Annotated in this window: 37 protein-coding genes; 17 read left to right on the forward strand and 20 right to left on the reverse strand. The window is 72.3% G+C overall.

The window, feature by feature from the left end; genetic code table 11:
- Positions 1-37: 37 nt before the first annotated feature.
- Entirely contained in the window at positions 38-208 is a 171-nt protein-coding gene (gene rpmF / locus HF995_RS06310; protein ID WP_168446875.1) for a 50S ribosomal protein L32, read from the forward strand.
- Between the two features lie 124 nt (positions 209-332).
- Here the strand turns inward: rpmF and HF995_RS06315 are convergent, their stop codons facing one another.
- The 6 genes from HF995_RS06315 to HF995_RS06340 all read right to left on the reverse strand — a co-directional run bounded on the left by HF995_RS06315 (position 333) and on the right by HF995_RS06340 (position 9,200).
- A complete protein-coding gene (locus tag HF995_RS06315) occupies positions 333-3,008 on the reverse strand; it encodes a lysylphosphatidylglycerol synthase transmembrane domain-containing protein (RefSeq protein WP_168446876.1) in 2,676 nt (891 codons plus the stop codon).
- Positions 3,009-3,136: 128 nt separating this feature from the next.
- Positions 3,137-3,937: a CPBP family intramembrane glutamic endopeptidase gene (locus HF995_RS06320; protein ID WP_168446877.1), complete on the reverse strand. Its 801-nt coding sequence runs from the start codon at positions 3,935-3,937 to the stop codon at positions 3,137-3,139.
- A gap of 51 nt (positions 3,938-3,988) precedes the next feature.
- Complete coding sequence (locus tag HF995_RS06325; protein WP_350308758.1) at positions 3,989-4,951, reverse strand: ribokinase; 963 nt, start codon at positions 4,949-4,951, stop codon at positions 3,989-3,991.
- The gene (locus HF995_RS06330) at positions 4,948-6,075 is read right to left on the reverse strand and encodes a LacI family DNA-binding transcriptional regulator (protein ID WP_168446878.1); all 1,128 of its coding nucleotides are present in this window, start codon (positions 6,073-6,075) and stop codon (positions 4,948-4,950) included. Before HF995_RS06330 ends, HF995_RS06325 begins: the two co-directional genes overlap by 4 nt.
- Positions 6,076-6,240: 165 nt before the next feature.
- On the reverse strand, positions 6,241-8,901 hold the full coding sequence (locus HF995_RS06335) for a heavy metal translocating P-type ATPase (protein ID WP_168446879.1): 2,661 nt from the start codon (positions 8,899-8,901) through the stop codon (positions 6,241-6,243).
- Positions 8,898-9,200 carry a metal-sensitive transcriptional regulator gene (locus HF995_RS06340; protein WP_168446880.1) on the reverse strand — a complete coding sequence of 101 codons (303 nt, stop codon included), beginning with the start codon at positions 9,198-9,200 and terminating at the stop codon, positions 8,898-8,900. The genes HF995_RS06335 and HF995_RS06340 overlap by 4 nt, the downstream gene beginning before the upstream one ends.
- A gap of 400 nt (positions 9,201-9,600) precedes the next feature.
- On the opposite strand from HF995_RS06340, the gene HF995_RS06345 reads away from it, so the two are divergent.
- The 4 genes from HF995_RS06345 to HF995_RS06360 all read left to right on the forward strand — a co-directional run bounded on the left by HF995_RS06345 (position 9,601) and on the right by HF995_RS06360 (position 13,632).
- Entirely contained in the window at positions 9,601-10,944 is a 1,344-nt protein-coding gene (locus HF995_RS06345; RefSeq protein WP_168446881.1) for a quaternary amine ABC transporter ATP-binding protein, read from the forward strand.
- A complete protein-coding gene (locus tag HF995_RS06350; protein ID WP_168446882.1) occupies positions 10,941-11,804 on the forward strand; it encodes an ABC transporter permease in 864 nt (287 codons plus the stop codon). The genes HF995_RS06345 and HF995_RS06350 overlap by 4 nt, the downstream gene beginning before the upstream one ends.
- A 100-nt stretch (positions 11,805-11,904) precedes the next feature.
- Positions 11,905-12,825 carry a glycine betaine ABC transporter substrate-binding protein gene (locus HF995_RS06355; protein ID WP_168446883.1) on the forward strand — a complete coding sequence of 307 codons (921 nt, stop codon included), beginning with the start codon at positions 11,905-11,907 and terminating at the stop codon, positions 12,823-12,825.
- 162 nt (positions 12,826-12,987) lie between these two features.
- Entirely contained in the window at positions 12,988-13,632 is a 645-nt protein-coding gene (locus tag HF995_RS06360; protein WP_168446884.1) for an HdeD family acid-resistance protein, read from the forward strand.
- Here the strand turns inward: HF995_RS06360 and HF995_RS06365 are convergent.
- The 7 genes from HF995_RS06365 to hemQ are packed head-to-tail and all read right to left on the reverse strand — an operon-like array spanning position 13,629 to position 23,062.
- Positions 13,629-16,754, reverse strand: a complete 3,126-nt coding sequence (locus tag HF995_RS06365; RefSeq protein WP_210727083.1) for a glycoside hydrolase family 2 TIM barrel-domain containing protein — start codon at positions 16,752-16,754, stop codon at positions 13,629-13,631. The genes HF995_RS06360 and HF995_RS06365 overlap by 4 nt on opposite strands.
- A gap of 40 nt (positions 16,755-16,794) precedes the next feature.
- Complete coding sequence (hemL, locus tag HF995_RS06370) at positions 16,795-18,147, reverse strand: glutamate-1-semialdehyde 2,1-aminomutase (protein WP_168446885.1); 1,353 nt, start codon at positions 18,145-18,147, stop codon at positions 16,795-16,797.
- On the reverse strand, positions 18,144-19,142 hold the full coding sequence (hemB, locus tag HF995_RS06375) for a porphobilinogen synthase (RefSeq protein ID WP_168446886.1): 999 nt from the start codon (positions 19,140-19,142) through the stop codon (positions 18,144-18,146). The genes hemL and hemB overlap by 4 nt, the downstream gene beginning before the upstream one ends.
- Entirely contained in the window at positions 19,139-19,948 is an 810-nt protein-coding gene (locus HF995_RS06380; RefSeq protein ID WP_168446887.1) for a uroporphyrinogen-III synthase, read from the reverse strand. The genes hemB and HF995_RS06380 overlap by 4 nt, the downstream gene beginning before the upstream one ends.
- Entirely contained in the window at positions 19,945-20,946 is a 1,002-nt protein-coding gene (hemC, locus tag HF995_RS06385) for a hydroxymethylbilane synthase (protein ID WP_168446888.1), read from the reverse strand. The genes HF995_RS06380 and hemC overlap by 4 nt, the downstream gene beginning before the upstream one ends.
- Positions 20,943-22,328, reverse strand: coding sequence for a ferrochelatase (locus HF995_RS06390; protein WP_168446889.1), 1,386 nt, complete (start codon positions 22,326-22,328; stop codon positions 20,943-20,945). Before HF995_RS06390 ends, hemC begins: the two co-directional genes overlap by 4 nt.
- Complete coding sequence (gene hemQ / locus HF995_RS06395) at positions 22,325-23,062, reverse strand: hydrogen peroxide-dependent heme synthase (RefSeq protein ID WP_210727084.1); 738 nt, start codon at positions 23,060-23,062, stop codon at positions 22,325-22,327. The genes HF995_RS06390 and hemQ overlap by 4 nt, the downstream gene beginning before the upstream one ends.
- A 306-nt stretch (positions 23,063-23,368) precedes the next feature.
- Between hemQ and HF995_RS06405 the strand changes: the two genes are divergently transcribed.
- A complete protein-coding gene (locus tag HF995_RS06405; protein ID WP_168446892.1) occupies positions 23,369-23,833 on the forward strand; it encodes a hypothetical protein in 465 nt (154 codons plus the stop codon).
- On the forward strand, positions 23,830-24,294 hold the full coding sequence (locus HF995_RS06410; RefSeq protein WP_168446893.1) for a hypothetical protein: 465 nt from the start codon (positions 23,830-23,832) through the stop codon (positions 24,292-24,294). Before HF995_RS06405 ends, HF995_RS06410 begins: the two co-directional genes overlap by 4 nt.
- Here the strand turns inward: HF995_RS06410 and hemG are convergent.
- A complete protein-coding gene (gene hemG / locus HF995_RS06415; RefSeq protein ID WP_168446894.1) occupies positions 24,291-25,781 on the reverse strand; it encodes a protoporphyrinogen oxidase in 1,491 nt (496 codons plus the stop codon). The two genes, HF995_RS06410 and hemG, sit on opposite strands and share 4 nt — an antisense overlap.
- Entirely contained in the window at positions 25,781-26,899 is a 1,119-nt protein-coding gene (gene hemE, locus HF995_RS06420) for a uroporphyrinogen decarboxylase (RefSeq protein ID WP_168446895.1), read from the reverse strand. The genes hemG and hemE overlap by 1 nt, the downstream gene beginning before the upstream one ends.
- Positions 26,900-26,947: 48 nt before the next feature.
- Here hemE and HF995_RS06425 point away from each other — a divergent pair, with 48 nt between their 5' ends.
- A complete protein-coding gene (locus HF995_RS06425) occupies positions 26,948-28,213 on the forward strand; it encodes a glutamyl-tRNA reductase (protein ID WP_168446896.1) in 1,266 nt (421 codons plus the stop codon).
- 93 nt (positions 28,214-28,306) lie between these two features.
- Entirely contained in the window at positions 28,307-30,046 is a 1,740-nt protein-coding gene (locus tag HF995_RS14095) for an LGFP repeat-containing protein (protein WP_168446897.1), read from the forward strand.
- Between the two features lie 78 nt (positions 30,047-30,124).
- Here HF995_RS14095 and HF995_RS06435 read toward each other — a convergent pair whose 3' ends face one another.
- Positions 30,125-31,918, reverse strand: a complete 1,794-nt coding sequence (locus HF995_RS06435; protein ID WP_168446898.1) for an Ig-like domain repeat protein — start codon at positions 31,916-31,918, stop codon at positions 30,125-30,127.
- 183 nt (positions 31,919-32,101) lie between these two features.
- Between HF995_RS06435 and HF995_RS06440 the strand changes: the two genes are divergently transcribed.
- Positions 32,102-33,025, forward strand: a complete 924-nt coding sequence (locus tag HF995_RS06440; RefSeq protein WP_168446899.1) for a Ppx/GppA phosphatase family protein — start codon at positions 32,102-32,104, stop codon at positions 33,023-33,025.
- A 48-nt stretch (positions 33,026-33,073) separates the two neighbouring features.
- Here HF995_RS06440 and HF995_RS06445 read toward each other — a convergent pair whose 3' ends face one another.
- The gene (locus tag HF995_RS06445; RefSeq protein ID WP_168446900.1) at positions 33,074-34,462 is read right to left on the reverse strand and encodes a hypothetical protein; all 1,389 of its coding nucleotides are present in this window, start codon (positions 34,460-34,462) and stop codon (positions 33,074-33,076) included.
- Between the two features lie 309 nt (positions 34,463-34,771).
- Positions 34,772-36,226, reverse strand: coding sequence for an adenylosuccinate lyase (purB, locus tag HF995_RS06450; protein ID WP_168446901.1), 1,455 nt, complete (start codon positions 36,224-36,226; stop codon positions 34,772-34,774).
- A 143-nt stretch (positions 36,227-36,369) separates the two neighbouring features.
- On the opposite strand from purB, the gene HF995_RS06455 reads away from it, so the two are divergent.
- A complete protein-coding gene (locus tag HF995_RS06455; protein ID WP_168446902.1) occupies positions 36,370-36,702 on the forward strand; it encodes a hypothetical protein in 333 nt (110 codons plus the stop codon).
- On the forward strand, positions 36,699-38,450 hold the full coding sequence (locus HF995_RS06460) for a lipase family protein (protein ID WP_168446903.1): 1,752 nt from the start codon (positions 36,699-36,701) through the stop codon (positions 38,448-38,450). The genes HF995_RS06455 and HF995_RS06460 overlap by 4 nt, the downstream gene beginning before the upstream one ends.
- An 8-nt stretch (positions 38,451-38,458) precedes the next feature.
- Here the strand turns inward: HF995_RS06460 and HF995_RS06465 are convergent, their stop codons facing one another.
- On the reverse strand, positions 38,459-38,842 hold the full coding sequence (locus tag HF995_RS06465; RefSeq protein ID WP_168446904.1) for a phage holin family protein: 384 nt from the start codon (positions 38,840-38,842) through the stop codon (positions 38,459-38,461).
- A 39-nt stretch (positions 38,843-38,881) separates the two neighbouring features.
- Between HF995_RS06465 and hisC the strand changes: the two genes are divergently transcribed.
- The 4 genes from hisC to HF995_RS06485 all read left to right on the forward strand — a co-directional run bounded on the left by hisC (position 38,882) and on the right by HF995_RS06485 (position 43,821).
- Positions 38,882-39,976: a histidinol-phosphate transaminase gene (hisC, locus tag HF995_RS06470; protein WP_168447027.1), complete on the forward strand. Its 1,095-nt coding sequence runs from the start codon at positions 38,882-38,884 to the stop codon at positions 39,974-39,976.
- 203 nt (positions 39,977-40,179) lie between these two features.
- Complete coding sequence (pdhA, locus tag HF995_RS06475) at positions 40,180-41,322, forward strand: pyruvate dehydrogenase (acetyl-transferring) E1 component subunit alpha (RefSeq protein WP_168446905.1); 1,143 nt, start codon at positions 40,180-40,182, stop codon at positions 41,320-41,322.
- Positions 41,319-42,389, forward strand: coding sequence for an alpha-ketoacid dehydrogenase subunit beta (locus HF995_RS06480; protein WP_168446906.1), 1,071 nt, complete (start codon positions 41,319-41,321; stop codon positions 42,387-42,389). The genes pdhA and HF995_RS06480 overlap by 4 nt, the downstream gene beginning before the upstream one ends.
- A 10-nt stretch (positions 42,390-42,399) precedes the next feature.
- Positions 42,400-43,821: a dihydrolipoamide acetyltransferase family protein gene (locus HF995_RS06485; RefSeq protein WP_168446907.1), complete on the forward strand. Its 1,422-nt coding sequence runs from the start codon at positions 42,400-42,402 to the stop codon at positions 43,819-43,821.
- Between the two features lie 109 nt (positions 43,822-43,930).
- Here the strand turns inward: HF995_RS06485 and HF995_RS06490 are convergent, their stop codons facing one another.
- A complete protein-coding gene (locus HF995_RS06490; RefSeq protein WP_168446908.1) occupies positions 43,931-44,563 on the reverse strand; it encodes a YgjV family protein in 633 nt (210 codons plus the stop codon).
- Between the two features lie 159 nt (positions 44,564-44,722).
- Between HF995_RS06490 and HF995_RS06495 the strand changes: the two genes are divergently transcribed.
- Positions 44,723-46,489, forward strand: coding sequence for an alpha-glucosidase (locus tag HF995_RS06495; protein WP_168446909.1), 1,767 nt, complete (start codon positions 44,723-44,725; stop codon positions 46,487-46,489).
- The last annotated feature ends 384 nt before the right edge of the window (positions 46,490-46,873 follow it).

Consider the following 46,873-nt stretch of genomic DNA (forward strand, 5'->3'; position numbering starts at 1 on the left):
GTGCCGGAGCAAGGTTTCAACCCGAGAAAGGACGATCATGGCAGTTCCGAAGCGGAAGATGTCCCGCTCCAACACCCGTGCCCGCCGCTCGCAGTGGAAGGCGACGGAGACGCAGCTCGTCGAGGCTCGCGTTGACGGCCAGACGGTCCGCATCCCGCGTCGCCTGGTCAAGGGCGCGCAGCGCGGCCTGGTGAACGTCGAGGCCTGAGCCTCACGCACCGCACAGTTTCCACGAAGGCCCCCGATCCGCACGGATCGGGGGCCTTCGTCATGCTGGTCAGCCGTCGGGCGGCCTGGCGCTTCTGCCGCTTCTGGCGCCAAGGCGACTGCGGCTAGAGGTCGCCCTTCTTCTGCAGGTGGTGCATCGCGAGCCACCCGATCGGGATGCGCACCCAGTACGTCATGACACGGAACAGCATGACCACGGTCGCGGCGATACCGGCGGGCACGCCCGCGGTGGCGGTGAGAGATCCCGCGAGCACGAGCTCGATCGCACCGACGCCGCCCGGGGTCGGCGCGGCGGCCCCGACGGTGTTGCCGATCAGGTAGATCACGGCGACGTCGATCAGGGAGACGGACTGCCCGAAGGCGCGCAGGGCGGCGTCGAACGCGAACACGAGGCCGAGCGTCAGGACCGAGTTGCCGAGCAGCGCGACGAGGAGACGCTTGGGGTCGGAGAACACGGAGGAGAGGCGCGGCCAGGTCTGAGCCCACAGCGGCTCGACGCGGGCGACGATCCAGCGGCGCAGCCGCGGGACGAGCATGACGGCGGTGATGAGGAGCCCCAGGATGCCCACGGCCACGAGCACGGGCGCGGACGGGAGCGCTCGCAGGAGGCCGCCGTCACCGCTGACGACCGTGAGGACGGCGAGCAACGCGACGGTGACGACGACCTGCGACACCTGGACGAGCGCGACCGTCGCGCCGGCGAGCGCGCCGGACACCCCGCGCCGCGTGAGCAGGCGCAGGTTGAGCGCGGCTGACCCGATGCCGGCGGGTGCGGCGAGCGCCACGTACGACGACGCTGCCTGCGTCAGGGTCGCCCGCCACACCCCGATACGCACGGGGGAGAAGGCGAGGAAGCCGAGCGCCGCGCCCAGCCAGGTGATCGTGCCCGCCGCGAAGCACACGAGCGCCCACCACGGGTTGGCGGTCGCGACGGCGGCGGTGATCTGCTGGAAGTTGAGCTTGGTGACGATCACGACGACGGCGACGAGCGTGAGCGTCACGGTGATGATGGTGCGCGCGCCGAAGCGCACGAGCCGCTCAGGTTCGAGGTTCGCCTCGGGGAGCCGTTGCGCGATCTCGGTGCGCAGCTCGCCGAGGACGGGGCTCTTCTCGGAGCGGATCTCCTCGCGCGTGGAGCGCGGCAGCGCGACCGTCTGCAGGAGCGGGCCGAGCGACTCGACGACGACGTCGTCGACCAGCTCACCTGCCGACGCGAGGGCGCGCTGCGGCCCGACGCGCAGCGCGAGGAGCGTGAGCATCTGGGTGAGGTCCATGCGGCGTGCGAGCGTCGACGACGCGATGTCGCCGTTCTCCCACCCGGTGAGCCACACCTGGGGCTCGCCGTGGGTCTGCGCGACGAGGACGACGTCGGCGGTCAGGGAGCGGTGCGCGAGGCCGACCGAGTGGGCGCGCAGGAGCTGGCGCCAGCACTCGCGCAGCACCTCGTCGGTGAGGGCGTCGGCGTCGAGGTCCCGCAGCGAGACCGTGCCGGCGGCGTGCTCCTGGATGAGCAGCATCGAGTCGGCAGCCTCGGCGACGCCGAGGAGCTCGGGCGTGCGGACCCCCGCCGAGCGGGCGGCGTGCATGAGGAGCGCGGCCCGCTCCGCGACGGAGCGCAGCGAGATCGCGGAGCGACCCTCGAGGCCGCGCATGCGCAGGGAGCGCCACGCACGGGTGAGGAAGCCGAGGACCTGACGCTCGCCGTCGAGCACGACGACGTCGAGGCGGTCCCGCTCGGCTGTCGTGAGGGCGTAGACGCGGTGGTCGGCGGAGCGCAGGAGCGCGAGCGCCGACGGGTCGAACGACGACGCGTCGGGCGTCCCGACGACCGTCTCGACGGCGCTGCCCGACCACCACGGCCCGGACCGCGGGATGGGCTGAGGGTCGGACACGGTGCCCTGCGGGCTGACGGAGCGTTCGACGTCGTCGGGCGCGTCCGTGAGGTCGCGGACCCTCACGAGGCTGAGCGGCTCGAACCCGGCGCGACGGACGCCGTCGACCAGGTCGGCGCCGTGGGCGCGCTCCGAGCGGACGCCGGAGACGTAGCGGACGGTGAGGCCGCCGATGCGACCGACGAGGAGCATGACCGCCACGCCTGGCAGCGAGACCTGGGCGGTGATGAGGAAGACGATGATCGTGACCCACAGGAGGTTCCACGACCAGCCGACGGTGCGGCGTCGGGTGCGTGGGCCGGATCCGGTGAGAAGGCCGGAGATCGCGGCGACGAACGCAGGCAGCGAGAGTGTCGCGACCCCTCCCTGGAGGATCGACAGGCCCGAGCGCAGGTCCTCCGACGCGAGCGCGTCGACGAGGACGTACGCGAGGAGCGCGAGCACGAGGCTCACGCCGGCGGCGGTGAGCGCCTCGACGAGCTGCCGGCCCAGGCGCCGCACCGAGAGGTCGACGACGACGGCGAGCGGCACGATGAGCGTGACGAGGCTCTCGAGGATCGCGACGGGGAAGAGCAGGATGCGGCCGAGGAGCCGCGAGAAGCCCTGGACGTCCTGCTGCACGCCGACCGTCGTCGCGTGCGCGAAGACCGTCAGCAGGAGGATGACGCCGATGCCGAGCAGGCACAGCGTGATCGCGACGAGGTCCTGCGGGCGGCGGACGCGGTCGGACGGCGCGTCGACGAGACGGACATAGCCAGACTCGCCGATCCCGGGGAGCTGGTCGTGGTGCGGGTCGCCGACCGTGCGGGTGCGACCCGCGGTCGCAGGACGGGAGACGCCCGGCGCGGGAGCGTCGGCCGTCCCGTGGTCGTCGAACGTGTGCGGCATGGGTCCGAGTCTAGGGCGGCAGCCCCGCCGTTCCGCGGTGTATCTGGGCTGTATGCACCCCTCGGACGGCAAGTCCATACCCGGGTCGTAGCCCCGGAGGTCGGGCCTCCGTCCAGGGGCGGAGGAGATCAGCTCACGCCGAGCGCGGCGAGCAGGCTCGCAGGTAGCAGGGCGTAACCGACGAACGCGACGATGTCGAGCAGCGTGTGCGCCATGACGAGCGGCATGGTCCGACGGCGTCCCCAGCGGGAGACGTAGAAAGCGCCGAACACGACGCCCATGACGACGTTCCCGACGAACGGCCCGAAGCCCTGGTACAGGTGGTACGAGCCGCGCAGCAGCGCCGACGCGGCGATCGCGGCGGGGACGGACCAGCGCAGCTCGCGCAGCCGTTCGAGCAGGTACCCGACGACGATGATCTCCTCGACGAGCGCGTTCTTGAGCGCGAGGAGGATCAGCATCGGCACGGTCCACCAGTACTCGGCCAGGTTGGCGGCCTGCACCTCGACCGTGATACCGATCGCCCGGCCGAGCGCGTAGAACCCGAGACCGGGGATGCCGATGGCAGCGGCGAGGGCGAACCCCCAGCCGATGTCACGCAGCGGGCGGGCCCGGTCGAGCCCGAGCCGCACCAGCGCCGAGCGCCCCGGCTCGGACAGCAGGTACAGCGCGAGGGCGACGGGGACGAGCACGAAGAAGAGCGACAACAGCTGGTAGGCGAGGTCGACCCACGGTCGCTCCGCCATCGCCGTGTTGATCGCCGCGGCCTGGTCGCCGAGCGCCACGGGGGCGCTGAGCCGTTCGAGGATGTTCGCGATCGCGTACACCGCGCTCTTGCCGAGCGACAGGCCCAGCACGATCCAGATCTCGACGCCGAGCCGGCGCCGCTCGTAGCGCGACAGCGGGGTCTCGAGCGTGGAGTCGGTCATGTGCTGCTTTATAGCAGGCTGTGCTCGGCCGTGGGTCGACCGGGGTGCGCGTCAGTCGCCCGGCAGCTCGTCCCCCGGCCCGGGATACGACGCCTGCGCCCCCACGGACGTGACGGCGTAGGCGCCGACGCGGGCCGCGTGCTGCGCGGCGTCGGGCAGGGGAGTGCCGTCGGCGAGCTGTTGGGCGAGCGCGCCGACGAACGCGTCGCCGGCGCCGGTCGTGTCGACCGCGTCGACGCGCGGAGAGCGCACGTGCGTCACGCGGGGTGCGCCGTCGACCGTCTCGGCGACGTGCGCGCCGTCGGCGCCGACCGTCACGACGACGGACCGCACGCCCGCGTCGAGGAGGGCGCGGGCGACGTCGGCGTCCGACGCGCCCGCGGGCAGCGCGACGCCGAGGGCGCGCGCAGCGAGAGCAGCCTCGTGCTCGTTGACGACGAGCGGGTCGGCCCGCCGCAACACCTCGGTGTCGAGCGCGATCACCGGCGCGAGGTTGACGATCAGGCGTTCGCGGGCGAGCCGCGCGGCCTCCTCGATGCCGTCGCGCGGGACCTCGCCCTGCACGACGACGACGCGCGCCCGGGCGAGCAGGTCCGCCTGGGCGCGCACGGCGTCGGCATCCGTCGCCGCGTTGGCTCCGGGGATCACTACGATCGAGTTCTCGCCGTCCGCCGACACGGTCACGATCGCGATGCCCGTGCTGCCGGGAACCACGCGCAGCCCCGACAGGTCCACGCCGTTGGCGCGCAGCCCCTCAAGCGCCGCGTCGGCGAACTCGTCGTCGCCCACCGACCCGACGAACGCGACGTGCGCACCCGAGCGCGCCGCCGCGACAGCCTGGTTCGCGCCCTTGCCGCCTGCGAGGACTGCCATCGAGCGCCCGAGCACGGTCTCGCCAGGAGCGGGGTGCGCGGCGACCTGGACGAGCAGGTCAGCGTTCGTCGACCCGACGACGACCACGTCGGGGGACGCGGCACCGACCGCGGCTGACGACGGCCGCGGGGCGCCCGTCACGACAGGAGCCTGGCGACGTCGTCGACGTGCACGGCATGGGCAAGGAGGTGGGGGGCAGGCAGGCCTCGCACGTCCGGCGGGGCCTCCGTCTCGAGCGGGACGGGGGCCGGCACGTCGCGCCTGAGCGAGGCAGGCCCCGTGGACCCGCGCACCACGAGCTGCGCGTCGAGCACGACGCTCTCGACCTTCTCGCCGTCGAGCATCTTCGTGAGCAGCTCGACGGCGAGCTCGCCCGTGCGGGCGGGGTCGTGCGAGACGACTGTGATCGGCGGGTCGAGGAGCCGGAACGCCTCGATGTCGTCGTACCCGACGATCGACATGTCGTCCGGGATCGAGATCGCCCGGTCCTGGCAGACGTGCAGCGCGCCGAGCGTCATGAGGCTGTCAGCCGCGAGCAGCGCGGTCGGCGGGCAGGCGAGGTCGAGCAGGTGCCGGGCGCCTGCGACGCCGCTCGACACCCGGAAGTCGCCCTCGTAGATCAGCGCCATGTCCTGGTCGGCGCCGTGCTTCTCGATGGCGTCACGGAAGGCGACGAGGCGGTCCCGGCCCGTCGACGTGGCCTGGGGCCCAGCGATGAAGCCGATGCGGCGGTGCCCGAGCCCGACGAGGTGCTCGACCGCCTGGGCGATCCCGCCGAAGTTGTCCGACGTGATCGACGGGACGTCGACGCCGTCGACCGTGCGGTCGACGAACACCAGGGGTACGCCGAGCTTGAGGACGTCGCGCAGCGAACCGGACCCGTCGCCCTGAGGCGCGATGACGATGCCGTCCGCGCGGTGCGCGAGCAGCAGGTCGATGTACCTGTCCTGCTGCTCCGTCGACTCGTTCGCGTTGCACAGCATGATCGTGAGGCCGGCCTCACGTGCGGTCTGCTCGGCCGTGTGGGCGATCTCGGCGAAGAACGGGTTCAGGATGTCGGAGACGACGACGCCGATGGACTCGGTGCGCGCCTTGCGCAGGGAGCGGGCCTGGGCGTTGGGGCGGAAGCCGAGCTCGGTCGCGGCCTCGGCGACGCGCGTGCGGGCGTCGACGGAGGTGGCGGGATGGCCGGACAGGACGCGGGAGGCTGTTGCGGTCGAGACGCCGGCGAGCTTCGCGACGTCCTGAAGGGTGGCGGTTCGCATCGTCGGCCTCCTCGCTCTCCACCCTCACGGCCGCGGGCGGGAGCCTCGGGACCGATCGCGTGGAATCGATTACATGACGCTAGGTCAGGAAGCGCTCCCACCACAAGCAGCCAAAACGGGCACCTTCTCGGTGCCCGTTCTGAGTGCCTGTCTTCGAGGGGATGCTCAGGAAGCCCGCCGGAGCCGGAGGCTGTTCGTCACCACGAGGACCGAGCTGAGCGCCATCGCCGCGCCCGCGATCATCGGGTTGAGCAGGCCCGTCGCGGCGAGCGGGATCGCCGCGACGTTGTACGCGAACGCCCAGAACAGGTTCTGCTTGATGATCCGCAACGTCGCCCGCGAGATGCGCACGGCTGCGGCCGCGGCGCGCAGGTCTCCGCGCACGAGGGTGATGTCGCTCGCCTGGATCGCGACGTCCGTCCCGGTACCCATCGCCATGCCGAGGCCCTGCCTGCCCGCCTGCGCGAGCGCTGCGGCGTCGTTGACGCCGTCCCCGACGACCGCGACGACGCGCCCCTCGTCCTGGAGCCGGGCGACGACGTCGACCTTCCCTTCGGGGAGCACGCCGGCGACGACGTCTGCCGGGTCGATCCCCACCTCGCGGGCGACGCGGCGCGCTGCGCCCGCGTTGTCGCCCGTGACGAGGAACGGCCGCAGCCCCAGGCTGCGCAGCTCCGCGATCGCAGCGGCCGAGGTCTCCTTCACCGGGTCGCGCAGCACGACGACCGCCTGCGGCTGGCCGTTCCACGCGACGACGACCGCCGTCGCGCCGTCCTCCTCCGCGGCGAGGACGGCCTGCTCGGCCGCGTCGTCGTGGACGCCGGTCTGGTCGGCGACCCAGCCGGGCTTGCCGACGACGACGCGCCGCGACACGTGCGGGCCCGAGTGCGCCGTGCGCACGGTCCCGGACACGCCGCCGCCCGGCGACGTCGCGAAGTCGAGCGCCTGCAGGCTCCCGATGACCACGCCGTCCGCCCCGACCGTGGGCTCGCCGCCCTCGCCCACGCCCGTGCCGTCGCCCTCTTCGCCGAGGTAGGTGCGTGCACGCGAGGTAGGGGCCTCCAAGGCACTACCTCGCGTGGAGACCCCTACCTCGGCGGCGGCCGGAGCGGGGGCCGCACCCGCGGCCGTGATCGCGCGGGCGATCGGGTGCTCGCTGCCGGCCTCGATCGCCGCCGCGTACCGCAGCGCCTCCTCGGCGGTGACGCTGGGCCGCAGCGGCACGACGTCGGCGACCTCCATCGCGCCCGCCGTGACGGTCCCGGTCTTGTCGAGGACGACGGTGTCGATCCGGCGCGTCGACTCGAGCGTCTCCGGGCCCTTGATGACGACGCCGAGCTGCGCAGCCCGGCCTGTGCCGACGAGCAGGGCGGTCGGTGTCGCGAGCCCGAGCGCGCACGGGCACGCGATGATGAGCACCGCGACCGCGGCGGTGAACGCCGCCTGGACGTTCGCCGCGTCCGTGCCGCCGACGACGAGCCACGCGACGAGCGTGCCGACCGCGAGCACGAGGACGACCGGCACGAACACGGCCGAGATCCGGTCTGCGAGCCGCTGGACGGGCGCCTTCCCGGACTGGGCGTCCGCGACGAGGCGGCCCATCTGGGCGAGCGTCGTGTCCTCGCCGACGCGCGTGGCGCGCACGACGAGGTGGCCGTCCGTGTTGATCGTCGCGCCCGTCACGGCGTCGCCGACCGACACGTCGACCGGCACGGGCTCGCCCGTGAGCAAGGACGTGTCGATCCCTGCGCTGCCGGCGACGACGACGCCGTCGGTCGCGATCTTCTCGCCCGGCCGCACGACGATCTCGTCGCCGACCTGCAGCGCGCCCGTCGGGACCTCGTGCTCGGTCCACGCGCCGGCACCGTCGGGCCGGCGCACGATCGCGGTCTTCGCGCCCATCTCGAGCAGGGCCCGGAGCGCGTCGCCCGCGCGGCGCCGTGACCGGTGCTCCGCGTAGCGGCCTGCGAGGAGGAACGTCGTGACGACGACGGCGACCTCGAAGTAGAGCTCGGGCATCGCGCTGTGGGCGCGCCGGGGGATCAAGGTGGGCTCCATCGTCATGCCGAGCCGGCCTGCACCGCCGAGGAGCAGCGCCCACAACGACCACCCTGTCGCGACGATGACGCCGATCGACACGAGCGTGTCCATCGTCGAGCCGCCGTGACGACCTGCGCGCAGCGCGGCGCGGTGGAACGGCAGCGCGCCCCAGGTGACGACGGGAAGCGAGAGCGCGGCCACGACCCACTGCCAGCCGGTGACCTGGAGCGCGGGGATCATCGACAGGGCGACGACGGGGACGGCGAGCACCGCGGACGTGCGCAGCCGACGCCGCAGGTCGACGCCGCGGTCCGGCTCGGGCGCGGACGTGTCGGCGTCGGGGTCGTGGTCGTGACCCGCGCCGTGCGCAGAGAGCGCGTGCGCGACGGTGTCGGTCGCGTCGGCGACGTGGGCTGAGTGGTCGACGGGGCCCGACGGCGCGGCGTCGTCCGCGCGGCTGCCGCCTGCGCTCGCGGCGTGGGAGCCGTGCGGCGCGGCCTGCACGGCCGCGGCGGCCGGCTCGGCCGGACGCGTCGTCCTGGTGACACGCGCGGTGTATCCGGCGCGCTCGACCGCGGCGACGAGCTCCGTGTCGTCGGCGACGTGGCCGTCGACGGGGAGGAGGGTCACGCGTGCGGACTCGAGCGGGAGGTTGACGGTCGCGGTCGCGCCGGGGACGCGGGCGAGGCGCTTCTCGACGCGGGCGACGCACGACGCGCACGTCATGCCGGAGACGGCGAGGTCGACGGTGATCGCGTCGGGGACGGTGGTGTGGTCGGTGCTCATCGCAGGAGCCTCCCGATCGCCTGGGTGGCTTCCTCGACCTTGGCGGCCGCCGCCTCGTCGGACTCCTTGGCGGCGTCGACGACGCAGTGGCCGAGATGGTCGCCGACGAGCCCGAGGCTCACGGCGTGCAGCGCCTTGGTGACGGCGGCGACCTGGGTGAGGACGTCGATGCAGTAGGTGTCCTCGTCGACCATGCGGGCGATGCCGCGGACCTGGCCTTCGATGCGGCGCAGGCGCTTGAGGTAGGCGTCCTTGTCCTGGACGTACCCGTGAGACTTCGAGTGCTCGTCGTGAGTCATGGTTCCAATATACCCCCTAGGGGTAATGAAGGACCAGGACTCCTCGTATTCCCGTTTCTCTGTGAACTGCCGCACAAGAGTAAAGGTCACGTTGCCGTAACGATCCTGCTCGCAGCATCCTTGCAGGTCAGAGGGATATTCGTGTCAAGAACAGGCAAAGGGTGACCCTCGTGGCGTGGTCCTCAGGCAGCAAGATGGTCTCGAATGAGGCAAGGTGGCTGAGGGCCTTCGACAGGCCTGGTGCGGGGCGAGCCCCCAGCGCCGATCCGCCGCCGCCCTTCACGGGGCGCCCCTGGCCGCCTTGTCAGGCAGAGCCTCCGGACCGGCCGCACACGAACGCAGACGAGGGGAACGCCCCCTCGCGTACAAGCCCGACCGGAAGGTGGCGAGCCCGTTCAGCATGACGGCGATACGTGTGGAGAACGTCTACAAGGTGTTCGGTCGACGACCCCAGGAGGCGGTCCGGCGCCTGCGTGAGGGCGCACCCCGGGAGGACGTCAAGCAGCACGGCACCGCCGCGGTCATCGACGCGTCCTTCGAGGTCGCCGAGGGCGAGATCTTCGTCGTCATGGGCCTGTCGGGCTCGGGCAAGTCGACACTCATCCGCATGCTCAACGGCCTGTGGCGCCCTACGTCCGGACGCATCATGCTGGGCGACGACGACCTCGCGACGGTGAGCGCGAGCCGCCTGCGCACCCTGCGCCGCTCGACCGTCTCGATGGTCTTCCAGCACTTCGCGCTCCTGCCGCACCGCACGGTCCTCGACAACGCCGCGTACCCCCTCGAGATTCAGGGCATCAAGAAGCCGGCGCGCCGAGAGCGCGCCCTCCAGGCGCTCGAGCTCGTCGGCCTGTCCGGCTGGGAGGACTCCCTCCCGTCGCAGCTCTCCGGCGGTATGCGCCAGCGGGTCGGGCTCGCCCGGGCGCTCGCCGCGGACACGGACATCCTGCTGATGGACGAGGCGTTCTCGGCGCTCGACCCGTTGATCCGCCGCGAGATGCAGGAGCAGCTCATCGAGATTCAGCAGAAGCTCGGCAAGACGATCATCTTCATCACGCACGACCTCAACGAGGCGATGTTCCTCGGTGACCGGATCGCCGTGATGCGCGCCGGACGCATCGTGCAGATCGGCAGCGCGGAGGAGATCCTCTCCGAGCCCGCCGACGAGTACGTCGCCCAGTTCGTCGCCGACGTCGACCGCACCCGGGTCCTGACCGCAGGCTCCGTGATGGTGCGGCCCGGAGTCGTCCTCGCGACGAGTGCCGGACCACGCCAGGCAGCCCGCGCGATGCGTGAGGCCCACGCCTCCGCCGCGTTCGTCGTCGACCGCGACCGCGTCCTGCGCGGCGCCGTCCAGGACTCCGACGTCGTCGCCGCCGCTCGCGCCGGCGCCACCCGGCTCGACCCGGCGCTGCTCGACGCCGCGCACACCGTCGACGAGAGCACCCCGCTGTCCGAGGTGTTCGCGCCCTCGGCCGAGTCCCCGCTGCCCGTCGCCGTCACGGACGAACGCGGCCGCCTGCTCGGCGTCGTCCCGCGCGTCGCACTCCTCGAGGCGATGGTCCCCCCGGACACCGACGCCGAGGGTGTCGGGGCGAGCGTCACCCCGACCGTCCCCGAGGGCTTCGAGCCGCTCCCGCCCGACGACGGCGTACCGGGCCTCGCGCCCGACGTCCTGCCCGAGCCGACGACGCAGCTCCCTGCCGTCGACGTGCGCGCAACGATCCAGGGAGGTGCCCGATGAGCGAGACCATGGTTCCTCGCCTCCACCTCGGCGACGCTGTCGAGAGTTTCGTCGACTGGGTGACCGTCGCCGGCGCCAGCTTCTTCACGGCGGTCAAGGACGGGCTGCTCGCCGTGTTCGACGTCCTCGACACCGCCCTGTCCGCCCCGCCGGCCTGGGCGATCATCCTCGTCGTCGCGGCCCTCGCCTGGTTCGCGAAGGGCTGGCTCCTCGCCGTCGGTGCGGCCGTCGGTCTCGTCGTCATCGGCGCGGTCGACCAGTGGGGCAACGCGATGGACACCCTCGCGCTCGTCATCCTGGCGAGCGGCATCGCCCTGCTCATCGCGATCCCGCTCGGCATCTGGGCTGCACGGAACCGCAGGGTGTCCCGCGTCGTCCGGCCCGTGCTCGACTTCATGCAGACCATGCCGGCGTTCGTCTACCTGATCCCGACGGTCGTCATCTTCCTCACGGGCGTGGTGCCGGGGCTCGTCGCGACGATCATCTTCGCCCTCGCACCCGGCGTGCGATTCACCGAGCTCGGGATCCGCCAGGTCGACTCCGAGGTCGTCGAGGCCGGGCACGCGTTCGGCGCCACCGAGGGCCGCATCCTGCGGCAGATCCAGCTCCCGCTCGCACTCCCGACGATCATGGCCGGCGTCAACCAGGTCATCATGCTGTCCCTGTCGATGGTCGTCATCGCAGGCCTCACCGGCGCTGCGGGCCTCGGCCGCGAGGTCGTGTCCGCGCTCCAGCGCGTGAACGTCTCGCTCGGCTTCGAGGCGGGGCTCGCCGTCGTCATCCTCGCGATGATCCTCGACCGCACGACGGCGGCGCTGTCGGACCGCGCCCCCGTCGCCAAGGCCCTCAAGTCCGCCTGATCCACCCCAGACGCGCAAGGCCGCACGGCCCGCGCACGTCGCCCTGCCTTCACGGCTCCCGCACCCCTACCCGGGCGCTCCGCGCCCACGAGAGGAACGCATGACCCGCTCACGCACGACTCGCACCGCCCTCGCCGCCGTCACGACGGCCGCCCTCGCCCTCGGCCTCGGCGCCTGCGCCAGCGAAGAGGACGCAGGCACCCCGAAGGCCTCTGCCACTGACGAGAAGAAGATCAGCATCGGCGTCCACGCTGGCTGGGACGAGGGGATCGCCGTCTCGCACCTGTTCAAGGCCATGCTGGAGGACGACGGCTACACCGTCGACGCGGAGACCGCGGACCCCGGGGTCGTGTACACGGGCCTCGCGGGCGGCGGCTACGACCTCAACTTCGACATGTGGCTGCCAGCGACCCACGCGGACTACCTCGAGAAGTACGGTGACGACCTCGAGCAGCTCGGCGTCTGGTACGACGACGCGCGGTTGACGATCGCCGTCAACGAGGACTCGCCCATCACGTCGCTCGCGGAGCTCAAGGACGCCTCGGGCGACTTCGGGGACCGTCTCGTCGGCATCGAGGCGGGTGCGGGCCTGACGCGCATCACGCAGGACGAGGTCGTCCCGACGTACGGCCTCGACGAGATGGACTTCGTCATCTCGTCGACCCCGGCGATGCTCGCCGAGCTCAAGAGCCGGACCGACGCCGGTGAGAACGTCGCCGTGACGCTGTGGCGTCCGCACTGGGCGTACGACGCGTTCCCGATCCGCGACCTGGAGGACCCGGAGGGGGCGCTCGGGGGTGCCGAGGAGATCCACACGGTGGGCCGCACCGGCTTCGCCGCCGATCATCCGGACGTCGCCGCGCTCATCAAGGCGTTCACACTGACCGACGAGCAGCTGTTCTCGCTCGAGAACATCATGTTCAACGAGGACGCCGGCGCCGACCCGGACAAGTCTGTGCGCACGTGGCTCGAGGCGAACCCGACGTTCGTCGACGACCTCAAGGCTGCTGCGGGAGCCTGACCGCTCCGGCGCGGCGCCGCGCGACAAACGAGACGGTCCCCGTCGCGTCCGAGAAGCGGACGCCACGGGGACCGTCTGCACGTCCGGCGGCGCAGGCTGTTGACCTGGTGCTCGGCGAGGTCCACTCTGGGGCCAACGGGACAAATCATCCAGGGGGCTCTCATGTCCGACACGACTGGCACGGCTCACACCACTCGACCCGCCCGGCACGCGACCGCGGTCCCTGCCGGGGTTCCGGACCCGTTGGCGCGCATCGCGGAGCAGGTCTGGTGGCTCATCCTCCTGCGGGGCGTCGTCGCGATCGTCTTCGGCGTGATCGCGATCGCCTCGCCCTGGAGCACCGCGGCGGCGCTCGCGATCGTGATCGGGGCCTTCGTGGCGGTCGAGGGCTTGATCGACGTCGTCGAGGCGTTTCGGCACCGGAAGTTCGGCGGGATGGTCCTGCATGCTGTGGTGGGCGCCGTGGGGGTGATCGCTGGCGTCATCATGCTGGCCTGGCCAGGGATCACGCTCGTGGTGGTCGTCTACACCGTCGCGTTCTGGGCGATCATCTCCGGAGTCGTGCAGGTGGCGCTCGGCGCGACGACGCGTGGGCTCTCGGTGGGTGCCCGCATCTGGGTCATCCTCGGTGGCGTCCTGTCGTTCGCGTTCGGCGTGCTGATGCTCACCCAGCCGGCGACCGGGCTCGGCGCGCTCGTGTGGATCATCGGCGTCTACGCGATCATCTTCGGCACCGCCCTCGTCGCGTTCGCGTTCGCCGCCCGGTCTGCGGCCAAGCAGCTCTCTGCTGGCAGCTCGACCGTCTAGGCGTCCGTGACTCGCAGCAGCACCGTCATCGCATGGCTACCAGGCCACAGCGCGTGCTCGGGCCGCACGTCCATGCCGCACGTGCGCGACCCGAGGCCGTGCTGGGCCGCGTCGAGGTAGAGGTAGGTGCGGCTCGGTGACGGTAGCTCGTGCTGGTGCCGGGCGACGTCGAGCTCTTGAGCGGTGTGGCGTACCAGCGTGAACCCGGGACGTGTCCCGAGGGTGCCAGGTCGTGCGCCTGAGCCGTCGGCGATCGTCCGGACCCGGAGCGTCGGGACGTGCTCGCCGGACGTGACGAGCTCGCGCAGGTCGGGACGGTGGCCTGTCTCCTGGGGGACCGCGTACGGCTCGGCGAGCTCGTCGACGAGCGACGCGAACCGGCCGATGCGCGCAGCGGAGCGCGAGTCCGCGTACGCCTCACCAGGCCCGCTGCCGAACCATGCGACCTCGTCGAACCCGAGGGGCAGGTCGAGGCGCACGCCGATGCGAGGCCACGTGCAGTCCCACCCGTTCGACGCTTCGAAGCTGGCGTGGACCTCGAGCTCGTCCTCGACCCAGCGGTAGGTGAGGGTCGTCCCCAGCCAGAGTGCGGTACCCGCCGCCCCGGAGCGCAGATGCACGACGACGGCGTCGTCCCGTGTCTCGACATCGCGGACGCGATGCTCGAGCCGGTCGAGGCCGCGTTCGCGCCAGCGCGCGGCGGCGGACGGCTGGGCGAGCGACTCCGGGGAGGGAACGTCTCCCGAGGTGGCAAGGTCGACAACCTCGTAGCCAGGCCCTCCCGTGGCGGAGTCGTTCTCCGTCGGTGCGCGCCACAGCTCGGGCTGCGGACCGTCGACGTCGAGAGATCCGATGCGCAGGAGTGCGCCGGTGTCGCGGTCGAACCACGCCTCACCGAGGCGCAGCGCACCTCCGGGGGCGTCGAGACCGGCGGGCATGTCGGTGGGGCTGACCACCTGAGGCGCCGCCGTGCCGTTCCGGCGCCGCGGCGCACGCGCCGGATCGAGCCCGACGAGGCGCGGGTCGATCGCCACCTGGTGCCGGGCGACGACGTGCCCGGCGGGAGCCCAGGGCGTGGCCTCACGGAGCGCAGCCGTGAGCGTCAGGAACACCTCGGAGCCCGGCTCGTGGCGTCGTGCGTCGAGAGCGGTCGGCTGCCAGCTGGTGCTGCGCGCCTCGCCCGCGGGGACGTCTGGCAGGTCGAGAGGTCCGTCGGCAACCGCGCGCCCGTCCACCTCGAGGGACCACGTGACGTCGAGGTCCGCGGTCGACGCGAACGCGCGACGGTTGCGCAGTGTCGCCCGACCAGCGTCGAACGACAGCCGCACTGGTGCGATGACGGCGGCGAGCTCTGCGAGCGCGGGCGACGGCACGTCGTCGGACCTGATGAGGCCGTCCATGACGAAGCTGCCGTCGTGGACGGGTTCCCCGAAGTCGCCGCCGTACGCGTAGAACGGCACGCCGTCACCGGTCGTCGTGAGGATGCCGTGGTCACGCCACTCCCACACGAACGCGCCGTGGAAGCGGTCCGAGGAGTCGAACAGCTCTTCGTATGCCGCGAGAGCGCCTGGCCCGTTGCCCATCGCGTGCGCGTACTCGCACAGCAGGAACGGTTGCGCGCGCAGGCGGGCGGCCTGCGCGGGGGCGGTGACGCCGAAGATCTCGCCGGACTCACCGAGGATCGCACGCACCTCCTCGAGCGTGGGGTACATCCGGGAGTACACGTCGGTGTACGCCCCGGTGCGGTCGCCCTCGTAGTGGACGGGGCGGGACGGGTCGCGGCCGTGCACCCAGCTCGACATGGCCGCGAGGTTGGACCCGGTGCCGGACTCGTTCCCGAGCGACCACATGATGACCGACGGATGGTTCTTGTCGCGTTCGACCGTGCGCTGGATACGGTCGAGGAAGGCGTCGCGCCAGCGCGGGTCGTCGCTCTCGGTGTCGAGCGTGCCGACGAGCTCGAAGCCGTGCGTCTCGAGGTCGCACTCGTCGACGACCCAGAAGCCGAGCTCGTCCGCGAGGTCGAGGACACGCGGGTGCGGCGGGTAGTGCGCGGTGCGGATCGCGTTGATGTTGTGACGCTTCATGAGCGCCATGTCGGCGCGGGCATGGGCCTCGTCGAAGACTCGGCCCCGTACCGGGTGGGTCTCGTGCCGGTTGACGCCTCGCATGACGATGCGCTGGCCGTTCACGGTGAAGCGCGTCCCGTCGATGCGGACCGTGCGGAACCCCAGCCTGAGGCTGACAGTCTCGCCCGGCGAGGAGACCTGGGCGTCGTAGAGGCGGGGAGTCTCCGCGGTCCAGGGCTCTGCCGGGACACGGACGGGGTTGACGTCGGAGGGCGCGTCCCAGCGGACCTCCACGCCGAGCTCGGGAACGGTGAGCGTCACGGGCCAGGCGCTCGGGCTCGCGGCGATGTCGAGGTCGATCTCGCCGGTGCCGGCGACGTGGTCGTAGCCGGTGCGAGCCCACACGTCGTCGAGCCCGCCGACCGGCCGGGCGAGCAGGGTGACCGAGCGGAAGATCCCGGGCAGCCACCACTGGTCCTGGTCTTCGAGGTAGGTGGCGTCGGACCACTGGTGGACGCGCACGACCAGGACGTTGCGGCCGGGCCGGACGAGGCCTGTGACATCAAGCTCGTGAACGAGCCTGCTGCCCTTGACGACGCCGACCTCGGACCCGTTGAGCCATACGCGGCAGGCCGACTCGACGCCGTCGAGCCGCAGGAGGACGCGTTCGGCGTCGCGCCAGGCGTCGTCGTCGGGGAGCTCGAACGTGCGGCGGTGGTCGGCGGTCGGGTTCGTGCGGGGGACGTGCGGTGGGTCGACCGGGAACGGGTACTGGACGTTCGTGTACCAGGGCCGCCCGCGGGTGCCCTCCCCGGTGAGGACCCAGTGCGAGGGGACGGTGATGGTCTCCCAGCCGGAGTCGTCGAGGAGCACGTCCCAGGGTGGTTCCGTGGCGTCGCTGGCAGGGTCGGCGACGTCGTGCAGCCGGAACCGCCAGGTCCCGTCGAGCTGCAGCGACGGGGCGTCGGTCGGGAGCCATGCGCGTGCGGGCAGGACGCGTCCGGCGCTGGGGGTGCGGTCAGACAGGTACGTCGGTTCGGTCACGTGCGTCATCTCCGTCGATGGCAGGTGCGTGGGTCGGGGTGCTCGAGCGTCAGCCTGCCGGGCGCGTCGCGTTGGCGGCAGCCCGAGCGGCGGCCGGCAGCGCGTCGACGATGCGTCCGACCGCGTCCGCGTCGTGCGCCGCCGTGAGGAACCACGCCTCGAAGACGGACGGCGGGAGCGCGACGCCCGCGTCGAGCATCGCGTGGAAGAACGGCGGGTACCGCCACGACTCCTGCGCCTGGACGGCCGCGTAGTCGCGCGGTCCCGCGACGCCGGAGGCGTGCGCGGGGAAGGTGCCGAACGCGAACGAGAACAGCGACCCCGCACGCTGGACGGTGTGCTCGACGCCCGCGCCGGTGAGCGCGGCGCTGACCGCCTCGGAAACGATGTCGGCGGTGCGGTCGACGTGCTCGTACACGGCGGCGTCGGCGGCGGCGAGCGTCGCGAGGCCTGCGGCGACGGCGACCGGGTTACCGGAGAGCGTCCCTGCCTGGTAGACGGGACCGAGTGGTGCGAGGTGGTCCATGATCGCGGCGGGGCCGCCGAGCGCGGCGACCGGCATGCCGCCCCCGACGACCTTGCCGAACGTGAACAGGTCGGGAGCCCAGCCTTCGCCGGCGCCCTCGAGGCCCCACCAGCCGCCTGCGGAGACGCGGAAGCCCGTGAGCACCTCGTCGAGGATGAGCAGCGCACCGTGCGCTGCGGTGATCGTGCGCAGCCCCGCGTTGAACCCGGGGTTGGGCGCGACGACGCCCATGTTCGCGGCTGCCGCTTCCGTGATGACCGCGGCGATGCTGTCACCGTGAGCCGCGAAGACCGCCTCGACGGCGGCCAGGTCGTTGTAGGGCAGGACGATCGTCTCAGCGGCGGCCGCAGCGGTCACGCCCGCCGAGCCGGGCATCGCGAGCGTCGCGAGGCCCGATCCGGCCGAGGCGAGCAGCGCGTCGACGTGACCGTGGTAGCAGCCCGCGAACTTCACGATGAGCGGCCGCCCGGTGACGCCCCGCGCGAGGCGCACGGCGGTCATCGTCGCCTCGGTGCCTGTCGACACGAGCCGCAGCTTCTCGACGGCGGGCACGCGCGCGATGACGGCGTCGGCGAGCTCCGCCTCCGCGAACGTCGGCGCGCCGAACGAGAGGCCGCGCGCGGCCGCCTCCTGCACGGCGGCGACGACCGCCGGGTGCGCGTGCCCGAGCAGCGCCGGGCCCCACGACGCGACGAGGTCGACGTACTCGCGGCCCTCGACGTCGGTCACGTAGGCGCCGCGCGCCGACGCGATGAGCCGCGGCGTCCCGCCGACCGACCCGTACGCCCGCACGGGCGAGCTGACGCCGCCGGGCAGGACGCGCTGCGCGCGCTCGAAGGCGCCGTCATTCGTCGTGGTGTCGCGGGAGTCGGTCACAGCAGCTCCTGGATGGCGGGGTTGGTCGCGGCCTCGAGGGCCCAGTAGGTGAGTGTCATGTCAGCGCCAGCGCGGCGGATCGCGACGAGCGACTCGGCGATCGCGCGCTCGCGGTCGATGTAGCCGATCGCTGCGGCGGCCTCGAGCATCGAGTACTCGCCGCTGACCTGATACGCGGCGACGGGTACCTCGGACGTCGCGGCGACGTCGGCCAGGACGTCGAGGTACGGGCCGGCCGGCTTGACCATGACGACGTCCGCACCCTCCGCGATGTCGAGCCCGACCTCGAGCGCTGCCTCGCGACGGTTGCCGGGGTTCATCTGGTAGGCGCGGCGGTCGCCCTGGAGGGTCGACTCGACCGCGTCGCGGAACGGCCCGTAGAACGCCGACGCGTACTTCGCGGCATACGCGAGGACGGCCGTGCTCAGGAACCCGGCCGCGTCGAGGGCCTCGCGGACGGCGGCGACCTGGCCGTCCATCATCCCGGACAGCCCGACGACGTCCGCTCCGCGCTCCGCGTGCTGCACCGCCATCGCGGCGTAGCGCTCGAGCGTCGGGTCGTTGTCGACGGAGCCGTCGGCTGCGAGGAGCCCGCAGTGCCCGTGGTCCGTGAACTCGTCGAGGCACACGTCCGTCATGACGACGAGCGCGCTCCCGACCTCCGCGACGACGTCCTCGACGGCGACGTTGAGGATCCCGTCAGGGGCGGTCGCGCCGGAGCCGACGGCGTCGCGCTCGAGCGGCACGCCGAAGAGCATGATCCCGCCGATGCCTGCCTCGGCGGCGCGTGCTGCCTCGCGGCGCAGCGAGTCGCGGCTGTGCTGCACGACGCCGGGCATCGTCGCGATCGGCGCCGGCTCGGCGAGCCCCTCCTTGAGGAACACGGGCAGGACGAGCTCGCGCGGGTGGACGCGCGTCTCGGCGACGAGCGCGCGCAGGGCGGGCGTGCGCCGCAGCCTGCGCGGCCGGTGGACGGGGGTGGGAGCGGCGCTCATGGCATGTGCCTCTCGTCGATGTCGGGTGCTGCAGTTCCAGACGCAGGCCCAGCCTGCCAGTGCCGTGTGACAGCCGTGCTCCCGTCGATTGCCGCCTGGACGGCGGCGACGAGCGCGGGGACGTCGGGGCTCGTTGCCTCGCGGGTGATCGTGAGGCCGAGCGTGTGCGCGGTCTCGGTGGTGCGCGGTCCTATCGACACGAGGACGGGCCTCGCCGCGTCGGGGGCGACGCGTGCCCACGTCTCGGCCGTGCTCGACGACGTGAGCACGACGACGTCGACCTCCGCGGCGTCGTCGGGCACGGACAGCGCGGTCTCGGTGACGTACGCGTCGGGTGCGTCGACGTCCCAGCCAGCGGCGCGCAGGCCGTCGACGAGCTCGGGGCGCGCGATCGAGGACCGCGGTGCGAACGCGGTCGCGGGCGGCTCGTCGCGCAGCGCCGCGAGCAGGCCGGTCGCGGTGCGGTCCCACTCGGGCGTGACGTCGACGTTGAGTCCTGCGGCGCGGGCGCGTCGCCCGGTCGACGGTCCGACGACGGCGACGCGCGTGTGCGCTGGCACCTCACCGAGGCCGTGGTCGACGAGCGCGTCGACCGTGCGCTCCGACGTGAGCACGAGCCACCCGTACGCGCCGTCCGCGAGGCGGCGCAGGCCTGCGCGCAGGGGTGCGACGTCGTCCGGGTCGCGGAACGAAATGAGCGGAGCGACGACCGGGACGAGCCCTGCGGCGGTGAGGGCGTCGGCGAGCTCGCGGCCGGGCCGCCCGCCGCGCGGCACGAGGACGCGCGCGGGTCCGGCGGCGGTCATCGTAGGGGCGCGATGTCCGCCGCGCCAGCCTCGAGCAGCATCTCTGCGAGCTGCACGCCGAGAGCGGCCGCACTCTCGACGTCGAGGACGAGCGCCTCCCCGAGCGCGTCCTCGGTGAGCGGACCGTCGTCGTCGACCGCGTGCAGCGTCGTGCCTGCGCCGTGGCGCAGCACGCGCGACCCGTCGAGCGAGGCGACGACGACCTGGAGGTCGAGCGTCCGGCCGTCGTCGGACACGGTGCCGAGCGCGCCGACGGGTGCGGCGCAGCCTGCCTCGAGGCGGGCGAGGAGCGCACGCTCGGCGGTCGCGGCGAGCCGGGTCGGCAGGTGGTCGAGCGCTGCGACGCCGGGAACCGTGGCTCCGGCACGTTGCTCGACGGCGAGCACGCCTTGCCCGGGTGCGGGCATCATCACGTCGGGTGCGAGCACCTCGGAGACGACGTCGGACCGTCCGAGCCGCGCGAGCCCGGCCGCGGCGAGCACGACGGCGTGCAGGTCGGCGTCCGCACCGAGGGCCCGTGCGAGGCGCGTCTCGACGTTGCCGCGGATGTCGACGACCTCGAGGTCGGGGCGCGCGGCGAGGAGCTGCGCTTTGCGGCGCGGCGACCCGGTCCCGACGCGAGCGCCGCGAGGCAGTCCCGCGAGGTGGAGGCCGTCGCGTGCGCACAGTGCGTCGAGCGGCGTCACCCGTTCGGGCATGGCCGTGATTTCGAGCCCGGGCGCGGCTGCGGTGGGCAGGTCCTTGAGCGAGTGCACGGCGAGGTCGCACGTGTCCGCGAGCAGCGCGTCGCGCAGCGCCGTCACGAACACCCCGGTACCGCCGAGCTGGGCGAGGGAGGCGCGGCTGCGGTCGCCCTCCGTCGTGACGTGCACGGTCTCGACCTCGACGGGCGTGCCTGCGGCCGCGGCCGCCGACGTGAGCGCGTCGGCGACGTGCCCCGTCTGCGTGCGGGCGAGCGTCGAGGCGCGCGTCCCGATCCGGACGGTCGTGGCGGTCACGGCACCTCGCCGGCGACCGCGGGCAGCGGTTCCGCGACGGGGTTGAGGCAGCAGCCGGGGCGGCACACGTCGTACCAGGGGCCGAGCGTCGTCGCCGATCTGCAGCGTCCGCCCGCGGGGGCGGTCGTGCCGTCGGCCGCCGTCACGAGGGTGCGCTCGGCGACGAGGTCGACGAGCCCGCTGACGAATGCCGGGTGCACTCCCGGGGTGGGGACGCGCTCGGCGAGGATCGCGTGCTCCCGGGCTGTCGTCATCGCCTCGTTGTCGAGGTCCCACAGGACCTCCATGTGGTCCGACACGAAGCCGAGCGGCACGATGACGACGGCGTCGACCGCTTGGTCGTCCTCGGGGTTCGCACGCTCGGAGAGGGGCTTGGCGAGCTCCTCGATGCGGTCGTTGATGTCCGGCTCGAGCCACGGCGTGCGGGGGTTGCCGGAGCGGGACTGGTAGACGAGCTCCCACGGCACGGTCGTGTCGACGGCCGTCATGATCGCGTCGGCGACGGCGTAGTGCTGCGCGTCGTACGCGCCGCCCTCGGCCCAGGGGATCTCGTACTCGCCCTCGTCGTCGGCCCCGGTCTGCGGGCCCGTCGCGGACGCGGCCGCCGTCGGGATGGAGTGGGTCGCGAACAGGACGCGGACGCCGTCGGGCGCGACGCCCTCCTGGGCGCGCAGGCGCTCGAGCGCCCCGCGGACGCCTTCGACGAACGGCTCGACGAACCCCGGGGAGTCGTAGAACTGGCGCACCTTGTCGATCGTCACCTGCCCGGTGAGACCGGCCGTCTCGATCGCGGCGGCGAGGTCCTCGCGGTACTGGCGGCAGCCGGAGTAGGAGGAGTAGGCGGCCGTCACGACGGCGAGCAGGCGGGTGTGGCCGTTCGCTGCTGCCTCGGTGATCGCGTCGGGGAGGTACGGGTCCCAGTTGCGGTTGCCCCAGTAGACCGGCAGGTCGAGGCCGCGTGCGTCGAGCTCGGCGAGGAGCGCGGCGCGCAGGTCGCGGTTCTGCTGGTTGATCGGTGAGACGCCGCCGTGGGCGCGGTAGTGGACGGCTACCTCTTCGAGGCGCTCGTCGGGGATGCCGCGCCCGCGCGTGACGTTGCGCAGGTACGGGATGACGTCGTCCTGGCCTTCCGGGCCGCCGAACCCGACGAGGAGGACGGCGTCGTAGGGCGCGGGCTCGGCAGGGACGGGCGTGGGGAGCGCCTCGCGGAGGTCGGCGAGGTAGTCGTCGAGGCCTACCTCGACGAGGCCGTGCTCGTCGCTGGTCTCGGCGCCGCAGCCACCCTCGCCGCACGCGCAGGCGTGCGGAGCGGCGTCCGTGGCGGCGCGCTCGGGCTCACCGGGCGTGCGTGCGCCCGGGGTGGGGAGGTCGGTGGCGCTCATGCCTGGCCCACCAGGATCTCGGCGAGCTCGGCGGTGCCGACGCGTCGGCCGGTGTAGAACGGCAGCTCGTCGCGGACGTGGCGGCGGGCCTCGGTGTAGCGCAGGTGTCGCATGAGGTCGACGAGGTCGGTCAGCTCGTCCGCCTCGAGGCCGAGCAGCCACTCGTAGTCGCCGAGCGAGAACGCGGAGACGGTGTTGGCGAGGACCTGCGGGTAGTCGCGACCCTTGCGGCCGTGGTCGGCGAGCATCTCGCGGCGCTCGTCCTCGGGGAGGATGTACCACTCGTAGGACCGCACGAACGGGTAGACCGTGAGCCATGCGGCGGGCGGGACGTCGCGCATGAAGGCGGGCAGGTGGCGGGCGGTGAACTCGGCGGGGCGGTGCACGCCGAGCGCGTTCCACGTCGGGACGAGCGCGCCGAGCAGCTCGGTGCGGCGCAGCGTGCGCAGCGCTGCCTGGAGGCCCTCGGCGGTGGGGCCGGTGAGCCAGATGATGACGTCGGCGTCGGCGCGCAGCCCGGACGCGTCGTAGGTGCCGCGCAGGGTCACGTCCTCGGGGAGGTGCGCGACGACGGCGTCGAGCTCGGCGGCGAGCTCCGCCGGGACGGCGGCCGTGGCTGCGGCGCGTGCTGCGGGGGTCTCGTCGCGGCGCAGGACCGCCCAGAGCGTGTAGGCGACGGGCTCGGGGCCGTCGGCGTCCGGGACAGCATTTCCGTAGGTGTCCGTGGAGGTCATGCTCAGTAGTCTGCGCCCTTTGCCGGGTGCGTGCGAAACGGTGGCGCACGTTTCGGGGAGTGACATTGTTCTGACGGTCTGTAAAAAAGAGCTTGGCGCTGCCGGCGGGTTGCTGCAGACCTCGCGGGAAGGCGTGTGCGCCCACATGGTGCTCGTCCCCAACACGCGTCGTCGGCATCGCGCCGAGTCGCTAGACTCACGTCGCGTTCTCGACCGACCGATAGGAAGATGTACGCCGCACCCTGGACAGGGCACTGGCGGGGTCGCTCGACTGACGGCACGGCGACGGACGGAGGATGGAAGACGATGCTGCCCCTGCAGCTGCTCGACGAGGTCGACGAGCTGACGCACCGCTTGGGAGCGGACCTGATCATGGGTCCGCGTGCTCACCACGCCTACGGCAGCTGGTTGACGGTGCACCTGGACGACGAGTCGATGGAGACGCTGGGCCAGAAGGTCTACGTGACGTCGCTCGAGGACGACAGGGTGCGCGTCGAGGCGGGCTTCGCGATCCGTACCGAGGTCGCCGCGCTCGCGGGGTCGGGCAGGCGGAGCGAGGCAGCAGCCTTCGTCGAGGCGCTCCTGACGGGAGCCGTGCGCGAGGGCGTGGTCCGCGACGTCGTCGGCGGCTGGTCCCGGCTGGTCTGGGAGGGTTCCACGCCGCTCTTCAGCTGGACCGAGGCGGGCCCGACGCCGGACGAGCACGTCCTGTGGCGCCGCACCCTCGGCATGCCGCGCAGCGGCCGCACACCCATGGACGCGACCGCATGAGCCCCGTGAACCCGCAGGAGGACCCGGCCTGGACCGCGGCGGTCGAACGGCTCCACGCCCTCGCGACCCGCGTCTCGTGGGACGTCGCCAGGCCGAGCCCCGGCCGCGTCGAGCTGTCTGACGGTGCTGGCCACCGCATGAGCATCACCTGGTACGACGAGGACACGGCGCGCGTCGAGAGCGGCGAGCTCCTCTCGACGCTCGTCCCGCTGTCCTCCGACCGTCCCTCGGGCGACGACCTGATCGACCACGTCACCGCGATCGCGCGCGGTCGCGCCGCGGAGGGTGTCGTCCTGACGACGGACAGCGCGGCGTGGGCGTCGGTCGTGACGATCGTCGAGGGCACCGACCACCTGTGGCGCAGCGGTGAGCTGACGCGCGGCACGCCCGTCCTGTGGCGTCGCATGACGCCGTGGACGCCGGTCACCCGTCCGTCGAAGCCGGAGGAGCAGCCCGCCTAGGCGAGCATCTCCGCGGCCGTGCGCCGCGCGTCCGTCACGACGGCGGACAGCCCCGTGCCGGCGACCCAGGCCCCGGCGACGTGCAGGCCAGGGACGTGCGCGACGGCGTCGCGCAGCCGAGCGACCCGGGCGCGGTGCCCGGTCGCCGCGAACGGCAGCGCGCTCGCGAACCGGACGACCTTCGCCCCGACGACGTGCGCGGGGGTGAGAGGCACGCCGAGGAGCTGCCCGGCGTCGTGCAGGGCTGTGCGCTCGAGCGAGGTCGCCGACGCGTCGCCCGGGTCGGGCTCCCCGCCGAGACGGCCGTAGGAGAGCCGCACGACGTGGTGGCCGGGCGGCAGCGAGTCGGCGAGCCACGACCACTTCGCGCTCGCGTGGGTGAGCGCCTTCGCGCGGATGCCGTGCGCAGCGTTGGTCCCGGCGGCGACGAGCACACCCGTGCCGCGCGGCGCCACGTCGAGCGCGGGCGCGTCGAGCACGAGGGTGACGAGGTTGACGTGCCCGCTCGGCACGGCCGGGAGGGTCTCGGCGGGGACGTGCGGCTCGAGGAGGCGCGCGGCGTCGGCGGAGGACGTCGCGACGACGACGTGCTCGGCCTCGAGGGTGCCCGCCGCGGACGCGCCGACGGCAGCCTCGTGCGAGCCGGGCCGTGACGGCCCGACGATGTGCACGGCCCAGCCGGTGCCGGTGCGGTCGAGCCGGGCGACGCGCACGGACGTGCGCACGTCGACGCCGAGGGCGGCGAGGTCGGCGAGCAGCGCCGTGACGATCCGGTGCATGCCGCCGCGCAGGCCTGCGACCGCTGCGCCCGACGGCGCAGCCTGGCGCAGCGCGGAGGCGGCGGCGACGAGCGAGCCGTGGCGCGCGACGCCGTCGCGCAGGCCGGGGGCGACGGCGTCGACGTCGAGCACGTCCGCCGACGTCGAGTGGACGCCGCCCGCGACGGGCGCGACGAACGTGCGCAGGACGCGTGAGCCGAGCCGGGCGCGCACGAGGTGCCCGACGGACACGCCGTCGTCCCCGCGGGTGCCGACGCTCGCTGGCAGCACCGTGTCGAGGCGGGCCCGCAGCCATGCGCGGGTACCGAGGGCGCGACGCACGTCGGCGAGGTCGCCGGGGATGCCGAGGACGCCCGAGCGGGGCAGCCGCGTGAGGACGTCGGGAGAACGCACCCAGGCGGACGCGGACGACGGCGCCACGACGTCGTCGGCGAGCCCGAGCTCGGCGAGGAGCTCGGGGACCGCGGTCGAGCGCGTCGCGAACGACTCGGCGCCCGCGTCGACGGTGACCTCCGTGAACGGTGACGACTCCGGGCACTGCGGTTCTGCGCCGTCGATGCCGCCGCGCGTGACGGTGAGGGGCCCGACGCTGCCGCCCGCGTGCGCGCGCGCCTCGAGGACGATCACCTCGTGCCCGGCGCGTGCGAGGTCGCGTGCGAGGACGAGGCCCGCGACCCCGCCGCCGACGACGACCGTGCGCCCGTCCATCACCGCTCCTCGACCCGCGCCTCGTGGACGGTCCGTACGACCGAGGTGAGCACGTCGGGGTCGGCGTCGGGCGGGACACCGTGCCCGAGGTTGACGACGTGCGCGGGTGCCGCGAGGCCGCGGCGCAGCACGTCGTGGACGTGCGCCTCGAGCGTCGCGGGCGGCGTGAAGAGGAGGGCGGGGTCGATGTTCCCCTGGAGGGGCGTGCGGTGCCCGAGCAGGGCAGACGCCTCGTCGAGGGGGGTGCGGTGGTCGACGCCGACGACGTCCGCCCCGACGTCGCGCATCGCCTCGAGGAGGTGGCCCGTGCCCGTCCCGAAGTGCACGACCGGGACGCGCGCGCCGCCGAGGTCGAGCGCGTGGACGCCTTCGAGGGCGAGGGCGGAGAAGGGGGCGACAGACGCCTCGTAGTCGGCGAGGGAGAGGGATCCGGCCCACGAGTCGAAGAGCTGGACCGCGCTCGCCCCGGCGCGCACCTGGGCTACCAGGAACGTGCCTGTCACGCGCGCGCACCACGTCAGCAGCCGCGCCCACAGCTCGGGGTCGGCGTGCATGAGCGCACGAGCAGCGAGGTGGTCGCGTGACGGTCGCCCTTCGACGAGGTAGGCCGCGAGCGTGAACGGAGCACCGCCGAACCCGATGAGGGGCGTGTCGCCCTGGCCGCTCGCGCCCGGGTCTGCGGCGAGCCCCGCGACCGACAGCTCGACGGCCTCGCGCACGGGCGCGAGCGCCTCCTCGGTGAGGTCGAGGGCCTCGAGCCGCGCGACGTCGTCGGCCGTGCGGACGGGGGCGCCGAGGACGGGCCCGACGCCGGGCGCGATGTCGACGTCGACGCCGGCGAGGCGCAGGGGCACGACGATGTCGGAGAAGAACACGGCGGCGTCGACGCGGTGGCGGCGCACGGGCTGGAGCGTGATCTCGGCGGCGAGGTCGGGGCGCAGGCAGGACTCGATCATGCCGACGCCCTCGCGGACGCGCCGGTACTCGGGCAGCGAGCGGCCTGCCTGACGCATGAACCACACGGGGGTGACGTCGGGTCGCTGACCTCGAAATGCGCGGACAAGACGAGAATTATCTGTCGTCCTGTCAGTTAGGGGGTGGTTCTCTGAGACGCTCATCACGCGATTGTGCCCCGAATTCTTGTCGGTGATTGAATCGTGCCTGCCGTGAACATCTTCTCCTTTGCAGCCTCCCACCACGACCTCGGGCTCGACGAGCTCGAGGAGCTCAGTGCAGCCTCGGGAGCCCTCGGGGAGACCCTCGTCGCGGACCCCACCCTCACCGAGGGTGTCGTCGTGCTCGCGACGTGCAACCGGTTCGAGGTCTACGTCCACGCGCCCGCGAGCGCCGGCCCAGCGGAGGTTGCCGACCTCGTAGCACGCCGCGTCGCGAGCGCGACCGGCCTCACCCCCGAGGGCGTCCGCGCCGCCCTCACCGCGCGTACGGGAGCCGACGCCGCCCGGCACCTCCTCGAGGTCGCGTCCGGGCTCGACTCGATGGTCGTCGGCGAGCGAGAGATCGCAGGCCAGGTGCGGCGAGCCCTCGGCTCCGCGCGCGCACGCGACACGACGAGCCCGGACCTCGAGCGCCTGTTCGGCCACGCCTCCCGCGTCTCGAGGCGCGTCGAGTCGGCGACCGGCCTCGGCGCCGTCGGCCGCTCGATCGTCGGTGTGGGCCTCGACCTCGCGGGTGAGCACCTGGGGCCGTGGCGCCTCACGCGCGCCGTCCTCATCGGCACCGGCTCCTACGCCGGCGCCTCTCTCGCCGCGCTCCGCGCTCGCGGCTGCCACGACGTCCGCGTCTTCTCGAGGTCCGGCCGGGCCCCCGCGTTCGCGCGCGCCCGCGGCGTCGCTGCGATCGAGGAGGGCGGCCTCGTCGACGCTCTCGCCGACGCCGATCTCGTCGTCTCGTGCTCGGGCCGCATCGGCACGGTCCTCGATGCGGCTGCGGTGCGCACCGCGCGCGAGCGCGCGACCGAGCAGGCGGAGCAGCTCGCCCACGAGCCCGACCCGAGCGTGCGGCCGCTCGTCGTTCTGGACCTCGCCCTGCAGCGCGACGTCGAGGCGGACGTCGCCGACGTCGACGGCGTCCTGCTGTTCGACCTCGCGAACGTCCGCGCGCACGCTCCTGCAGCGGGCGCCGAGCCTGTGCGGCGTGCGCACGAGATCGTCGACGCGGCGGTCGCCGAGCTCGACGAGCTGGCGTTCGCGCGCCGTGTCGACCTCGCGGCGCTCCCCCGGATCCGGGCGGCGCAGGCCGACGCCGCGGCCCGCCTCGACGAGGAGCGCGCAGCGCTGGCTGCACGCGGGGTCGGCGGCGCCGAGGAGCGCCGCGCCGAGCGTGCCGCGCGCCGCGCCGTGGCGGCTGAGCGGCACGCCCGGATCATGGCCGCGAAGCAGGCGTCGCGCGCTGCGCTGACTGCAGCGCGCTGAGCGGCGGTCCGCACGTCAGTCGTCAGGCCTGTGGCGCCGAGGGGTCGCCCCGTTATGGTGGACAAGCCCCCCGAACCTGACGAAGGACCCGCTGTGAACGAGCACCCCGTCTCGAGCCTGCCCACCCCACCCTCTGGCCAGGGAAGACGTCGCAGCCGGCGGACGCTCGGCCTGCTCGTCGCACTCCTCGTCGCCGTCGGCACGGCGATCGTGCCGGGCACCGGTGCGCTGCCCGCCGAGGCGGCCACGGACCCCAACACCATCACCCAGACCACGCTCGGGAAGTTCGACCCCGGCAACCTCATCAGCGACGAGGTCTTCTTCACGGGGTCCGCGTTGTCGGCGGGACAGATCCAGACGTTCCTCACCAGCAAGGTCACGAAGTGTGCGGCGACCGACGGACCGGCGTGCCTGCGCAGCTACCGTCAGACGACGCCGAACCGGCCCGCCGACGCGTACTGCAAGGCGTACGGGGGTGTGCGCAACGAGCTCGCGTCGACGATCATCGGCAAGGTGTCCAAGGCCTGCGGCGTGAGCGCGAAGGTGCTCCTGGTGCTGTTGCAGAAGGAGCAGTCGCTCGTCACGTCGACGGCCCCGACCGAACGCCAGTACCGGTCGGCGACAGGTTTCGCCTGCCCTGACTCGGCGCCGTGCGACGAGCAGTACTACGGCTTCTTCAACCAGGTCTACTCGGCCGCGCGACAGTACAAGCGCTACGCGGTCGTCGACGCTTACAGCTGGTTCCCGGTCGGGGTCGCGACCAACATCCAGTACCACCCGAACAAGTCGTGCGGCACCCAGAGGGTCCTCATCAAGAACCGGGCCACGGCGGGTCTGTACTACTACACGCCCTACGTCCCGAACGCGGCCGCGCTCGCGAACCTCAACGGCAACGGCGACCTGTCGAACCCGAGCGCCCCGAACTGCTCGTCGTTCGGCAACCGCAACTTCTGGCGAGGCTTCACCGAGTGGTTCGGTTCGACGAACATCGCGGTGACCGGCACGGTCCAGAAGGCGTGGCTCGCGAACGGAGGGCTGCAGGGCGCGTTCGGCAAGCAGCGCGGTTCGCAGGTCTGCTCGTCGAGCGGGCGCTACTGCGTGCAGACGTTCGCCGGCGGCACGCTCGCGGCGAACGGCTCGGCGGGCATCGCCATGCCGAGCGGCGCCGCGCGCACGGCGTGGGTGAAGCAGAAGTCGCAGAACGGTGCGCTCGGCTGGCCGAAGAAGGCTCTGACGTGCCGCAAGAAGGACAACACCTGCGTCCAGACGTTCACCGGCGGCTATGTCGCCCAGGGAGCCGTGACCGGCACTCGCGTCGTCTCGGGCGGTCTCGCCAAGGCGTGGAAGGCGTCGAAGGGACGCGACGGCGCCCTCAAGATGCCGCGCGCCGCGGCGAGGTGCACGAAGGCCGGGACGCGCTGCACGCAGAAGTTCCAGGGCGGCTACGCCACGACGCACACCAGCTACGGCAACCGGGCCGTCGTCGGCCTGATCGCCGACCGGTGGGTCAAGAGCAAGGGAACCAAGGGGTCGCTCGGCTGGCCCACGAAGAACCAGAAGTGCTCGAAGGTCAAGGGTGGCAAGGCGTGCTACCAGTACTTCAGCGGCGGAGCTATCAGCTCCCACCCGCAGTACAAGACGCGTGCGCTGACGGGCAAGATCGGTGCTGCTTGGGTCAAGGCGCAGAAGTCCGGCAAGTCGCTCGGCTGGGCAACGGGCGCCCGCACGTGCTCGACGAAGAAGGGTGTGAAGACCTGCACCCAGAAGTTCACGAAGGGCAAGATCACCTACAAGGGCAAGGGCGCGGCGAAGATCGTGCGCTCCAAGCGCTGAGCAGCCGACCCGCCGGACGACGACGGCCTCCGCCCCGCACAGGGGACGGAGGCCGTCGTCATGGCTGGGCCTCGGTGCTCAGCGCACCTTGAGCCGGAGCGTCTTCGAGGTCGTCTTGAGGACCTGCGCCGAGCCGCTGTAGCTGACCTTCACCTTGTGGGTGCCACGCGGCAGCTTCACGACGAGCTTGCCCTTGTCCTTGGCACGGAGGGTCCGCGTGACCTTCTTCTTCCCGTAGCGCACGGTGACCTTCCCGGTGGGAGCCGCGACGCCTGCGGCCTTCACCCGGACGGTCGCCTTGCGCTTGCCTGCCTTCGCGGTGACGCGCGAGGCCGCCTTCGCGGCGCTGCTCGACGTGAGCACCTGGACGGTTGCCGACGCCTGGAGCGGAGCGGTCGCGACGAGCGTCACCCCGATGCGTGCTCCTGCGTCGGCACCGACGAGGGAGTAACGGTACGACCGCGCCCCGGCGATCGGAGCGCCGTTGCGGGTCCACTGGATCGCGACCTTGGTGCCCGGCGAGTCCCACGTGCCGGTGCTCACCGTGAGGGTGCGGCCGACCTGAGGGGTGCCCGAGACGATCGGCGCGGTCCGGGTCCGCGGGGCGTCGCCGGTGGCCGTGCGGCCGAGCCACGCGCTGCCGATGCTGATGACGTGCCCGGGAGCCGCGGCCGTCGAGAAGACGAGGATCGGGGTCCCGTGCGCCGACGCGGGGACGGTGAACCTCGACCCGGTACCGATGATCCCGTTGCCGTCGCTCCAGTAGGTCGTCACCTTGGTGCCGGCGGGCGCCGACGTGACCTTCGTCGAGGCGGTGAGCGTCGAGCCGACGCGCGCGGTGCCGTCGGCGCGCACGTACGTGAGCGGTGCGTTGCCCAGGGCGCCGAGGGCGAGGCTCAGGCTCTTCGTGCCGTTGCCGACCGCGACGACGGTCGACGCACGCTTGTCGCCGTTCTCGGCGTTGACGAGGTAGGTGCCGGGCGCGAGACCCGTGATCGTGCCGGAGGTGGTGCCCGCGCTCAGGGTCGTCGACGACGAGGAGTCGGCACCGATGTTGCGCGCGGAGATCGCCGTCGCCGTCGCCGCGCTCGCCCCGGAGACCTTCACGGCGAGCGTCGACGCGAAGGTGCGCAGGGCGATGGTCTTGCCGCTGACCGTGCCTCCGGACCTGGCCGACGTGAAGACCGTCGCCTGGTGCTGGCTGAGCAGGTTCGAGACCTTGCCGCCGAGCCACGTGGTGAGCAGGGTACGGCCGTCCGCGAGGTCGACGTAGGCGGCCAGGGTGACCGGCCGTCCTGGGCGCGTCCTGACGGTGAACGTCCCGTCAGCGCCGATCGAGGCCCAGGACTGGTTGATCCATGCGTCGGAGTCGATTGAACCGCTGCGGTCGAGCTCGTGCGCCTGGACCTCGCCCCAGCCGATCGTCGTGCCGGCGGGCACGGTGACCTTCCCGGTGACGGTCGAGTAGGCCGCGAGGGGGAGCGTGCGGGTCGCGGTCGTCGCGTTCGGGGTCGTGAACAGGACGGCGGAGTCCAGCCAGTCGCCTCCGCCGAGGAACTGCGAGTACGTCGTGCTCGTCGACGCGGCGCGCAGGCTGTAGCTGCGGCCCGACGTCGTCGCGAACGTCACCACGCCTGCCGTGTTCGTCGTCGCGGTCGCCTTGTACGCGAGCGAGCTGCCTCGTGCGTTGAGCTCGTACAGGTCGACCTGGACGGTGGTCCCGGCGGGCTGACCGGTCACCGTGACGGTGAGGGTCTGCGCGACGGCTGCCTGCGCGGCCGGCGGCATGAGGCCGACGAGGCCGACCGTGATGAGCGCGGTGAGGAGCGCCGTCGCGCGGCGTCTTCTGGTTGTGGTGCTGCTGATCTGCATCCCTGTGTCTCTCCCTGGTCGAGGTGCGGGTGCTGCCGCCGCGACCTGGAGGTGCGGGTGGCCCGGCGCACGACCCGCGCTGAACGTAGTGATGGTGGGGGCGGTCGGCAAACGCTGGGCGGGTGATCTTGCGCCGCCCTGGTCCGACCCGCGGACCTGCCGATCGGGGACTAACGTCGTCCCATGCGGCTGGGAGTCCTGGACATCGGGTCCAACACGGTGCACATGCTCGTCGTCGACGCTGAGCGGGGACGGCCGCACGTGCCTGTCGCGAACGTGCGCTCGGTGGTGCGGCTCATGCGGTTCCTCGAGCCAGACGGTTCGATCGGCCCGGAGGGTGTCGACCTGGTGCTCGCCGGGGTGCGGGAAGGGCTCGCGCTCGCGCTCGCGCACGACGTCCCGGAGCTCATGGTGCTCGTCACCTCAGCGGTGCGCGAGGCACCCAACGGCGCTGACGTGATCGGTCAGGTCGAGCAGATCCTCGGCGAGGAGGTGCGGATCCTCTCGGGTGAGCAGGAGGCCGCGCTCACGTTCCTCGCCGCGCGCCGCTGGCACGGCTGGGGTGCGGGGCGGATCATGCTGCTCGACATCGGCGGGGGGTCTCTCGAGATCGCGTACGGCGAGGGCGAGGTGCCTGACGTCGCCCTGTCGGTCCCGCTCGGCGCAGGCCGGTCCACGATCCAGTTCCTCGACACGGACGTCTCGACGCCGGAGCAGGTCGAGGCGCTGCGCACGCACGCCCGCGCGGTGCTGGCGGACGCGCTCGCAGTTCTTGACGAGCGGCCGCGGGCCGATCATGTCGTGGCGACGTCGAAGACGTTCCGGTCGCTCGCGCGTCTCGCGGGGATGCAGGTCGAGGCCGTCGGCCCGGACGATCGTTGGCGGATGCGTCGCTCGCAGCTCGCGGACTGGGTGCCGCGTCTCGCGCGTCTGACGGCTCAGGGGCGCACGGAGCTTCCCGGTATCACGCCCGAGCGTACGTATCAGATCGTCGGTGGGGCGATCGTCGCGGAGGAGACGATGCGCGCGCTCAAGGTCCAGGAGATCGAGATATGCCCGTGGGCGATGCGTGAGGGCGCGATCCTCGACCGCCTCGACCGACGCTGACGTGCGGACTCCCTGCAACGGTGCACCGCCGACGGGCGGTGCGGCGGTTCAGCGGACCCGCACGGTCCCGGTCGCGGTCGCCTTGGCGACCCGCGCGTCGCCCTGGTAGGCGACGTAGACCTTCGCGAGACCTGCAGGAACCTTCATGGTGAGCGCGCCCTTGTCGGCTGCGCGCAGCGCGTAGGTCCGTGACCGCGCCCCGACCTTGACGGTCACCTTCCCCGTCGGCGCCGCGACACCGAGCGCTCTCACCGTCACGCGCACCGCGCGCTTGGCGGCACTGACGCGCACCTTGCTCGTCACCTTGGCGACGCGGACCGACCGCGAGGTGCTCGCTGCGGAGGCGTGCCCGGTCTTGCGCAGCGTGACGGTGACGGTCAGGCGCCGCCCGGCGTCGGACGGCGTCGGCTTGTAGGTGCGCGCGGTCGCGCGGGCGATGGTGCTCCCGTCGCGCTTCCACCGGTACGACGCCGTCCAGCCCTGGGGCGCGGCGGTGGCGGTCAGGCGGGCGCCGACCTTGGGCTGGCCGGTGATCCTCGCGGCGACGTTCGGGGTGGTGCGCGGGGCGGCGGGCGGTGTGGGCCTGGTGCTCGGCGTCGGGACGGGTCGGGGCGCCGGTGTCGTGGGGCTCGGCGCAGGTGGGTGTGGCGGCGCGGGCGCGGCTGGGACGGCGCCGGTCAGTGCGAACTGGACTCCGGTGACGGGCGACTGGGCTGTCGCGGTGACGGTCGCTGCGGCAGGGCTCGGGGGTGTCGTCGCGCCGCCGCCGTACCAGCCCGTCACGACCGTGCCGTCGGCGCGCTCGACCTGGGCGCTCAGGGCGACGGGGACGCCTGCGGGTGCCTTGGCGGTGAACGTGCCGCCGGTCGCGTCCAGGTCGCCGATCGGGGCGTAGCTCGTGAGCGCCCACGTCTTCGTGGTCGTGTCCCACGTGTGCAGGGAGATTTCGCCGTACGACGTCGCGCCCCTGTCAGGCCAGGTGAGGGTCCCGGTGACGAGCGGCGCGGGTGCGACGTCGAGCTGCTGCTCGGCTGTGTCGGCGTCGGGCGTCGTGAACCGGGTCGCGCCCTCGAGCGTCGTGGACCCGCCGAGATACTGCGGGAAGGTCGTGGTGGTCTCGGCGGCCCAGAGCGTGTACGTCTGGCCGGGGATGGTCGCGAGCTCGACGGTGCCTGCGGCGTCGGTCGGTGCGGACTGCTGCAACCCGAGGTACGTGCCGGTCCGGTCGAGGCGGAAGAGCCCGATCTCGGTCCCGGCCGGGATGCCGGTCGTGCGGACGGTGAGGCGCTGGAGGGTGGACGCGTCGGTCTGCCGCGCGGGAAGGACGACGGCGAGCGAGGCGACGACCGCGAGCGCGAGCACGCGCGCGAGGGCCTGCCGCGTACGGGCGCGGGGCGTGAGGAAGGCGCGCGCGGGCTGGGCGGTCGGGGTGCTCATGCGGCTCCTGGGTCGACGGCGCGACCCCGCGGTCCGGAGCGCGCACCTCCCATATCGGACACTCCGGGCGTCCGTTGAGCATTCCTGTGCGCCGCGGCCGTCGGCGCAGGTAGACGGCGTGCGTGACGCCCCGAACCGCCACCTCAGCGAGGCGACGCGTTCCCGCGAGGCACCCGGCTCCCGCCGACGCAGGCCGCTCCCCGCGACGTAGGCCCTTCCCCGCGAGGTAGGCCGTTGCAGGCCCCTACCCGGCGTGCAGCCCCCTACCTCGGCGCCGAGAGCGGTCGACGGAAGGGCCGAGCTGTGCGCTCAGAGATAGTCGGCGACGAGCTTCTCGGCGAGGCCCGTGTACGACGCCGGGGTCATCGCCTGCAGCCGCGCCGCGACGTCGTCGGGCAGGCCGAGGGTGCCCACGAACTCGCGCATCTGCTCGCCCGTGAGGCGCTGCCCGCGGGTGAGGTCCTTGAGCCGCTCGTACGGGTTCTCCATCCCGGGGACGCCTGCGACGGAGGCCGCGCGCATCGCGGACTGGATGGCCTCGCCGAGCACCTCCCAGTTGGCGTCGAGGTCGGCGCCCAGGATCGTCGGGTCGACGGCGAGCGCCTTGAGGCCGCGCGCGACGTTGTCGATCGCGAGGAGGCTGTGGCCGAACGCGGTGCCGATGTTGCGCTGCGAGGACGAGTCGGTCAGGTCGCGCTGCATGCGGCTCGTGACGAGGGTCGCCCCGAGGGTGTCGAGCAGGGCGTTCGAGATCTCGAGGTTGGCCTCGGCGTTCTCGAAGCGGATCGGGTTGACCTTGTGCGGCATCGTCGAGGAGCCGGTCGCGCCGGGGACGGGGATCTGCTTGAAGAACCCGAGCGAGATGTACGTCCACACGTCGGTCGCGAGGTTGTGCAGGATCCGGTTGAACCGCGCGATGTCCGCGTAGAGCTCGGCCTGCCAGTCGTGCGACTCGATCTGCGTGGTGAGCGGGTTCCACGTGAGGCCGAGGTGCTCGACGAACGTCTTGGAGACGGTGGGCCAGTCGGCGTCGGGGACGGCGGCGAGGTGCGCGCCGAAGGTGCCGGTCGCTCCGTTGAGCTTGCCGAGGTACTCGGCGTTCTCGATGCGGCGCAGCTGGCGGCGCAGCCGGTGCGCGAGGACGGCGAGCTCCTTGCCGAGGGTCGACGGCGTCGCGGGCTGGCCGTGCGTGCGCGACAGCATCGGGACGGCCGCGTGCTCGCGCGCCATGTCGGCGATCTGGTCGACGAGCGCGGTCGCGGCGGGCAGCCAGACGTGGACGACGGCGCCGCGCACCATGAGCGCGTAGGAGAGGTTGTTGATGTCCTCGCTCGTGCAGGCGAAGTGGACGAGCTCGCCGACCTCGGGGAGCACGGTGTCGCCGAGCATCCCGGGGGCGGCGGCGATGCGGCGCTTGATGTAGTACTCGACGGCCTTGACGTCGTGCACGGTGGTCCGCTCGATCTCGCCGAGCTCGGTGATGCCGGCGGAGCCGAAGTCGGAGACGATCGCGCGCAGATAGCCCTGCTCGTTGTCGCTCAGCGCGGGAGCGCCGGGCACGACCTGCTGGGAGGTGAGGTGGATGAGCCACTCGACCTCGACGTGCAGGCGCTCGCGGTTGAGCGCGGCTTCGGAGAGGTGGTCGACGAGCGGCGCGACGGCGGCGCGGTAGCGGCCGTCGAGCGCCCCGAGGGCGACGGGCGGGTTGGCCTCGGCGAGGAGGACGCGGGTTCCGGCGGTCGTCTGCGGGGTCGTGTTCGACATGCGCGCATCATTTCACGCTGGCCTCGAGCGGGTACGGCGTGTCCGTCCTCCGGCCTGCCCACAGGGCACGAGACACACCGGTACGCCGTCGGGTGCCCCCTCCGGTGCCACGGGCCGACGCGTGGGGTGCCTAGCGTCGCGGCATGACCGAGCAGACAACTTCGCCACCGCTCCCCCGAGGCGCCACCGCGCCCTGGGGCGAGGAACGTCAGTGCATCACCGCCCGCGCCCTCTTCCTGGTCGATCGCGTGGCCGTCGTCGGGTCCCGTCTCGCTGGTGCACAGGATGTTGACTGGGCGTCGAACGCGGCGTCGAGCTTCCGCGCGCTGATCCAGGACGTCGGGGCAGATTTCGCGCAGCTCGGTGCAGACATCGCCGACTTCGAGGAGGCGGCGACGTGGCTCTGCGCGGCGGGGGACGAGGCGGAGTCGAGCCTGGACGTCCTCGCGGCTGCCAACGCGGCAGGAGCGTCATGACGGGCGTCGAGGACGTGCCGTCGTGCGCGGCGACAGAGAACCCGTCCTATGCCAGCCGGCAAGGACGCGCGAGCGAGTCGCCGCTGGTGGCGTGGCGCACGGCGGGTGAGCTGTTCTCGGACCTCGGGCTTGGCGGGACCGACCGCTCGGCGCGGGTGGAGGCCCGGCCAGGCCTGAAGGACGTCGTCGAACCGCCGGAGCATGAGCGGCCGTCGGGCGTGGACCCGGGGATCACGGTGACCGGGGGGATCGGCGGCATCCGTGCCCGCCTCGACGACCTCGTGCTGGTCGCCAGCATGCTCGGTGCGCAGGCGCAGGGCCTCGACGAGGCCGCCGAGCAGGCAGTGGGGATAGCGCGCGATGCTGAGAGCTGGAGCCTGCTGATCCAGGACCGTCGCGAGGCGCTGCGCGCAGACGGCGGGGCGGTGGCCGCAGGGTCGTATGTCGATCAGGCTGTGGCGACCTTTCGTGCCCGGCTCAGCGCGGCCCTGTTCGTCGCGGACAGGTGCGCGTCTCGTGCGTCCGGGCTCGCGCGTGACCTCGAGGACGTCGTTGCCGCGCTCGACGGCGCCCGGAAGTCGTACGAGGCGGCGGAGAAGAAGGCCGCGGGAGTCATGCTGAGCACGTCGAACAACTTCGTCCGTGGCTTCACGAGCGCCTTCCCGTGGGTGAACAGCCTGGGCAGTTCCGTGCTTGTGGGGATGTGGGGCGCCTCGAACGGCATCGACAAGGCGGGCGAGGCTGTCGGCTGGGATCCGGGCTTGCGCGACCGGCTCCCCGGCTCGCAGGAGATGCTCGGGTCGATCCTCGACCAGGCCCGGCGCGGCATGCTGGGCGGGTTCGCGGCTGACTCCGACCCCCGTGACGCCGTCAGGTCGACGGCGGGGGCGGCGACGAAGCTGGTCTTCGGCCCGTTCGGCCTCTACCGGAAGGGTGCTGTGGTCGAACGGAAGAAGGTCCAGCGCTTCATCCCGCCGGCGAGGGACCTCGCGAGTGCCGCGAGGGCGCTCGAGCAGGTGAGCAAGGCCGGTGACGGTGCGGTCGGGGTGCAGCGGGTACGTCTGCCGGACGGGACGAGTGCGTGGACCGTGCTGGTGCCTGGCACTCAGTCGAACCCCTTCCTGTGGCGGCAGGACCATGGCCGGGACGGGATCTCCGCGGTCGTCACGACGACGAGCGAGCAGACCGCGGCGGCGCTCGCTCCGCTCCTCGCGCTGCAGAAGGCCGGAGCGCGTCCGGGGGACAAGGTCTCGTTCGTCGGGCACAGCCAGGGCGGGACGATCGCCCAGATGGCAGCGGCGGACAGGGGCGTCCGTGCGACGTACGACGTCGGTTCGGTCGTCTCCTTCTCGTCGCCGACGCCCGCGGGGACCGTCCCGGAGGACCCGGACGTCAATCACCTCGAGCTGTCCAACACCACGGACATCGTCCCGATGCTCGACGGCGTCCCCCCGGCTGCCGGGGCGAACCACGTCAACGTGCACGTGCAGGACTCGAAGCTTGCGGACGAGAGTCTCAAAGAGAGGTCGTCTGACCAGGGCGGGCGGCACAGACTCGCGACGGCCGTCGCGGTCAGCGAGGTCGCGCAGAGAGGGACCGACCCGTCGCTGCGACGATCGCTCGCGCGTCTCGCCCACGACCTCTCGGGCGGGCCGGCCCCGGCGACGGGACTCGGCACGCCGGGGGAGACGCCGCTGCGCTCCATGCTCGACGGCGGCGTCCAGGTCTTCAGCGTGACCGCGAGGTGAGGTGGCGCTCAGTCCCTGTCGCGGCGGCCGATCGCGAGCGACGTGAAGAAGGAGACGATCGAGAGGATGAGCGCCGCCCAGACGGCGGTCCAGAACCCGTCGATCCGCAGGCCCCAGTCGGTGTGGCCCGTGATCCATGCGGTCAGCAGGAGCATGAGCGCGTTGACGACGAGCGTGAACAGCCCGAGCGTGAGGATGTAGAGAGGCAGGGACAGGAATGCGACGATCGGCTTCACGCCGGCGTTGACGACCGCGAGGATGAACGCGACGACGACGAGCACGACGGCGGTCGCTCCGGTCGTGTCGCCTCCGACGATCGCGAAACCGCCGACGAGCAGGGTGGTGATCCAGATGGCGAAGGCGCTGACGAGGACACGCAGGACGAAGGCCATGTGGTGATACTGCCACGCGCCCTCGCTGTGTCGGGTGGGATGCTGGGCGTCGTGAACGACCACGTGCGCCTGCGTCCCCAGATCGAGGCTCTTCCGGCCTACGTCCCCGGTGCCCGCCCGAGCGGCTCGGCCTTCAAGCTCTCGTCGAACGAGAACCCGTTCCCGCCGCCGCCCTCGATCGTCGCTGCGATCATCGATGCGGCCCAGGAGACCAACCGCTACCCGGACATGTATGCGACGGAGCTGACTGAGGCGATCGCCGCGCACATCGGTGTCGACGCGGACCAGGTGGTCGTCGGCAACGGTTCGGTCGCGGTGCTCAGCCACATCCTCGAGGCGTTCGTGAACCCGGGCGACGAGGTGGTCTTCGGCTGGCGCTCGTTCGAGGCCTACCCGATCGCGGTCGCGGTCGCCGGCGGCGAGTCAGTGCGAGTCCCCCTGCTCGACGGTGCCGCCGATGACGGCGCCTCGGCCGGTCGCCTCGACCTGGCGGCGATGGCGGACGCGATCACGGACCGGACGGCGGTCGTCCTCGTCTGCACCCCGAACAACCCGACGGGTCCGGTCGTCCGCGTCGACGAGCTCGACGCGTTCCTCGCCCGCGTGCCGCGAGACGTCCTCGTCGTGATCGACGAGGCGTACCTCGAGTTCGTCCGCGACCCGCAGGCCCCGGACGCGCTCGCGGTGTTCGCGGACCACCCGAACGTCGTGCTGCTGCGGACCTTCTCGAAGGCGTACGGCCTTGCTGGTCTGCGTGTCGGGTATGTCGTCGCGCGCAAGCGTCTTGCGGACGGCATCCGCGCGACCGCGACCCCGTTCGGTGTCTCGCACGTCGCGCAGCAGGCTGCGCTCGCGGCCCTGCGGGTCACGGACGAGCTCGAGGAGCGCGTCGAGGCGCTCGTCGCCGAGCGTGCTCGGCTCGTCGACGGGTTGCGCGAGCAGGGTTGGACGGTGCCGCAGACGGAGGCGAACTTCGTGTGGCTGCCGCTCGGGGACCGGACCGCGACGTGCGCTGCTGAGGCGGCCGCGGCGGGTGCCGTCGTGCGCCCGTTCGCGGGGGAGGGCATCCGCGTGAGCGTGGGCGAGCGCGAGGCGACGGACCTGTTCCTCAAGGTTGCGGCCACCTGGCGCTGACGGCTGTCAGGTGAACGTCCTGGTCCGCGGTGAGGGTTGTGGGGTTCCCACAAGAACGGCCGGGTGAATCCGGGTCTCTGCCCGCATGGTTTGGTGCACACCCGCTGCTTACGCTGGCGTAGGTTACGCAACCGTAGCCACGTGGCGCGCCTCTGCGCGGCACGGCACCAGCGGCCTCGTGGCCGCCGAGCCTCGGGAGTGACTTGAGCGACGACGTGACCCGGCTGACGGACGACGACGATCTCGTACGCCTCGTGGACCACGAGGGCGAGCGGACGACTGACGCTCGTTGGGACGCGTACCGCGCCCGCGCTGCGCACCTGTCCCTCTCCGACGTCCGCGACATGTTCCGCGACATGACCCTCGTCCGTGCTTTCGACAACGAGGCCACGTCGCTCCAGCGCCAGGGCGAGCTCGGCCTGTGGGCACAGAGCCTCGGCCAGGAGGCCGCACAGATCGGCTCGGGCCGAGCGCTCGCCCCGCAGGACTACGTGTTCCCGTCCTACCGCGAGCACGGCGTCGCGCACACGCGCGGCGTCGACCTCGCGCAGATCCTGCACCTGTTCCGCGGTATCGACCACGGCGGCTGGGACGCGCAGGCGCACAGCTTCCAGAACTACACGCTCGTGATCGGCGCGCACACGCTGCACGCGACGGGCTATGCAATGGGTGTCCAGCGCGACGGCCTCGTCGGTACCGGCGATCCGACGCGCGACATGGCTGTCGTGACGTACTTCGGCGACGGCGCGACGAGCCAGGGAGACGTCAACGAGTCCCTCGTCTTCGCGTCCGTGAACCAGGCGCCCCTCGTGATGTTCTGCCAGAACAACCAGTGGGCCATCTCGGAGCCGAACGCCCGGCAGTTCCGCGTGCCCGTCGGCCGCCGCGGCGAGGGCTTCGGCGTCCCGGGCGTCCGCGTCGACGGCAACGACGTCCTCGCGTGCTACGCCGTCATGCAGGAGGCGCTCGAGCGCGCGCGGTCCGGCGGCGGCCCCACGCTCGTCGAGGCTTTCACGTACCGCATGGGCGCACACACGACGTCGGACGACCCGACGCGCTACCGCACCCGTGAGGAGGAGCAGTTCTGGCGCGACCGTGACCCGATCGACCGGGTCGAGCGACTGCTGCGCCGCGAGGGCGCGTGGGACGACGCGTGGGCGGAGCAGGTGGCCGCGGAGGCGGCCGAGCTGGGCGCCCGCGTGCGCGAGCACGTCCGTGCGCTCGGTCGCCCGGTGTCGAGCTCGATGTTCGACGACGTCTACGCGACCGAGCACGCCCAGGTGACGCACGAGCGGCAGCTCTTCGAGACGTACGAGGCCGGTTTCGCTGACGGAGGTGCACGATGACGAGCACGACGACCCGCACGGCTGCGACCCCCGCGGTCGCCCCGTACCCCTCGGGCCCGACGACGATGACGCTCGGCAAGGCCATCAACACGGGCTTGCGCCAGGCGCTCGCGGAGGACCCGAAGGTCTTGCTCATGGGCGAGGACATCGGTCGCCTCGGCGGGGTGTTCCGCGTGACCGACGGGCTGCAGGCTGAGTTCGGCGTCGACCGCGTCGTGGACTCGCCGCTCGCCGAGTCGGGCATCGTCGGGACGGCGATCGGCCTCGCGCTGCGCGGCTACCGGCCGGTCCTGGAGATCCAGTTCGACGGTTTCGTCTTCCCCGCGTTCAACCAGATCACGACGCAGCTCGCGAAGATGCGCTACCGCACGAAGGGCCGCACCGAGCTGCCCGTCGTCGTCCGCATCCCGTATGGCGGCGGGATCGGCGCGATCGAGCACCACTCGGAGAGCCCCGAGGCGCTGTTCGCGCACACCGCGGGCCTGCGCGTGGTCTCGCCGTCGAACCCGGCAGACGCGTACCGGATGATGCGCGAGGCGATCGCGAGCCCTGATCCCGTGCTGTTCTTCGAGCCCAAGGGTCGCTACTGGGACAAGGCGTCGGTCGACGTCGTCCCGTTCGCCGTCGGGCCCCACGCCGAGCCCGCCACCCTGGGCGCCGAGACGCTCAACCGCGCCGTCGTGGCGCGTCCGGGCACGGACGCGACCGTCGTCGCGTACGGCCCGTCCGTGCACGTCGCGCTCAAGGCGGCCGAGGCCGCCGCGGCCGAGGGCACGAGCCTCGAGGTGATCGATCTGCGCACGGTCTCGCCGATCGACTTCGCGACCGTCGTCGAGTCCGTGCGCCGCACGGGCCGCTGCATCGTCGTCCACGAGGCGCCCGTCTTCCACGGCACGGGTGCAGAGGTCGCCGCGCGCGTGACGGAGGAGTGCTTCTACTCGCTCGAGGCGCCGGTCCTGCGGGTCGGCGGTTTCCACACCCCGTACCCCGTGTCGAAGATCGAGCACGACTACCTGCCGGGCCTCGACCGCGTCCTCGACGCCGTCGACCGCGCCCTGGCGTTCTGAGGAGACCGCGATGCCCACGTTCCAGCAGTTCCTGCTGCCTGACGCCGGTGAGGGACTGACCGAGGCCGAGATCGTGCAGTGGCACGTCGCGGTCGGTGACACGGTCACGGTCAACCAGACGATCGTCGAGATCGAGACGGCGAAGAGCCTCGTCGAGCTGCCGAGCCCGTACACGGGGGTCGTCGCGGAGATCCTCGCGCCAGAGGGCACGACGGTCGAGGTCGGCACGCCGATCGTCATCGTCGACACCGACCCGGGCGGCGCCCCGTCGGGCGACGCGCCCGCGGCGGCGGCCGCAGGCACGGGTGCGCCGGTCGATGGCGCGCCCGCTCAGGCTGACGCTGCTGGGGGTGCGGTGCTCGTCGGTTACGGCGTGAGCGAGCAGGGTTCGCACCGCCGCCCCCGGGCTGCCGCGCCGAGCGCGGCGGCCTCCGCTGGTCGTGCGACGTCTGCCGTCGCGACGGGGCCGGCGGTCGTGGTGGCGCCGAGCGCCCCGGTTCCTGCGCCGGAGACCAGGGCGCAGGCTGGCCGGGTGCTCGCGAAGCCGCCGGTCCGCAAGCTTGCCCGCGACCTCGGCGTCGACCTCGCGAGCGTCGTGCCGACGGGGCCCGGCGAGATCGTCACGCGGGAGGACGTCCTCGAGTTCGCGAGCCGCGCCGAGGGTCGCTCGCTCGCGACCTACCCGGGCGACGACGTGCCGTGGGAGGCGGAGGGTGCGGTCGTCGCGGAGGGGCGTCAGACGCGCGTCCCGGTGAAGTCGGTGCGCAAGCGCACCGCCGAGGCGATGGTCGCGAGCGCGTTCACGGCGCCGCACGTGACGGTGTTCCACACGGTCGACGTGACGCGCACGATGAAGATGGTCGCTCGTCTGCGCGAGGAGCGGGAGTTCCGGGACGTCCGCGTCACGCCGTTGCTCATCACGGCGAAGGCCTTGCTCATCGCGGTGAACCGGCACCCGGAGATCAACGCGAGCTGGGACGAGTCCGCGCAGGAGATCGTCTACAAGCACTACGTGAACCTCGGGATCGCGGCGGCGACGCCGCGCGGGCTCATGGTGCCGAACATCAAGGACGCGCACCGCATGACGCTCAAGGAGCTCGCGCAGGGCCTCGCTGACCTGACGGCGACGGCCCGTGCGGGCAAGACGTCGCCGTCGGACATGTCGGACGGCACGATCACGATCACGAACGTGGGCGTGTTCGGCATCGACACGGGTACGCCGATCCTCAACCCGGGCGAGGCGGGGATCCTGGCGTTCGGTGCGATCCGTGAGCAGCCGTGGGTGCACAAGGGGAGGATCAAGAAGCGCTGGGTCACGCAGCTGGCGCTGAGCGTCGACCACCGTCTGGTCGACGGTGAGCTCGCGAGCCGGGTGCTCGCGGACGTCGCGACGATCTTGCACGAGCCGGCGCAGGCGCTCGTCTGGGCCTGATGCAGAAGAGCGCACCGACCGTCACGAGACGGTGGGTGCGCTCTCCTGCATCCGGGGGCGCGCCGTGGCTTCAGGGGCGGAGGCGACGCGGCTTCCCGGGACGGGTGGTTCAGGCGGCGACGTCGAGGACGTACGTGTCCGTGGACTGGTCGTACGTGAAGCCGAGCGCCTCGTAGTAGGTGCCTGCGTTGTCCTTGACGCCGGGGCGCGAGGCGACGCGTCGGAAGCCGCGCTCGGAGAGCAGGCCGGAGCGGCGGAAGACGAACTCGCCGGGGGTGAAGTCGCGGTAGCGCGGCACGACGTAGTCGAGCTTGATGTTCGCGACGCCGTCGGTGGGCTCCTCGAGGATCACGTAGCCGACGGTCTCGTCGCCGAGGAGGACGAGGTAGGCCTCGCCGGAGGAGGTCGCGCTCGCGAGGTCGAAGCCGGGGTTGAGGGCGGCGATGTCGTCGGCGTGCCGGGTGAGCTGGCGCACGAGGTACGGGGAGTCCGTGGCCGTCGGGACGACGTCGTACGACGCTTCGGAGTGACGCTCGCGGAGCAGCTTGCGCAGCTGGATGATGTTGATGACGGCGAGCACGACGTTGAGCCCGACCATCGGCCACACGGAGAACGCGAAGTTGTAGCCGATGTGGATGAAGCATCCGATGAGGTTGAAGATGCGCAGCCGCAGGATGCGGGTCTGCATGAGGGACCAGACGAGGATGGCAGAGCCGACCCATCCGATGATCTCGAGGTACATGGTGGGATTCCCCAGGGTGACGGCACGAAGCCGGGGCCAGCGCCCGTGCTGGCGGAACCATGGTAGCGACGCCGCGGCCATCTTGGAGTCGAATCGTTCCGATGCCACAATGGGCGGGCGGCGCAAGCCGCCTGACCCGCACGCGAAGGAGCCTCCCGCATGACCGCCGCCGACGAGTCCGTCCTCATCACGACCGAGCGGGCGGGACTGCCTGCTGAGCGCGGATGGTGGCGCAAGGCTGTCGTCTATCAGATCTATCCCCGCTCGTTCGCCGACTCGAACGGCGACGGCATGGGTGACATCCGGGGCATCATCGAGCACCTCGACCACATCGAGAAGCTGGGCGTCGACGTCGTGTGGTTGTCGCCCGTGTACCGCTCCCCGCAGGACGACAACGGCTACGACATCAGCGACTATCAGGACATCGACCCGATGTTCGGCTCGCTCGCGGATCTCGACGAGCTGATCGCAGGTCTGCACGCGCGTGGCGTCCGGCTGGTGATGGACCTCGTGGTGAACCACACGAGCGACGAGCACCCGTGGTTCGAGGCGTCGCGCTCGAGCAAGGACGACCCGAAGCGGGACTGGTACGTGTGGCGCCCGGCGCGTCCGGGCACGGTCCCGGGTGAGCCGGGTGCGGAGCCGAACAACTGGGGCTCCATCTTCTCGGGTCCGGCGTGGGAGTACGACGAGCGGACCGGCGAGTACTACCTGCACCTGTTCACGCGCAAGCAGCCGGACCTCAACTGGGAGAACCCTGAGGTGCGCCGCGCGGTCCACGACATGATGCGTTGGTGGGTGGCTCGCGGCGTGGACGGCTTCCGCATGGACGTCATCAACTTCATCTCCAAGGTCGACGGCCTGCCGGACGGTGAGGTGCACGACGGCGCGCTGTTCGGCAACGGGTTCCCGTTCTTCGCGGGCGGTCCGCGGCTCGACGAGTTCCTCGCGGAGATCAACCGCGAGGTGTTCGGGGACGACGAGGCGGCGGCGCGCTTCCTCACGGTCGGTGAGATGCCCGGCTCGACGGTCGAGCAGGCGCGGCTGTACACGGACCCGGCGCGGCGCGAGGTCGACATGATCTTCCAGTTCGAGCACATGGAGGTCGACGAGGGCCCGGGCGGCAAGTTCGACCCTCGCCCGATCCACCTGCCGGAACTCAAGCGTTCGCTGGCGCGGTGGCAGGACGGTCTCGCGGAGAACGGTTGGAACAGCCTGTACTGGTCCAACCATGACCGTCCGCGCGCGGTGTCGCGCTTCGGTGACGACTCGGAGGAGTACCGAGAGGTCTCTGCGAAGGCGCTCGGCACCGTGCTGCACCTCATGCGTGGGACGCCGTACGTCTACCAGGGCGAGGAGCTGGGTATGACGAACACGGTCCTCGAGCGCATCGAGGACTTCCGCGACGTGGAGTCGCTCAACTACTTCCGCGAGGCGACCGAGGTCCGGGGCCAGGACCCTGCGGAGGTTCTGCCGGCGCTCGCGTACGCGGGCCGCGACAACTCGCGCACGCCGGTGCAGTGGGACGACTCCTCGAACGCGGGCTTCACCGTGGGTGAGCCGTGGATCGCGGTGACGCCGAACTACCGGAGGATCAACGCGGCGGCCCAGGTCGACGACCCGGCGTCGGTGTTCTCCCACTACCGCGAGCTGGTGCGGCTGCGCCACGAGATGCCGATCGTCTCGGACGGCACCCTCACGATGCACCTCCTGGACGACGAGCAGGTGTTCGCGTACTCCCGTGCTCTCGGTGACGAGGGTCTGCTGGTCCTGGCGAACCTGTCGGGTCGCCCGGCGAGCGTGGACGCGTCTGCGCTTGGCTGGACGGAGGGCGAGGTCGTGCTGACCAACCTGCCTGACGGCGTCCCGAGCCTTGGTGCGGAGGTCGCGCTGCGTCCGTGGGAGGCGGTGGCGTGGCGGCGCTGAGCCGCTGGAGCCGGGCGCTGCGCGAGGCGGCGGCCGACGGTGACGGGGGTCACCGCGCAGGGATTTGACCTGCGTCGCGACGCCCCCGTAATGTCTTCCAGGTCAGCCCAGCAGGGAGGAACGGACACAGAGCGCAGGCTCTGGAGGCCGGTCCCGCGGGCAGACTCCCCCAGAACGAACGATTCGCGGTGAGAGCCGTGTTGAGGTAGTGTTCTGGTCCGGCCCACCAGCCGATCCCCTCCAAGTCTCCGGATCAACCGGAACGCGGATTGGACACGGCGGGATGGATCGGGTAAGTTTGAACGGTTGCCTCCGAGCTGGCCTGGAAGGGCGGGTGGGGATGCGCGTCTGTTCCTTGAGAACTCAACAGTGTGCTTGATAGTC

The sequence above is a fragment of the Sanguibacter hominis ATCC BAA-789 genome (assembly GCF_012396185.1).
Lineage (GTDB): Bacteria > Actinomycetota > Actinomycetes > Actinomycetales > Cellulomonadaceae > Flavimobilis > Flavimobilis hominis.

Bases quoted from the DNA above. Each gene is read 5' to 3' on its own strand.
- HF995_RS06435 (WP_168446898.1), bottom strand. From the start codon at position 31,918: ATGCAGATCAGCAGCACCACAACCAGAAGACGCCGCGCGACGGCGCTC.
- HF995_RS06460 (WP_168446903.1), top strand. From the start codon at position 36,699: ATGACGGGCGTCGAGGACGTGCCGTCGTGCGCGGCGACAGAGAACCCG.
- HF995_RS06455 (WP_168446902.1), top strand. From the start codon at position 36,370: ATGACCGAGCAGACAACTTCGCCACCGCTCCCCCGAGGCGCCACCGCG.
- HF995_RS06485 (WP_168446907.1), top strand. From the start codon at position 42,400: ATGCCCACGTTCCAGCAGTTCCTGCTGCCTGACGCCGGTGAGGGACTG.
- HF995_RS06495 (WP_168446909.1), top strand. From the start codon at position 44,723: ATGACCGCCGCCGACGAGTCCGTCCTCATCACGACCGAGCGGGCGGGA.
- hemQ (WP_210727084.1), bottom strand. From the start codon at position 23,062: ATGACCTCCACGGACACCTACGGAAATGCTGTCCCGGACGCCGACGGC.
- HF995_RS06340 (WP_168446880.1), bottom strand. From the start codon at position 9,200: ATGACTCACGACGAGCACTCGAAGTCTCACGGGTACGTCCAGGACAAG.
- HF995_RS06440 (WP_168446899.1), top strand. From the start codon at position 32,102: ATGCGGCTGGGAGTCCTGGACATCGGGTCCAACACGGTGCACATGCTC.
- HF995_RS06320 (WP_168446877.1), bottom strand. From the start codon at position 3,937: ATGACCGACTCCACGCTCGAGACCCCGCTGTCGCGCTACGAGCGGCGC.
- hisC (WP_168447027.1), top strand. From the start codon at position 38,882: ATGCTGGGCGTCGTGAACGACCACGTGCGCCTGCGTCCCCAGATCGAG.
- HF995_RS06345 (WP_168446881.1), top strand. From the start codon at position 9,601: ATGACGGCGATACGTGTGGAGAACGTCTACAAGGTGTTCGGTCGACGA.
- HF995_RS06335 (WP_168446879.1), bottom strand. From the start codon at position 8,901: ATGAGCACCGACCACACCACCGTCCCCGACGCGATCACCGTCGACCTC.
- HF995_RS06315 (WP_168446876.1), bottom strand. From the start codon at position 3,008: ATGCCGCACACGTTCGACGACCACGGGACGGCCGACGCTCCCGCGCCG.
- hemB (WP_168446886.1), bottom strand. From the start codon at position 19,142: ATGAGCGCCGCTCCCACCCCCGTCCACCGGCCGCGCAGGCTGCGGCGC.
- HF995_RS06465 (WP_168446904.1), bottom strand. From the start codon at position 38,842: ATGGCCTTCGTCCTGCGTGTCCTCGTCAGCGCCTTCGCCATCTGGATC.
- hemG (WP_168446894.1), bottom strand. From the start codon at position 25,781: ATGGACGGGCGCACGGTCGTCGTCGGCGGCGGGGTCGCGGGCCTCGTC.
- HF995_RS06365 (WP_210727083.1), bottom strand. From the start codon at position 16,754: ATGACGCACGTGACCGAACCGACGTACCTGTCTGACCGCACCCCCAGC.
- HF995_RS06405 (WP_168446892.1), top strand. From the start codon at position 23,369: ATGCTGCCCCTGCAGCTGCTCGACGAGGTCGACGAGCTGACGCACCGC.
- HF995_RS06480 (WP_168446906.1), top strand. From the start codon at position 41,319: ATGACGAGCACGACGACCCGCACGGCTGCGACCCCCGCGGTCGCCCCG.
- HF995_RS06490 (WP_168446908.1), bottom strand. From the start codon at position 44,563: ATGTACCTCGAGATCATCGGATGGGTCGGCTCTGCCATCCTCGTCTGG.
- HF995_RS06410 (WP_168446893.1), top strand. From the start codon at position 23,830: ATGAGCCCCGTGAACCCGCAGGAGGACCCGGCCTGGACCGCGGCGGTC.
- hemE (WP_168446895.1), bottom strand. From the start codon at position 26,899: ATGAGCGTCTCAGAGAACCACCCCCTAACTGACAGGACGACAGATAAT.
- HF995_RS06380 (WP_168446887.1), bottom strand. From the start codon at position 19,948: ATGACCGCCGCCGGACCCGCGCGCGTCCTCGTGCCGCGCGGCGGGCGG.
- HF995_RS06330 (WP_168446878.1), bottom strand. From the start codon at position 6,075: ATGCGAACCGCCACCCTTCAGGACGTCGCGAAGCTCGCCGGCGTCTCG.
- purB (WP_168446901.1), bottom strand. From the start codon at position 36,226: ATGTCGAACACGACCCCGCAGACGACCGCCGGAACCCGCGTCCTCCTC.
- HF995_RS06355 (WP_168446883.1), top strand. From the start codon at position 11,905: ATGACCCGCTCACGCACGACTCGCACCGCCCTCGCCGCCGTCACGACG.
- HF995_RS06350 (WP_168446882.1), top strand. From the start codon at position 10,941: ATGAGCGAGACCATGGTTCCTCGCCTCCACCTCGGCGACGCTGTCGAG.
- HF995_RS06360 (WP_168446884.1), top strand. From the start codon at position 12,988: ATGTCCGACACGACTGGCACGGCTCACACCACTCGACCCGCCCGGCAC.
- HF995_RS06445 (WP_168446900.1), bottom strand. From the start codon at position 34,462: ATGAGCACCCCGACCGCCCAGCCCGCGCGCGCCTTCCTCACGCCCCGC.
- rpmF (WP_168446875.1), top strand. From the start codon at position 38: ATGGCAGTTCCGAAGCGGAAGATGTCCCGCTCCAACACCCGTGCCCGC.
- HF995_RS06390 (WP_168446889.1), bottom strand. From the start codon at position 22,328: ATGAGCGCCACCGACCTCCCCACCCCGGGCGCACGCACGCCCGGTGAG.